At 68.1% G+C, this 57,671-nt stretch carries 47 protein-coding genes and 3 pseudogenes (2 of these 50 only partly in view); 26 read left to right on the top strand and 24 right to left on the bottom strand.

Translation table 11 applies throughout. The annotated features are described in order from the left end of the window. The 9 genes from SMIR_RS05270 to SMIR_RS05230 all read left to right on the top strand — a co-directional run. Positions 1-1,544, top strand: partial view of a peptidase domain-containing ABC transporter gene (locus SMIR_RS05270; protein ID WP_168497245.1) — the 3' portion only. The gene continues 652 nt to the left of window position 1, outside the view; 1,544 of the gene's 2,196 nt are visible here — the last part of the coding sequence; the start codon falls outside the window, past its left edge; the stop codon is at positions 1,542-1,544. After that, positions 1,532-2,860: a condensation domain-containing protein gene (locus SMIR_RS05265; protein WP_212726677.1), complete on the top strand. Its 1,329-nt coding sequence runs from the start codon at positions 1,532-1,534 to the stop codon at positions 2,858-2,860. The genes SMIR_RS05270 and SMIR_RS05265 overlap by 13 nt, the downstream gene beginning before the upstream one ends. A 78-nt stretch (positions 2,861-2,938) precedes the next feature. Continuing rightward, positions 2,939-3,187 carry an acyl carrier protein gene (locus SMIR_RS05260; protein WP_168497248.1) on the top strand — a complete coding sequence of 83 codons (249 nt, stop codon included), beginning with the start codon at positions 2,939-2,941 and terminating at the stop codon, positions 3,185-3,187. A 6-nt stretch (positions 3,188-3,193) separates the two neighbouring features. Next, positions 3,194-4,606, top strand: coding sequence for a class I adenylate-forming enzyme family protein (locus SMIR_RS05255; RefSeq protein WP_168497250.1), 1,413 nt, complete (start codon positions 3,194-3,196; stop codon positions 4,604-4,606). Further along, a complete protein-coding gene (locus SMIR_RS05250) occupies positions 4,593-6,338 on the top strand; it encodes an AMP-binding protein (RefSeq protein ID WP_168497252.1) in 1,746 nt (581 codons plus the stop codon). The genes SMIR_RS05255 and SMIR_RS05250 overlap by 14 nt, the downstream gene beginning before the upstream one ends. Continuing rightward, the gene (locus SMIR_RS05245) at positions 6,335-7,270 is read left to right on the top strand and encodes a JmjC domain-containing protein (RefSeq protein WP_168497254.1); all 936 of its coding nucleotides are present in this window, start codon (positions 6,335-6,337) and stop codon (positions 7,268-7,270) included. The genes SMIR_RS05250 and SMIR_RS05245 overlap by 4 nt, the downstream gene beginning before the upstream one ends. A gap of 226 nt (positions 7,271-7,496) precedes the next feature. Next, positions 7,497-8,228 carry a helix-turn-helix transcriptional regulator gene (locus tag SMIR_RS05240; protein WP_168497256.1) on the top strand — a complete coding sequence of 244 codons (732 nt, stop codon included), beginning with the start codon at positions 7,497-7,499 and terminating at the stop codon, positions 8,226-8,228. A 114-nt stretch (positions 8,229-8,342) separates the two neighbouring features. Continuing rightward, positions 8,343-9,200, top strand: coding sequence for an AfsR/SARP family transcriptional regulator (locus SMIR_RS05235; protein ID WP_168497258.1), 858 nt, complete (start codon positions 8,343-8,345; stop codon positions 9,198-9,200). Between the two features lie 187 nt (positions 9,201-9,387). Beyond that, complete coding sequence (locus SMIR_RS05230) at positions 9,388-9,600, top strand: hypothetical protein (protein WP_168497260.1); 213 nt, start codon at positions 9,388-9,390, stop codon at positions 9,598-9,600. 823 nt (positions 9,601-10,423) lie between these two features. Here SMIR_RS05230 and SMIR_RS05225 read toward each other — a convergent pair. Continuing rightward, a complete protein-coding gene (locus SMIR_RS05225) occupies positions 10,424-10,768 on the bottom strand; it encodes a hypothetical protein (protein ID WP_249938371.1) in 345 nt (114 codons plus the stop codon). A gap of 217 nt (positions 10,769-10,985) precedes the next feature. On the opposite strand from SMIR_RS05225, the gene SMIR_RS44555 reads away from it, so the two are divergent. Next, the gene (locus tag SMIR_RS44555) at positions 10,986-11,432 is read left to right on the top strand and encodes a site-specific integrase (RefSeq protein ID WP_349636893.1); all 447 of its coding nucleotides are present in this window, start codon (positions 10,986-10,988) and stop codon (positions 11,430-11,432) included. A gap of 44 nt (positions 11,433-11,476) precedes the next feature. Continuing rightward, positions 11,477-11,641: a hypothetical protein gene (locus tag SMIR_RS05215; protein WP_249938370.1), complete on the top strand. Its 165-nt coding sequence runs from the start codon at positions 11,477-11,479 to the stop codon at positions 11,639-11,641. 35 nt (positions 11,642-11,676) lie between these two features. On the opposite strand, the gene SMIR_RS05210 is transcribed toward SMIR_RS05215, so the two are convergent. The 4 genes and pseudogenes from SMIR_RS05210 to SMIR_RS43300 form a co-directional block, all read right to left on the bottom strand. Then, entirely contained in the window at positions 11,677-12,504 is an 828-nt protein-coding gene (locus SMIR_RS05210) for a class I SAM-dependent methyltransferase (protein WP_249938369.1), read from the bottom strand. A 286-nt stretch (positions 12,505-12,790) separates the two neighbouring features. After that, the gene (gene fsxC, locus SMIR_RS05205) at positions 12,791-13,327 is read right to left on the bottom strand and encodes an FxsC protein (RefSeq protein ID WP_212726675.1); all 537 of its coding nucleotides are present in this window, start codon (positions 13,325-13,327) and stop codon (positions 12,791-12,793) included. A 9-nt stretch (positions 13,328-13,336) separates the two neighbouring features. Then, the gene (locus SMIR_RS43305; RefSeq protein ID WP_249938666.1) at positions 13,337-13,651 is read right to left on the bottom strand and encodes a hypothetical protein; all 315 of its coding nucleotides are present in this window, start codon (positions 13,649-13,651) and stop codon (positions 13,337-13,339) included. Between the two features lie 113 nt (positions 13,652-13,764). Then, positions 13,765-13,827, bottom strand: a pseudogene (locus SMIR_RS43300) (hypothetical protein); the annotation flags it as partial. Between the two features lie 79 nt (positions 13,828-13,906). On the opposite strand from SMIR_RS43300, the gene SMIR_RS05195 reads away from it, so the two are divergent. Next, the gene (locus SMIR_RS05195; RefSeq protein WP_212726674.1) at positions 13,907-14,497 is read left to right on the top strand and encodes a hypothetical protein; all 591 of its coding nucleotides are present in this window, start codon (positions 13,907-13,909) and stop codon (positions 14,495-14,497) included. A 176-nt stretch (positions 14,498-14,673) separates the two neighbouring features. Here SMIR_RS05195 and SMIR_RS05190 read toward each other — a convergent pair whose 3' ends face one another. Then, positions 14,674-15,162: a DUF5710 domain-containing protein gene (locus tag SMIR_RS05190; RefSeq protein ID WP_212726673.1), complete on the bottom strand. Its 489-nt coding sequence runs from the start codon at positions 15,160-15,162 to the stop codon at positions 14,674-14,676. Between the two features lie 469 nt (positions 15,163-15,631). On the opposite strand from SMIR_RS05190, the gene SMIR_RS05185 reads away from it, so the two are divergent. Continuing rightward, complete coding sequence (locus SMIR_RS05185) at positions 15,632-15,811, top strand: hypothetical protein (protein WP_212726672.1); 180 nt, start codon at positions 15,632-15,634, stop codon at positions 15,809-15,811. Positions 15,812-16,501: 690 nt separating this feature from the next. Then, positions 16,502-16,660, top strand: a complete 159-nt coding sequence (locus SMIR_RS05180; RefSeq protein ID WP_212726671.1) for a hypothetical protein — start codon at positions 16,502-16,504, stop codon at positions 16,658-16,660. Between the two features lie 111 nt (positions 16,661-16,771). Here SMIR_RS05180 and SMIR_RS05175 read toward each other — a convergent pair whose 3' ends face one another. Then, a complete protein-coding gene (locus SMIR_RS05175; protein ID WP_212726670.1) occupies positions 16,772-19,960 on the bottom strand; it encodes a hypothetical protein in 3,189 nt (1,062 codons plus the stop codon). Between the two features lie 694 nt (positions 19,961-20,654). Beyond that, a complete protein-coding gene (locus SMIR_RS05170; protein ID WP_249938368.1) occupies positions 20,655-21,689 on the bottom strand; it encodes an IS110 family RNA-guided transposase in 1,035 nt (344 codons plus the stop codon). Between the two features lie 650 nt (positions 21,690-22,339). Here SMIR_RS05170 and SMIR_RS43295 point away from each other — a divergent pair. Next, on the top strand, positions 22,340-23,695 hold the full coding sequence (locus tag SMIR_RS43295) for a NucA/NucB deoxyribonuclease domain-containing protein (protein WP_249938611.1): 1,356 nt from the start codon (positions 22,340-22,342) through the stop codon (positions 23,693-23,695). Between the two features lie 63 nt (positions 23,696-23,758). On the opposite strand, the gene SMIR_RS05160 is transcribed toward SMIR_RS43295, so the two are convergent. Further along, positions 23,759-24,226, bottom strand: coding sequence for a hypothetical protein (locus SMIR_RS05160; RefSeq protein ID WP_212726669.1), 468 nt, complete (start codon positions 24,224-24,226; stop codon positions 23,759-23,761). Positions 24,227-24,537: 311 nt separating this feature from the next. Then, positions 24,538-25,131 carry a hypothetical protein gene (locus tag SMIR_RS05155; protein ID WP_249938367.1) on the bottom strand — a complete coding sequence of 198 codons (594 nt, stop codon included), beginning with the start codon at positions 25,129-25,131 and terminating at the stop codon, positions 24,538-24,540. 220 nt (positions 25,132-25,351) lie between these two features. On the opposite strand from SMIR_RS05155, the gene SMIR_RS05150 reads away from it, so the two are divergent. Beyond that, on the top strand, positions 25,352-25,924 hold the full coding sequence (locus SMIR_RS05150) for a suppressor of fused domain protein (protein ID WP_212726668.1): 573 nt from the start codon (positions 25,352-25,354) through the stop codon (positions 25,922-25,924). 24 nt (positions 25,925-25,948) lie between these two features. Here the strand turns inward: SMIR_RS05150 and SMIR_RS05145 are convergent, their stop codons facing one another. Both SMIR_RS05145 and SMIR_RS43290 read right to left on the bottom strand, forming a co-directional pair. Beyond that, on the bottom strand, positions 25,949-26,590 hold the full coding sequence (locus tag SMIR_RS05145; RefSeq protein ID WP_212726667.1) for a hypothetical protein: 642 nt from the start codon (positions 26,588-26,590) through the stop codon (positions 25,949-25,951). Further along, positions 26,580-27,215 (bottom strand): ATP-binding protein, encoded by a 636-nt coding sequence (locus SMIR_RS43290; protein WP_249938366.1) that lies wholly within the window; start codon positions 27,213-27,215, stop codon positions 26,580-26,582. Before SMIR_RS43290 ends, SMIR_RS05145 begins: the two co-directional genes overlap by 11 nt. Here SMIR_RS43290 and SMIR_RS05135 point away from each other — a divergent pair. Beyond that, on the top strand, positions 27,105-28,664 hold the full coding sequence (locus SMIR_RS05135; protein ID WP_283959546.1) for an ISL3 family transposase: 1,560 nt from the start codon (positions 27,105-27,107) through the stop codon (positions 28,662-28,664). The two genes, SMIR_RS43290 and SMIR_RS05135, sit on opposite strands and share 111 nt — an antisense overlap. A gap of 60 nt (positions 28,665-28,724) precedes the next feature. Here the strand turns inward: SMIR_RS05135 and SMIR_RS05130 are convergent, their stop codons facing one another. The 5 genes from SMIR_RS05130 to SMIR_RS05115 all read right to left on the bottom strand — a co-directional run bounded on the left by SMIR_RS05130 (position 28,725) and on the right by SMIR_RS05115 (position 31,522). Then, positions 28,725-29,159: an ATP-binding protein gene (locus tag SMIR_RS05130; protein WP_249938364.1), complete on the bottom strand. Its 435-nt coding sequence runs from the start codon at positions 29,157-29,159 to the stop codon at positions 28,725-28,727. Positions 29,160-29,176: 17 nt separating this feature from the next. Next, positions 29,177-29,383, bottom strand: coding sequence for a hypothetical protein (locus SMIR_RS43285; RefSeq protein WP_249938363.1), 207 nt, complete (start codon positions 29,381-29,383; stop codon positions 29,177-29,179). Between the two features lie 42 nt (positions 29,384-29,425). After that, on the bottom strand, positions 29,426-29,611 hold the full coding sequence (locus tag SMIR_RS44855; RefSeq protein ID WP_422664509.1) for a Mu transposase domain-containing protein: 186 nt from the start codon (positions 29,609-29,611) through the stop codon (positions 29,426-29,428). Positions 29,612-29,677: 66 nt separating this feature from the next. Continuing rightward, entirely contained in the window at positions 29,678-30,433 is a 756-nt protein-coding gene (locus SMIR_RS05120) for a hypothetical protein (RefSeq protein ID WP_212726666.1), read from the bottom strand. Continuing rightward, complete coding sequence (locus tag SMIR_RS05115) at positions 30,434-31,522, bottom strand: ComEC/Rec2 family competence protein (RefSeq protein WP_212726665.1); 1,089 nt, start codon at positions 31,520-31,522, stop codon at positions 30,434-30,436. A gap of 578 nt (positions 31,523-32,100) precedes the next feature. Between SMIR_RS05115 and SMIR_RS05110 the strand changes: the two genes are divergently transcribed. Further along, positions 32,101-32,433: a hypothetical protein gene (locus SMIR_RS05110; protein WP_212726664.1), complete on the top strand. Its 333-nt coding sequence runs from the start codon at positions 32,101-32,103 to the stop codon at positions 32,431-32,433. Between the two features lie 421 nt (positions 32,434-32,854). On the opposite strand, the pseudogene SMIR_RS05105 reads toward SMIR_RS05110, so the two are convergent. From SMIR_RS05105 to SMIR_RS05095, 3 genes and pseudogenes are all read right to left on the bottom strand, one after another. Beyond that, positions 32,855-33,013, bottom strand: a pseudogene (locus tag SMIR_RS05105) (alcohol dehydrogenase catalytic domain-containing protein); the annotation flags it as partial. Positions 33,014-33,068: 55 nt separating this feature from the next. After that, positions 33,069-33,440 carry a DUF2255 family protein gene (locus tag SMIR_RS05100; RefSeq protein WP_212726663.1) on the bottom strand — a complete coding sequence of 124 codons (372 nt, stop codon included), beginning with the start codon at positions 33,438-33,440 and terminating at the stop codon, positions 33,069-33,071. A gap of 172 nt (positions 33,441-33,612) precedes the next feature. Beyond that, a pseudogene (locus tag SMIR_RS05095) lies at positions 33,613-34,209 on the bottom strand (zinc-binding dehydrogenase); the annotation flags it as partial. Positions 34,210-34,503: 294 nt separating this feature from the next. Between SMIR_RS05095 and SMIR_RS05090 the strand changes: the two are divergent. Further along, positions 34,504-35,103, top strand: coding sequence for a toll/interleukin-1 receptor domain-containing protein (locus SMIR_RS05090; RefSeq protein WP_212726662.1), 600 nt, complete (start codon positions 34,504-34,506; stop codon positions 35,101-35,103). A 131-nt stretch (positions 35,104-35,234) separates the two neighbouring features. On the opposite strand, the gene SMIR_RS43280 is transcribed toward SMIR_RS05090, so the two are convergent. Then, positions 35,235-35,741: a helix-turn-helix domain-containing protein gene (locus SMIR_RS43280; RefSeq protein WP_249938362.1), complete on the bottom strand. Its 507-nt coding sequence runs from the start codon at positions 35,739-35,741 to the stop codon at positions 35,235-35,237. A 220-nt stretch (positions 35,742-35,961) separates the two neighbouring features. On the opposite strand from SMIR_RS43280, the gene SMIR_RS05080 reads away from it, so the two are divergent. After that, positions 35,962-36,639 (top strand): DUF6308 family protein, encoded by a 678-nt coding sequence (locus tag SMIR_RS05080; protein WP_212726661.1) that lies wholly within the window; start codon positions 35,962-35,964, stop codon positions 36,637-36,639. Between the two features lie 83 nt (positions 36,640-36,722). Here SMIR_RS05080 and SMIR_RS05075 read toward each other — a convergent pair whose 3' ends face one another. The 3 genes from SMIR_RS05075 to SMIR_RS05065 form a co-directional block, all read right to left on the bottom strand. Beyond that, a complete protein-coding gene (locus tag SMIR_RS05075) occupies positions 36,723-37,145 on the bottom strand; it encodes a hypothetical protein (RefSeq protein WP_212726660.1) in 423 nt (140 codons plus the stop codon). Then, a complete protein-coding gene (locus SMIR_RS05070) occupies positions 37,142-37,972 on the bottom strand; it encodes an IS5 family transposase (RefSeq protein WP_212726659.1) in 831 nt (276 codons plus the stop codon). Before SMIR_RS05070 ends, SMIR_RS05075 begins: the two co-directional genes overlap by 4 nt. Positions 37,973-38,138: 166 nt before the next feature. Continuing rightward, positions 38,139-38,675 (bottom strand): GIY-YIG nuclease family protein, encoded by a 537-nt coding sequence (locus tag SMIR_RS05065; protein ID WP_249938361.1) that lies wholly within the window; start codon positions 38,673-38,675, stop codon positions 38,139-38,141. Between the two features lie 286 nt (positions 38,676-38,961). On the opposite strand from SMIR_RS05065, the gene SMIR_RS05060 reads away from it, so the two are divergent. From SMIR_RS05060 to pglZ, 6 genes are all read left to right on the top strand, one after another. Then, positions 38,962-40,452 (top strand): DUF4365 domain-containing protein, encoded by a 1,491-nt coding sequence (locus SMIR_RS05060; RefSeq protein WP_212726657.1) that lies wholly within the window; start codon positions 38,962-38,964, stop codon positions 40,450-40,452. After that, the gene (locus SMIR_RS05055; protein ID WP_212726656.1) at positions 40,452-41,903 is read left to right on the top strand and encodes an argonaute/piwi family protein; all 1,452 of its coding nucleotides are present in this window, start codon (positions 40,452-40,454) and stop codon (positions 41,901-41,903) included. Before SMIR_RS05060 ends, SMIR_RS05055 begins: the two co-directional genes overlap by 1 nt. Before the next feature lie 565 nt (positions 41,904-42,468). Then, positions 42,469-47,136: a BREX system serine/threonine kinase PglW gene (gene pglW, locus SMIR_RS05050; protein WP_212726655.1), complete on the top strand. Its 4,668-nt coding sequence runs from the start codon at positions 42,469-42,471 to the stop codon at positions 47,134-47,136. Between the two features lie 64 nt (positions 47,137-47,200). Continuing rightward, on the top strand, positions 47,201-50,953 hold the full coding sequence (gene pglX / locus SMIR_RS05045; RefSeq protein ID WP_212726654.1) for a BREX-2 system adenine-specific DNA-methyltransferase PglX: 3,753 nt from the start codon (positions 47,201-47,203) through the stop codon (positions 50,951-50,953). A gap of 23 nt (positions 50,954-50,976) precedes the next feature. Next, positions 50,977-54,876 (top strand): BREX-2 system ATPase PglY, encoded by a 3,900-nt coding sequence (gene pglY, locus SMIR_RS05040; protein WP_212726653.1) that lies wholly within the window; start codon positions 50,977-50,979, stop codon positions 54,874-54,876. Further along, a protein-coding gene (pglZ, locus tag SMIR_RS05035; RefSeq protein WP_212726652.1) for a BREX-2 system phosphatase PglZ crosses the window boundary here: on the top strand, positions 54,876-57,671 show its 5' portion. The gene runs 123 nt beyond the window's last position; the window shows 2,796 of its 2,919 coding nt (coding positions 1-2,796); its start codon is at positions 54,876-54,878; its stop codon lies off the right edge, out of view. The genes pglY and pglZ overlap by 1 nt, the downstream gene beginning before the upstream one ends.

The following is a 57,671-nucleotide window of genomic DNA, read 5'->3' as shown; positions in this document are numbered from 1 at the left end:
CCACCGGCGGAGCGTGGACGGCCTGCGCCATCCTGGCCGGTCTGGTCGTCCTCTATTTCTCCCTGTCAGTGGCGCGATCGTTTCTGGTCACCAGGCGCCAGGCCGTCATCGAGAAACGGCTCACCCTGGGCATCGTCGGGCATATGGCGGACCTGCCCTACGACTTCTTCACCGTGCGCAACTCCGGTGATCTCGCGCTACGGGTCCGCACCAGCAACGTGCTCGTCCAGGTCCTGAGCCTCACCGCGGTCTCGGCCCTCTTCGACAGCCTGCTCATCGTCGTCTATCTGATCGCCATTGCCGTCGCGAACCCGCTCCTGTCGCTTCTCGTCACCGTGCTGGTCGTCGTGCAGACCGCCATCCTCGTGCTGACCTGGCGCCGGCAGACCGGACTGAGCCAAGAAGTCCTCGAACGCCAGACCAAGGCCCAGGAGGAACTGGTGGAGATGCTGGAGAGCATCACCACCCTCAAGGCCGCCGGCATGGACGGCCGGGCGGTGGAGCGCTGGTCGCACACCTTGGTCCATGAGGTCAACAAGCGTCTGAGCGCCCGCCGCAACCTCGCCCTGTTCGCGTCCCTCAGCCGCACGCTGCAGTTCGCCGCGCCCCTGATCGTGCTGGTCGCCGGGATCTGGCTGGTCCTGAGCCACCGCTACTCGCTCGGCGAGGCCATGGGCTTCATGACACTGACGATCGCCCTGTTCATCCCGCTGGAAGGCCTCTTCGACGCCGGCTCCCAGCTGGCCGCGGTCCGGCCCACCCTCGCCAAACTCGACGACGTCCTGCGAGCGGCCCCCGAACCGCGGGGCGCCTTCGCCGGGACCGGCGTGGCCAGACCTGGCCGGATCAAGGCCGAAGCGGTCGGCTTCCGCTATCCGGGGGCTCCGCGGCCCACCCTCGACGGCGTCAGTTTCGAACTCGAACCAGGGCAGTTCATGGCCGTCATCGGCCGTTCGGGCTCCGGGAAGTCCACCCTCGGCATGCTGCTGGCCGGACTGTACACACCCACCGGGGGCACCCTGACCGTCGACGGCACCGACCTGGCCGAACTCGACCGGCCCACCTACCGGCGGCGCATCGGCTACGTCAACCAGAACGCGCACCTCTTCGGCGGCACCATCCGGGACAACATCCTCTTCGGCGGCGACGACATCAGCAAGTCGGATCTGATCACGGCGGTCGGGCTGGCGCACATCCACGAGGAGATCGAAGCCATGCCCATGGGGTACAACACCCTCGTCGCCCCCGGCGGCCACGGGCTGTCGGGCGGACAACGCCAGCGGATCGTGCTGGCCCGGGCGCTGGCGAAGAAGCCCGAACTGGTCATCCTGGACGAGGCGACCAGCGCCCTCGACCCGGCTCTCGAGGAATCCATCATGCGGGGGCTGCTGGACGCGGGAATCACCGTCGTAGTCATAGCCCACCGCCTGACGGTGATGGACGAGGCGGACCAGGTCGTCGTCATGCGCGACGGACGCATCGTCGAGGCGGGTTCCCCCGCCGTCCTCAAGGAGAGCGGAACGGAGTACCTGTGCCTCGCCTGACGGCCTCACGGGTGCGTACCCCGTTCCCCCTGACCTACGAGCAGGAGTGGTTCCACACCAAGACCCTCTCCAGCGGCTGGTCCCACAAGAACACTCAGCTCGCGTTCGAGATCCTGGGCGGCCTCGACACGGACGCCCTCGCCGCGGCCGTACGAGCCTTCGTGGTCCGGCACGACGCCCTGCACCTCCAGATGGATCCGGTGCCGGGCCCGCACCCGTTGCAGTGGACCCGGGGCATCGAGGCCGAGGAGGAAGTCGTCCGACGGGTGAAGGTGAAGGCCGCCTCGCCCGCACAGTTCTCCCACTACGCCTCGGTCCTGCTGTCCCGCGACTGCGTCACCCCGTGGTCGTACGGCACACAACGGCCGTTCGTCATCAGGCTGCTGCGCTACGACGAGAACCACCACGCGCTGCTGGCCACCTTCCAGAACCTCGTCTTCGACGGCCGGGCCCATCACCTCTTCGGGCATGAGGTCTGGCGCGACTACCAGACCCTGCGCGACGGCGGGTCCCCGCCGGACACCGCCCCCTCGTTCGCCGACGCGGCGGTCCGGCAGCGGGAGCGGACGAGCGAGCGGCTGCGCGAGCAGGCGCAGGCGAACTGGCGGGAACGCCTGGCCTTCATGACCCGCGTTTCCTGGCCCCGGACCGGCCCCGCCGAGGCCGACACCGCGGAAGGAGGCATGGTGAGCGCGGAACTGCCGGCCGCGACGGTCACGGCGCTGCGTGGTCTGTGCGCCGAGTTCCGCTTCACCGTCCTGCAGTCGGCGGTCGGGTTGTTCGTCACCGCACTGGCCACTCGAACCGGCATGTCCGAAGTGGGACTGTGGACCTCGATGGACTCGCGTGCGTCCCGAGACATGGACGTGGTGGGCATGTTCGCCGGCTCCTGCCCGCTGATCCTGCGCGACGCCGGCGCCGACGCCTTCTCCGTGCGGACACAGGTGCGTGATCAACTGCTCAACGGGCTCCGGCACCAGAGGCTCGACGCCGAGGACCTCACCGCGCTGACCAGGGAGGCGGAGGAGACCGGCGGCGCACCCGTCAGCCGCGACATCTACGTCAACCTGCGCCGGTTCGAAGGGAACTCCGCGGTCGCGGACGACATCGGCGGTCTGCGCATCACGGCTGACGCCTACCCGCTGCACAGGATCACCTTTCATGACACCTTCGCACTTCACCTCCGGTGCACGGAGTTCCGCGACCGCCTGTGCGTCGACCTCCTCTACGACGGGCACCGGGCCGACCGCCGGCTGGCACGGTCGGTCCTGGACGACATGCTCGCCGGCCTGGCGGCCACCGTGCCCGCCGGATGACCGGGCAGGAGCCGTGAGGGCCGTCCGCCTCCCCGCCGTACCCGATTCCGACCCACGCCCCCCAGCAGAGAAGGCGCCATGTCCGACACGCCGATCGACGAGGTACTGACCGCCGTGAGCGAGGTGTTCGGCAGGCCGGTCGTGCCCGAGGACGATTTCTTCGCCCTCGGCGGCGACTCCATCACCGCGGTCGAACTGAGCCTCCGTCTGGAGGAGAGCCTGGGCGTCGAGGTCGATGTCGAACTGGTCGTCAGCCTCCCCGACCTCGAGGCACTCGCCGCCGCGCTCGCGCAGCCCTCTCCCGCCTCGTCGACAGCCAAGCACTGAGGAATCATGAAGCCTTATCTCTGGGACCCCTGGGCCACCGCGCGGACCCACCCGGACCGCATGGCCGTGATCGCCGACGGCGAGCAGAGCACCTACGGCGATCTCACCGGCCGCGCGGACGCCCTGGCCCGGGGGCTGCGCGCCCACGGGATCCCGGACGGCGCGGTCGTGTCGACCGACATTCCCACCGGACCGGCCTTCTTCGCGCTGGCCCTGGCCGCGCTGCGACACGGCTTCGGTCTCTTCCCCATCGACCGTGAGCTGCTCGGGATTCCCATGGGACCGTCCCTGCTCGATTCGGTGTCCACCGCCGTACACATCAGTGCGCGGCCCTGGGCCGACGGAGCCGCCCTGCCCTGCCCGGTCGTGACCGACACGCAGCTGACGGCCCGGACGGACGGCCCCGCCACGCCCGCGACGCCGCCGGCCGCGGGCCGCCTCGTGTTCGCCACCTCCGGTACCACCGGACTGCCGCAGGCCGTGGCGCGGACACGTCCGCGCAGGCCGTACCGCGGGGTCGCGGTCGTCGAACGCTACGGCGCCGGAGTCGGCCGGGGCCCGCACCTGATGGCCAACCCCACCTACCACTTGGGCACTCTCGGCCCCGCCCTGTACGCGCTGCAGGCGGGCAGCACGGTCGTCGTCCAGCGAAGCTGGTCCTGCGACGCCTTCACGGAACTGGCGGACCGTCACCGTGCGGACAGCGCCATGCTCAGCCCCGACCGCCTGACCGACCTCGTCGAGGCCGGCGCGGCACCGAGCCACCCCTTCCAGGTCGTCTTCCACGGCGGAGCCGCCTGCCCACCCGGGGTCAAGCGCGCGGCCATCGACCTGTTCGGGCCGGTCCTGCACGAGTACTACGGCACGTCCCACGGTGTCATCACCGAGATCACCACGGCGGAGTGGCTGGCCAGGCCCGGATCCGTCGGACGGCCCCTGCCGGGGATCCGCGTCGAGATCTCGCGGGAGGGCCGGCCCGTGCCCGCGGGCGAGACCGGGGACATAGACATCCGGCTGCGGGCGGCCGACCGGGATCCGACCGACACCGGCGTGCTGAAGACCGGGGACGTGGGCCATCTCGACGACGAGGGATATCTGTTCGTCCTCGGCCGGGCCGAGAGCCCGCGGGAGATCCGGATGGCGCGACTGGAGCACGACATCCGGTTGCTGCCCGGAGTCACCGACGCCGCCGCCCTCGACGGCGCCGGCGACCGACCGGTGTGCTTCGTGGAACACGGTCACGGTGCCGACTTCCAGGACCCGGTGCCCGCCATCGAGGCCACGGCGGAAGAACTGGACCTGCCCTGTCCGCGCGTCGTGCTCGCGGTTTCGGGCTCCCTGCCCCGTACGCCCAGCGGCAAGCTGAGGCGGGCCGATCTCGGCGTCCTGGCCCGGAGCGCTCCGCGTGGCCCCCGGTAGCGGAGGACCGGCCCACGACTCCGTCACAGCCACCGGATGGCTCCGGCACCACGCCCGGCAGCGGGCGGAAGCCATCGCCCTGACCAGCTGGGACGAAGGGGAGATCCGGCGCCGTACGACCTTCGGGGAACTGGACCGGCTGGTGGACACCGTCGCCCGCGCGCTGCGGGGCCTGGACGCCGAACCCGGACAACGGGTGGTCCTGGTGCTGCCGAACGACGAGACGTTCGCCGCCGTCCTGCTGGCCGTGATCGGCACCGGACTCGTCGCGGTTCCCGCCCCGGGCCCGCGCACGATGCGCGCGGAGGCGTTCGAGCAGCGACTGCGTGCCATCGTTTGGGACTGCTGCCCGGCTCTCGTGATCACCACGGAAGCGTGGCGGGACACGGTGCGCCCCGCGCTGGAGGACTCCGCCACGCGGGTCAGGATCCGCACCTGGGAGGAGCTGCCGGCGGTCGCCGCCGCCGTGCCGGAGCGCGGCGGCGCGCCCGACGTACGGGTGAGCCCGCGAACACCCGCCTTTCTCCAGTACACCTCCGGATCGACCGGCTCTCCCAAGGGCGTCGTCATCGATCACCGTGCCCTGCGGTCGAGTTGCCGCCAAGCGGCCGTCTGCTACCGCGAGAGCCCGGCCGACGTCGCCGTGACATGGGTGCCGCTCAGCCACGACATGGGTCTGATCACCGGAATCCTCAGGCCGCTGTTCAGCGGATACGAGTCCGTGCTCCTGCCGACCGAGCGCTTCGCCCGCCGTCCGGCGGAATGGCTCTCCGCTCTCACCGTCTGCCGCGGCACGCTGTCCAGCGCTCCCGACTTCGCGTACGACCTGTGCGCGCGCAAGACCACCGACGACGAGATGGCCACCCTGGATCTGCGTGCCTGGCGGGTCGCGCGCAGCGCGGGTGAGGTGGTCCGCACCGCCACCGCCGAGCGGTTCGCCGCCCGGTTCGCGGCAGCGGGGTTCCGGGCCGAGGTCCTGTGTCCCTCGTACGGGATGGCGGAGGCGACCCTCACGGTCACCGCCACCACCCCCGAACTCCCGCCGCTCCGCCTCGCCGTCAGCACCGAAGCACTGCGTGCGGGCCGCGCGGTCCGCGCCGCGCGGGGAACCCCCTCCACCACCCTGCTCTCCTCGGGCGGCCCGCTGCCGGGAACCCGGGTACGCATCGGCGACGGCCGCCAGGACCCGCACCGCGTGGGAGAGATCCACATCCGGGGCCCGCAACTCTTCAGCGGCTACTGGCGCAAGCCGGTCCGGCGATCCCGTTGGCATCCCACCAGGGACCTCGGGTTCCTCGACGGCGGCCAGCTGTTCGTCCTCGGACGGACGGACGACGTACTCGTGCACCGCGGCCGCAACTTCCACCCGGCGGACATCGCCGCGGCCTGTGCCGCCGTACCGGGCCTCAGACCGGGGCGGTGCGCCGCCTTCACCGTCGAGGACGAGGCGGCCGGCGAACTCCTGTGCCTGGTCTCGGAAGTGACCGGCGGCTCCGGCGCACCGTCCCCCGCGCAGGTGGCCGCCCAGGTACGGCGCCGGCTCGCCCAGGTCCTCGACCTGTACGTCTCCGAGGTCGCCCTGCTGCCCGCCGGCGGCCTTCCCGTGACGACCAGCGGCAAGGTGCGGATCTCCGAGACGAAACAGCGCTTCGAGCGGGGCGACCTGCCCGTTCTCCGGCCCCACGTGCCCCGGCGCACATCGTCCGAGCACAGAGAGGAACGCACGACATGACCATTGCGCACTCCACGACACTGTCCCGGTGGGTCGGCGACCCGGCGGCCTTCGCCGCCGACCACTGGCGCCGCCGTCCCGGTGTCTTCACTCCCGACGGCTCCCTCGTCAGTCCCTTCACGCCGGCCGACGTGGACGACGCCCTCGCCAGCGGCTTCCTGCACGAGCCCTACCTGGAGATGACCGGCGCCGAGGGTCCCCTGCCCACCGACACCTACTTCTCGGCACGTTCGGTCCGAGGCGTCTCCCACCCGGGGTTCGCCGACCAGAAGAAGATACGGGGACTGATCGAGCAGGGCGCGACCCTGCTCATGCACCGGGTCGACCAGTGGCACCGCCCCACCCGCGATCTGCTGGCCCGCCTCTCGGCCGAACTCCAGCGGCCGGTGGAGGCGTTCTGCTTCGTCACCCCGCCCGGCGCCCAGGGAGCTCCACTGCATCGCGACGACGCCGATGTGCTCGTTCTCCAACTGGCCGGCAGCAAGGACTGGCGTGTCTACGAGGGACCGGCGAACGGTGAATGGCGCGAGGGGAGTGTGGAAGGGGAGAAGCCGGCGGAGGTGCTGCGCGCCACCGTGCACGCCGGGGACGTCCTGTACATCCCACGCGCCTTCGCCCACGAGGCAGTCGGCAGCGACGGCCTGTCCGTGCACCTGTCACTGACGATCCGTGAGGTCCACAAGGGCGATCTGTTCCGCAGCCTCCAGAAGCTCACGGCCAGGGCGATGAACGTCGAAGCGCGTCCCCTGGACGACGAAGCCGTCCTCGCCGCCGCCACCGCCATGCTCGAGCACGTGAGCAAGGCACTGGCCGGTCTGACCCCTCAGGACCTGGTGGACCACGCGAGGCGGACCAGGCTTGCCGCCCTGCCCGATCCCGGTGCACCGGTCTCGCTCGGTGACCTGGCCGCCGGATACGCCGATCCGCGGTGATCCGCGCGTCCCGACGCCGGAGGCCGCACCGGTCGCCACCGGGCGTCCGGAGCCGTGCTGACACCGGGCACCGGTCCGAGGACCCCGGCCGGCCCGTCGTCGTAGCGGCCCGGGGACCGGACGGTCCGCCGGCGCCCGGTGCCGCTCCGCTCGCTGCACCCGGGTGCGGGCGGCGCCCGCACTCATCGATTCCGCACTGATCGTGCGCTGATCGCCGTGAGCCAGTATGGCCGTAACCGAACAGGTCGGGCGCGTGCAGCGCTCCATGCCCAGCGGCGCCTACGACAAGTCTGCCCTGCGAGTCGCCGTCGATCGGGCCGGCAGGGTGCAGTCGAAAGCCACAGGAGCACGAATGGGTCATTCTGCGCTGACAACGGACAGAGAGGTCTTGGTTTTTCTCGACCGCAAGCACCAGATGCAGTACGGGAGTCCGGAATTCTTCCGACAGTTCGGCGGGTCGGGCGAGGAACTGTACGGAAAGCCGTTTCGCTACCTCATAGAATCGGACCTCCGCGAGGCTCTCGACCGCGACCTGAACCAGCTGCTCGTCGGAGACCGGGACCAGTTCAGTCACCGCATAGCAATGCGGCGACGGTCTGCCACACCGCTCAGGGCCGTGCTCACGGCGACAGCCCTGTGGGGTAGTTCGCCGAACAGGGCCGTGGTCATACAGCTCTTCCACCCCACGGACCCCGCCGGGCCGAAGACCGTCAGCGAGAGTCTGGTCATCGGTGAGATGGCGGCGAAAATCCTCGAAGGAACCGCGGCAGGATTGACATCAGAATTCCTGGCCTCACGTTTATTCATCAGCCCCAAGACCGTCGATTACCACATCTCGCGCATGCTCCGGCAGTTCGGCATGCCGAATCGGGTGGCGCTGATCGCGCTCGCCTACTCGACGGGAATACTGCAAATCAATTCGTGGCCGCCCCGGGTCGCCGATGAGTTCATAAAATAGGAATCCGGATGAGTCTATGCCCTGCCCCTCGTCTGACACGCGGCCCGTCATCAGGACGCGTCGCCATTTCCCCGGATGGTCCTTGTTTCTCGTAAGGGGGTAGGAGTGGAGCTCATGCGCAGAGCGTGGCAGGGCGGCGGAACGTCCCGTTCGGACGCCGACCCGGACGCGGGGGTCGAGACCGGCCCCACTCAGCTGAATCTCTTAGGGCCGCTCGAGATCCTCGTGTCCGGTGTCACCGTGTCCCCGGGAGGAGCGAAGCCGCAGATCCTCTTCGCCTACCTGTGTCTCCATGCCAACCGGCACGTCTCGGTCGACAACATCATCGAGGCCGTCTGGGGAGAGGCACCACCCTCGAGCGCCAAGAAGAACATCCAACTGTACGTGAGCCGCCTGCGCCGGCAGTTCGCCTACGCGACCGGCGTCCGTCTGATCACGACCAGCGACGGGTACCAGCTCACGGCCGAGTCCGATCAGGTCGACCTGGAGCGGTGCCAGCAACTGTGGCAGCTCGGCCAGGAAAGCCTCCACAACGGTGCGCCCAAGGAGGCCGGCAGGCTGCTGCGCGAGGCGATCCGGCTGTGGCGGGGCAAGCCTCTGAGCGGCCTCACCCACACTCTGGTCATGCAGGCCGAGGCGGCCAGGCTGGAACAGTTCCGGCTCGGACTGCTGATGAAGTACTTCCAGGCGCAGCTCGCGGACGGTCAGCACTTCGAGATAATTCCCGAACTCCTCGCCACGGTCGCTGATCATCCGCACCAGGAACGACTGCGCGCGGATCTCATGATGGCCCTGTGGCGGTCCGGCCAACGCCACGCCGCGCTGGCCACCTATCGCGAGGCGTACCAGCTGCTCGCCGACGACCTGGGAATCTTCCCCGGACGGCAGTTGCATGCGCTGCACCAGGCGATCCTGGCCGACGACGCGGACATCATGGGTGGCCTGACGACGGACCGGAGCGTCGCTCCATGACGTCGTTCACGGCCCGCGGGAAGGCGCTCCCGTCGCGGAGGCGGCCGTCGCGGCATTGGGCACAGCAGCCACCGATTCACCGCCTGACCTGCACATTGATCACCCGTTGATCACGGCCTGCCAGCATGGCCAATCGCTGCGGGCCCGGTGGCACGCGGCGCAGAACTCACCAGAACGGATACATAAAGTGAAGCGATGCAAATCCGGCGTTCCGCTGCGTCAGTCCCTGCTTGCCGCCGTCCTGGCGCTGCCGTTCATCCTGGCCGCCGTCATCGTCGGTTCCCCCGTCGACGGAGTGGCGAACCACCCGTCGTCCGGCACGGTGAACCACCACCACCGGGCCGAGGACCCGGAGAAGTGGAACGGCACGGGGTCGAGATACCACGGGCCCTCCTCGTGACCGGCCGGCGACGGGCGGTCGACGCAGGCGATCGCCAGGGGTGACCGTCGGCCGGGGGCGGCGTGACGCAGCCGGGGGCGGGGCGCGGACTCACCCCAGGGGTGTGCGGCGACCACCGCATCCTCACAACCGTGGCACCACGTTCACAGCCGCCGCGTCCACCGGGCCGGACCCCGGATGACCGCCGGCCGGGACCGGACCCGTCCGCACGCCACGTGACGCCCCCGGCGTGGCCCGATTCCGCGCTGCCGATCCGCCGCACTCACCCGCGGACCCCCTGCTCACCCGGGCCTGCGGCGACCCGTCGCATCCGCCCTGCGGCCCCGCGGTCCGGGTGGGACACCGCGCCGCACGCGGCACACCGAGCGGCGGGAGTGCTGGCACACATGTGTACATGCGGAGAACGTGTACCCGTTTCCCGAGGGCTCCGGAGGTACCGCACCGGCCGTGGAGAGAGGGGGAAGAGGCCCTGGGCCGGAACCGGTCATGTGTGATCTCGTGAGAGATGAGAGAGTCGGGCGGGTGAGCGAGACACCAGCAAACACCCTGCAATACCGCTTTGACGGGCCAGAAGACGCTCCTGTCCTGATCCTGGGCCCCTCGCTGGGAACCACCTGGCACAGGTAGGCGAAGCCGTCTTCTGGTGTCCATGTGGTCCAGGTCAGGAGCGTTTGACCGAGTTGGGTTCGTGCCGTCCAGGCGCGTCAACGGTGTTGGTGACACGGGCGTGACAGATGGTGCCCCCGTCGGTTGCTCCGGCAGGGGTCTTGGTCGCGGTGGTGGGGTGCGCGCCCAGCGGTCGGCGACAGGCAGCCGCGGACTCTCACCAGAGGGCGCCCTGCTCGGCTGATGGGCGAGCGGGGGGCGGCGTCGGTGCCAGGCGCACTCGGGTCTTGGTGTTGATGGTGCGAGGTTCCGTTGTCACGGTTCCTGCTGCACGTAGCTGTCGGATGGCCTCGATTACTTGGCCGGGCCGGTAGACGGTTTCCAGCAGGGTGTACCGCTTGAGCTCGGGGATGGTTCGCCCGTCGGGCGCTTCGGAGATGAAGTCGACCAGGATGCGTCGCAGCGGAGCCGTCTCAGGTTCCAGGTCGAGGTCCAGCATCTGCTGCTGGGTGTCCCTGGGATCGCGGTATCGGACGCCGTAGGAAGGGTCTACCTTCCACATGGCGTGTTTCATCTTCTCCAGTCCCAGTTAATGAAGAGTGGAGCAACTTCCAAGACCACTTCGACAAACGCAAAGTTGAACTCGGCTCCTGCGGACGCCCCTATGGCACGCCCTGCGCGCATGAGCACGCCCCGTTGACTGAACGAGCAGTGGGGATTGGGCAGTTCAGGGAGCGGATGCTGCGTGTGGTCGCTACGGTCACCGGTCGTGATGGACGATGCTCCCGAGCGGGATCTGGCGACGTTGGTGGTTCCTCGATGGGGCCGCCTGGTGGAGACCGGCGATCGGTACGAGCCGTATCGGCTCGTCGACCCGGACGGTGCGACCGTGGAAGCGGTCGCGGCCTACTTCCAGGAGTTGCTGGCGGGCGGGGAAGGCGCCGTCGACGGTCCGTTCCTACGGGATGGATGTGCTCCGGTGGTGGCGGTTCCTGCAGGCAGTGGGCGTTTCTTGGGAACAAGCGACCCGGGCGGAGGCCAGGGACTTCAGCCGCTGGATTCAGCTGGCGGTCAAGCCACAACGAGCGAAGTCTTCGGCTCGGCGGTCGGTACGAGCAGCCAACGCACCGAACGTCGTGACGGGGAAGCCGTCAGCTGGGCCCGGCTACGCCTTCGACCCGACACGGCCCAACGGGCACGGCTCGCCGACATCCGTGACAACCTGATCGCCCGCATCGCCGAGGCCGAGCGCGAAGGCTGGCTCGGCGAGGTGGAGGGCCTGCAGGTCAGCCTCGCCGGCGCCCAGGACAAGCTCGCGCAGCTCGATGCCGAGGCGACCCGCCGATCCAATACGGTCAGCCTCGGCATGCCGGCCCTCGGCCAGATCGCCCTCGGCAGGCGGGAGACGAAAGAGTCCTCTCCAACTGCTGACTAGGCCGCGGCCGGTAGTTCAGAGATCGGTCCCTGGCCTCACTCGGCGCGGCGTCCGACCCGCAGGACGCTCAGATAACGGCGTGATGCTCGATCGCCCATCCGCGTGCGGATGCGCTCGGCGATGGCGTCGAGAAGGGGCTCACGGACGTCGCGGTCGAGCCTCCGGTACAGCGACAACGAGCGAAGGTGATCGGCAAAGCCGTCCCCGTTGAACCACTGATCGGTTGGATACCAGCGCACGATCGTTGGGCCGAACAATCCCCCGGGATCGTCGACCAGGCCCCAACCCTCGTCAGTGGTGCGCACGTCGTCCTCCAGCGGCGGATGACCCCAGCCGGGGTTGCCGGGACAGAACCGCTCGTGCAGATCGGCGGTCTCGGCATACACCTCCGGTTCTCCCGGCCGACGGACAACGACGTGGCCGAGCAGCGCCATCCAACCCCCGGGAGAGAGCACGGCGTGCGCCCGCTGCCAGCCAATCGACGGGTCGACCCAGTGCCAAGACGATGCAGCCACGAGAACATCGAAGCGTCGACCGCGGTCGTCCCACTCCTCAAAGGTCGACGTCTCGACTTCGACGTTGTGAAAGGAGGCGATCCGCTGGCGAGCGAGTGCGGCCATGTCCGTGCCCGGCTCAACGGCGGTCACTGAGCATCCGAGCGCTGCCAGCGTGCGCGTCGCCTGACCGGTACCGCAGCCCACCTCCAGCACCGACGACCTGTCGTCCATGCCGGTGATGGCGACAAGGTCCGCGAACAGCTCGTCGGGGTATCCCGGCCGGACCCGGTCGTAGAGCTCCGGCACCTCGTTGAACACCCGGCCGAGGTCGTGTCGATTCGGGCGCATCTGCGGATCATCAGTCACGAACGCACAAGCTACGAGGCTCGTCCACGCAGAGCCACTGGTTTACCGGCAGCCGCTGACCCGCTGCCGACGGTAGTTCAGAGAAGCCTGCGTCCGATGCCCGATCCCCGGACGGGGAACTCATCGCCTCGGGCGGCCACGACGGCGTTTTGCACTGGTGGCATGGGGACGACGAACCTGCTGGAAACGTCGACGTGCGCTCTCCCATCCGCCACTTGGCCATCACCGAGGACGGCGTGGTGTTCGTCGCCACCGATGACCACCTGTTGGCGCTGCGGCTCTGAGTTCAGGCACCAGCCACCCCGGCCGGCACCATGGTCGGGTACTCGTCCCAGGTTCGGCCGTCCAGCACACGACCGCCGGCCTTCGGGGTGAGCCCCCGCCCCACCGCGCCGACATATGCAACTCCGGCCGTACGGGTCTGTTCGCGGCTGCCGCGGTCGGGATGGCGCCGCGGCGGCCCGGCCCGGTCGTCGTCGGTGCCGTTGTTGACGCCCGTGTCGTCGCTGGTCACTATGTGCGGCAGTGTGTACCCCCCGCTGTCGCCCATTGGGCCGAGGAGGCGGGGACGCTCACGACCCTGCGGGCCCGCAGGCGGGTGTACCTGCGCATGACGCAGATACTGCTGGGCAGCGGCTTCCACCACCTGGGGCATGATCTGCCCGAACGCCTCCATGGTCGGAACGCCCCTGGCGGCAGCGCGGGAGACCGCGCGCCCCTGGCCCAGAGTGACCGGCATGACCGTCTCCAGGGCGTGCGCCAGTTCCCCTTCGGCGCCTCGGCTCTCGGAGTCGTTCCGGTTAGTTCGAGGCCGGGGGGGCAAGCGCGCGGCTCACCCCCCGTCGTCGGCGAACGCGTCGGCCAACACAGAGCCGAGGGTGCCCAGCATCGAACGGACCTGCTCGGCGTCCTCGCCGCCCTCGGCGGGGGCAAGTTTCAGGCTCTTGTCGATGGCGATAGACGTAGCGGCGAGGATCTGCCGTTGGTCGGCGAACGCGGGCCGGTCGAGGGCCTGCTCGCTCCAAACGTTGTCCTTGCCACCGAATGCCCCGATGGTGCAGGGCTCGAACAGCTGCCGGTGCAGTCGCTCGGCCGACTCGTGCAGGGACTCGGCGAGTTGCTCCGGCGGGCAGCGAGGTCGACACAACGGGCCTCGGTCGCGGCGACCACTTCCGGCCCCCGCTCGAACGTCAACGGTGGGTCGAACGCGCCGGCTATCTTCGACACGGTCGAGCCGCTGCGCCCGATGATGCGGGCGATCTCGTTACGGCTCTTGCCCTGGGCGTGCAGTCGGCGGACCTGGTCGCGGTCGCGGTGGTCCATGGGGCGGGGCACGTCTCACCTCGATCACAGATCGACTCTGGGGCAACTGGTCAGAGGGCGCGGCCGTCAACATGTCAGGGTGGAAGTTGCAGAGCTGGTCTTGAAGTACATAGAAGCCCTGGCGTGGCCTCTCGTGACGGTCACCGTTGTGTGGGGCCTGCGTGGTCACATCCAAGGGGCCCTCACGCGCATGACCCGACTCGAAACTCCAGCGGGCGCGATTGAGTTCGCGACGGATGCCCGTGAGATGCGGCGAGAAGCGGAAGGACTAGCTCAGGCGCAGGCCACGTCAGGGCAAGAACCGCGCCCGACTCAGGATGAGGGTCCGAGGCTCGGAGTCTTTCAAGAGGCGTGGGACGTCGCCACTGCCTCACCCATCGGGGCGCTCATCTCGGCTTGGCTGGTGCTGGAAGAGATTTGCCGGACAACGCTTCAGCAGAAAGACGCCATGCCGGAGAGCAGGTATAGGCGTGATACCCCTCCGCTGCTCACTGAGCTGATCGCTGGACTAGAAGGCATTGGCCTCTCGTCGCGCGGTGTCGCGATCCTCAACGATCTGCGGCGTCTGAGGAATAAGGCGGTGCATGGCGAGGTGGTGACCCCGGCGGCAGCGCGTGACTTTGTCGAGACATGCCGTTTTGTGGCGCGCGAGGTCTACGGGTTGCGATAGACGCCATTGGTTCTTGAGTGTGACAGGCGATTGTCTTGTCGCGTCGGGAATCCAACGCCCCGTTGCACGGGGGATAGCAGCGGGGCGTCGAGTTGGGGTGTTTCCGGGCACGCCGAAGACGCCCCCAACATTAGGTCACGAAGCGATAACGACGCAAGTCTTCGGGTGGTCCTGCGCTACTCGGAAGGAGTCGGTAGTTCCGGCGGGGCGTCGACGCGCCAGTGCATGAGCTCCGGCACGGGCTCGTTGACGAACCAGAGCAGGTGCTGCCTGTCCCAGCGAGCTCCATGTTTCTTGGCATCTGCCTTGAGCTCGAACGGGACGCGTAGCCAGATGCGGTCACTGTTCCGTCTCGTGAGAACGGCCCGCGAACTTTCACGCAGGGACTCCCACGCCTCGGTGGCCATAGCGCTCACGATCGCGGTGCTTCCGGCAGCCGCCAGAGCGTGTAGGTCGTCGCCCTGCTCTTCGTCCTCTTCGCTCACTGCGCCTATCCACAGGTCGTAGAAGCGGGGTTGCTCCTCTTCAGGAGCCGTCCGGGGGTGCCTGGTGCCCAACACCTCAACTAGTGCGTCAACAACCTGCCATGAGGGGAGGCGCGTGCTGGAGAAGGCGTCGTAGACCGTGCTGCGGGAGATGCCGGCTCCCTTGAGTTCTTGCGTCATGACAGCGAGGGACGGCAACCCTGCGCCCCTGTGTAAGTCGTGAAGTGCAACGTTAAGTTGCGCATGACTGCCGCTCAGTTGCGGCTTCCGTAGTCTCCCGGACCGCCCCATCTCGCAGACTCTCCCCGTTCGAAACCGTTTGAATCCGTCCGGCAATCTTCGCAGGCATCCAGTTCCGTGGGGGTGCATTCGAAGTCATTGGCTGTCATTGGGAGGCGTCCGCCGCTTGGGGAGGCGGGGGCACGGTGGAGGCCGCTGCTCTCCCGCAGCGCTCACCTCTCATTTCTGGAGTGACCCGGATGGACAAGCGGCAACATGGGCGCGGCCGTCGACTGGTTCGCGTAGCCATGTTCGCAGTGGTGCGAGGAGTCGGAACGGCGATTGGTGGCCTGCTGGTCACCACGGTTACGTGGTGGTGCCAAACCCGGTGAGAGGGCCCCGGCACGGTTCGTCGGACGCTGCGCCCATCGTGTCTGACAGGCAGGGCGCAACGTCCGACGGCGACCGAGTCGACTACGCCCGCAGATGGCGGCCCGGCGGCGGGCCGGGCAACCTGCGCGAGGCGGGGCGCGGACGCGGCGCCGTGTCCGACGCGGCGTCATACCCGCTGGTTGCAGCGGTGCGCGGCACCTGCTGCTCCAGCTGGTAGGCAAGCAGCCGCAGCGCGGTGCCGTCCTGGCATACGCCGTTGGGTCTGCTGCAGGTTTGGGTGAGGTTGACCAACACCCGCCTCCAGGTCTACGAGGACCCGAAAGCGCTCCTGACCTGCAACCACGACGCGTTGCCGTGCCCATCGCACCAAGCGGCGCTGCCGAGGGAATCCGGCCCTCGCCGACGCCTGCACCGCCATCGCCCACGGCGATCTGGCGCATTGCCGCTGGCACCGTATGACCGCGCTCTACGTGCCACAAGGGCAGCGAATCGTCGAGGACTTCACCCTCGCTCTGCCACTTCGCGGCTGGGAGCGGGGCAGCGACTGGGGATACGACACGGGGACGCGTTCGTTCTTCGCGAGGCTGTACCGCAACGAGGCCGACTCGTCGGGCTCACCGACCGTATGGCTTTCGGGCACTGATCCCGACCTCGGCAACGTGGTCGCGCTCACGGATGCGTGCAGAAAGCGACCGGGGCGTCCCGGCAGGACGTCGTGGCAGCCCTGACCGCGGATCGGAAGTCACCCCGAGAACGCGCCGTGATCACCCAGGACTGGGAACCGGTCGGGTGTGACCGTCCCTGCCCGTGCGGCACCGCGGACTGTGGCCACGGCGCACCGTGTCCGAACGACGAGTGCAGCGGTCACGACGTCCATACGATGCGCAACGCTCGCACCGAAGCGGACGTGACAGCGTGGCAGGACCATTTCGACTGCTGCGAGGGCTGCTCCGGCAGCTTCCTGGACATCTCACTGCCGGAGCGTCCCTGGGGCGAGATGCACGACGGCGGCACCGTGACCGTGTACGTCGGGGTGTCCCACTACGAGCTCGGTGTCTACCCGTAGCCGCGTGTCGTCGTAGCGGACCAGTGCAGCGAGCCGGGGCCGGCGGGTGTCCGCGACCGAGTTGAACGGCGGGCCGGCTGGGCCCGGATGGCGTTCGCTGAGTGCGGCAGGTCAGCGGTGGCGCCAGGTTTGGCGCAGGCGCAGGACTTCGGTGGCCCAGTGGGCGGGAAGGTCTGGTTCGGGTATGCGTTCGCGGCCGAGGCTGAAGCGGACGTGGCGGTAGAGCCAGTGCAGCGAGGCGTCCGAGCTCGCGACGAGTGTGGACAGCAGCGGTTCACCGACTGGTGTCTCCCGGTCGACGGCGACCAGGAGTTCACCTTGGTCGTCCGGGTGCAGGTGCGGCAGCCCGCCCGCCATCCGCAGCCGCAGGTCACTCCACGTCAGAAGTGAGCCGCCGCCGCGCGCCGCGTCCTTGAGGACGTCCCGGGCGATGGCGGCCAGCTTGTCGATGGTCTCGATCGGCAGACGGTCCGGGGGAGACGGTGCGGTGGCCTTGGGGCCGGGGACGGCCTTGACCGGGTCCGCCGCGCGGGGTACGGCACGACGCGGCGCGCTCGAGGTGCGGGCCTTGAGCTGGCGCTTCCACCGCTTGACCTGAACCTCTTCGAGCACCGGTAGGCGCCGGTCCAACTGACGGCGCAGCGAGCTGATCTCGTCGAGGAATGCGGCGAGTTGCTCGGTGGCCAGGCCGTTGCCGGCACGGCCGAGTTCGGCGAGGACTTGACGGATACGGCGCAGGATCGGGTCCGTGTTCGGATCCTGTTCCTGGCACCACGCCTTCACCTCGCGCATCAACGGCGTGTAGGTGGCCCGGTCTTCGGGCGACAGACGCCGGCCGTAGATGGGTCCGGCCAAGTGGCGCGCGGTCTGGACCGCAGCAAGATCGCCGGCCTCCTGCGCGGCACGGATTTCCTTCACGAGCCAGGCGAACTCCGCTCGGGCTTCTGCGAAATCGGCAGACTCGGAAGGTGGCGCGCCGCTGGGTGACGGGTGGGTCGCCGACAGGGTGGCTCCGTCGTCTGGAGTCACCGATTCGCCGTTGACCTGGGCTTCCAGGCGGGTGAGCGCCGTGTGGAGGTCCTGCGGAAGGGGGCCGGGGCAGCGTCGTTTGAGAATCTTCGAGTGGGCCAGGGCACTGCGCAGGGCGAGAAGCGTGGGGGCGGGGCCGGCCGTCGCGAGGTCGGCGAACAAGGTGCGCAGCGCCGCGTGGGCGGCTGCTGCTTCACGGCTGTTGATCCAGGTCTGCAGGTCGGTGCGGAGCAGTAGGAGGTTCTGCCGTGGCTCACCGGACAGGCGATCCGTGGCGATCCGTGAGACGTCCTGGCGGATCCGTCTGGCCTCGTTCAGGTCGTCGGCATCACGGGCCTGCTTGAACAGCCGCGTCAGACAGGCGATGTCTGCTGTCGCCTGCGCCTGGAACGTGCGCTGGTCCTTCCCCGGCGAGACGGGGCTCTTCGCGGCGGCGGGCGGGACGGCGGGCGTGCTCTTCTTCGAGGGAGCAGACGCCGGCAGAGGGTGGCCAATGATGCGGTCGAGGTCGTCCAGGAGCCGCTCGCTCTCGCGTCGCCACGCGCGCAGCTCCTGCCTGCGTTGCCGGACCGTCTCGTAGAGCCGTTGGTGCTGTTCGCCGTCCTTGACCGTGGTGGTCAGGCGGGCGGCGCGACGGCCGGTGGCGTGGGGCAACGTGGCACGGCCCACGGCCAACTGGGCCTTGAGGATGATCAGTTGTTCCTGGGCGGCCCGCACTTCCGCGGGGCGGGGCGCCTCCGCAATGGCAGCCGATGCCGGTAGAGGAGGAGTACGGTGGCCGTACGCCGTATGCGCCGCGCGGATCTGCTCCTCGCTCCACCGGTACAGCGCGGACTCCGAGGCCGGGGCAGGGACTTGGAGCAGGCGCAGCACGGTGGCGAGATAGGACAGGGGACGGCCGGAGGGCGCGCGGACCAGGACGCACAACAGCGACCGGTTCCGATCTCGCGGCTTGTCGACCTCCACGAGGAGGTCCCGGCGCTTGGGATCGGGCAGGTGCGCAAGATCCAGGCCGACCCGCTCGGCCAGCTCTTTCCACGTGGTGGTGGCCCCCTCCCGCGCCACGTCTTCGAGAGCCCGCCGCAACAGTGTGGCGGTGCGGCTGCTCTGGGACTGCACCGGAACGGCGGGGGCCGGGGCGGGCCGCGTGGCGGGCTTCGGCGCGGGCAGGGGCTCGTCCAAGGCGACGGGGGGACGCCACAGGCCGGTACGTTCCGCGTCCAGGCCCTTGAGCTGGATGAGGCTGTCCGCGCGCACCGCCCAGCCGGTGTTCTCACCCGGCCGGTCGGCTTCGGTGACCAGCAGGCGCACCGAGCCCGCCAGCCGGTACACGTACTGCTCGGTGGGGCGGGGTGTGTCGTGGGGCAAGGAGAGCTGGGCCTTGAGGATCCGATGTCCGGCCGGTTTGATGAAGCCGGATATCAGGTACCGACCGCCCTCCACGAGGGGCGAGTCGGTGTCCGGCCGGGCCTCGCCGTCGATCGCGAAGACGATCTCGGCGCCGCGCAGCGGCAGGCTGCCGGCCACGGCGTCGTGGCGCGCGGCGCCCTCGCGGATCAGCCCGCGGTTACGCAGTTCGTCGAGGTCGGGGGTGATGAGGCCGTCGCCAGTCATCCGGCACTGCTCGAGCGGGGACCAGGCGACGGGGCGGTTCTCGGTGACGGTGCCGATCAGAACCCGGCGGCTGTTGCCGTCGGTTTCGCACCGCACCCGCAGGGCATAGCCGTAGCGGGCCGTCATATCCCGGGTGATGGCGCTCTCCAGCCCGAAGACCCACTCGACATGCCCTTCCTTGGCGGCCAGACTGTCCGCCGTTCCACGCCAGCTGCGGTAGTCGTTGGGCCGCAGCTCGAAGCGCAGGCGTTGATTCGTGGCACGCAGCACGAAGTCCACGGCATCCCCGGGGCCGTGCCCGAGGCTGCACAACTCGGCCTGCGCCGCGTGTCCCTGGCCCGCCAGCCACTGCGTCACGTGCGCCTTGACGAACAGATGATCGGCGCTGTCGACGCCGTTGGCCGTGCGATGACAAGCCGCCCGGCTTCCGTCGCGGTCCGGGAAATGGGAGAAGTGACAGACCTTCGTTTCGTAGCGCTTGGTCATCAGCCGCTCGCCGCAGCCACCGAGCAGGGTGCCGCACCAGAAGTCGTCCTTGCCGAACTGGCGGCGGAACTCATCCAGATTGTGCGGCTCCTCGGGCAGGATGACCGGCTGGTCTGAATCCCGGCCTCCCATGACCGCCGTCTGGACGAGACGGAAGTCGATCTGCGCCACCAGCAGTTCCTCCGAATACAGTCAGCACCCATCCACCCAAGGAGGCACATCCGGCGCGGATACCGCGCCCCGAAGCACCCCTGGAGCCTGCGCAGTCACACACGTCCCGAGGGCGCAGCGACGTCTTGGGCCACCCGATGAGATTATCTGTCGCGTCCGACAATGCGTCAGGTGTGGTGTGCATTGCCTCCGGGAAATTCCTTGGCGGGCTCCGGTGAGTTGTCTTGCGCGGTGCGTCGGCCTACCGGCTTCGATTCCGTATCGAGCACCCAACCTCGTGGAGGAGCTGGAGGAAGCCGACGAGGGAACTCGCGTAATAGTTCTGGGACTTGCGGCTGGCAGTTTACCCAGGATGAGGGTTCGAGGCCGCCCGTGCGATGGCCGGTGAGGGGCCGCTGGTAGGGCGGGCCACTGGGCTGTCCGTCAATGCCGGTCACGGGTGGACGAGGAGTCAACTCATCGTTACCCCGTCCAGAGCGGGTTCACTGCCGGTTCGGACGAAGTCTCCCGGGAGCGGTCGGGTCATGCGGTCGCACTGGGGGCAGTGGGACGGTTGCGTAGCACCGTTCGGGGCGGGGGTCTGACTCATGACACCTTTGACCGAAGTTTCTTGTCACAGACATGTCGACTGCCATTGCGGGCGGTGCCTGCTGTCACCGAGCCACAGGGCGTGTCCCAATAGCGCCTCTGTGTGTCAAGCGGCTTGAGCGAGGTGGTTTCGTTGATCTCGTTTCATGATCCGGTAGACCACGTTGGACAGGCGCCGTTTGAGGGCCCTGCGGGCCTCCGAAGGGGTCTTCCCCTCAGCGATCTTGCGGAGGTAGTAGTCCTGTCCGCGCCCGCCGTCGCGGATCTGGCAGACGGCGATGGTGTGCAGCACCGAGTTCAGCGCGCGGTTGCCGCCGGTGTTGAGCCGGTGGCGGACGTTGTTGCCGCTGGAGGCGTCCAGGGGGGCGCTGCCGGTGTAGCTGGCGAAGTGGTGCTCGGTGGGGAAGCGGCTGACGTCCCCGATGTGGCCGATGACCTTCGCGGCCAGCACGGTGCCCAGGCCCGGCAGCGTGGTCAGTGTGGTGCGGGTCGCGGCGACGGCCTCGCGCATCTCGGCCTCGTTGTCCTTGACCTGCCGGTCCAGGTGGCGCAGGTCGGCCAGCAGGTCACGGGCTATGTCACGGCGGCAGTTGTCGGTGGCCGTCACCGGCCGGATGCCCTTCATGACGGCAGCGGCCTTGTCGGCCGACAGCCCGGTGGGGGCACCGCCGGGCAGGAGATTGCGAAGGACGGCGTGCAGCCGGTTGAGGACGCGGGTGCGTTCGTGGACCAGGTCGTCTCGCCGTTCGGTCAGCAGTCGCAGGATGGTGGTCTGGTCTTCCCGCACGACGGGTCGCAGGTCGTGGCGGAAGAGGGCGACCTGGGCGACGTGGAGAGCGTCCTTGGCGTCGGTCTTGCGGTCTCCGCCGGTGGCCAGGAGCCGGGCCCGGGCCGACAGGGTGGAGGGCACGTCGACCACGTTCTCGCCCGCGGCGGCCAGCTGCTGGGCGAGCGAGCGGCCCAGGCCGCCGGCGCCCTCGACCGCGAAACGGCGCTCGGGCCACTGCTCGCACCAGCGCATCAGCTGGCGGAAGGTTCCGGCGTTGACGACGAACCGGCGCTGAGCCACCTGATGGCCTGCGGCGTCGACGGCGACGGCGGTGTGGGACGACTTGTGGGGATCGACACCGATCAGGATCACGGGCAGCCAGCCTTGCACTCGATGAGACAGCAACAAGAGTGCGGTGGGCACCCTGACTTGAAGTCATTGCGTCACCTTCACGCCTCTGTCGAGCCACACCGCGTGGGTGTCGGCCGGCGGCGGCACGCTATTGGAGAGCCAGCCCATGGGCGGCAAGGGGCACTGCGGGCCCGTGCCGACCGACACCCTGGACGCTACGGCTGCAGACCGCGCGTCTGGACTCGATTCAACAAGTCAGGGGCTTTGCCGTCTTTCAGGCGCCATCACGGTTCAGACCGCCCGACCGGCAGATGCCGGCCACCAGCACATCACCACGCGGGAGGCAGACCACCATGACGGGCCTTGCCTAATTAGGCGCCCCGCATACACGTCACCAGCGCCCTACCCGCCGGCGCCCCCGCCCTTCCGCAAGTGGGGGTGCTCAGCAGGCCCCAGCGGGGGTGAGTCGGAGCGTCATGATCTCGGCCAAGATGTCGTCGTGATCAGGACATGTCCGGTGTGGCGCCATTGCTTTCGCTTCTTTGTTCGAGAAGGTCTTGGGTGACCAGGTGCGGGACGTCAGGTCCGGTACCACCTGAATTCCGGGGGTTTGATTGATGGGTAGGACCTGGACGTGGCGGGGTAGTACGCGTGCACTGACGACGTTGACCGTGCTCGCTGTGGTGTCGGCCACGGCGTCCGCAGGGGCGAGCGCGGACGGCCGGGACGATCTGAAAGTGGAGTCGTATGTGCTCCCGGTCGGTGCTGCCACACCGTTACTGAAAGAGTTGCAGAGCGGGCAGGGTGTGCGGCAGCTGAGGGAACTCGCCGCGAAGGCGGAGCCGGGGGTGGGGCTGGCGCGGGAGACGGTGGGTCCGGCTGCCTCGTACGCGCCCATCTCCCGCAGAGCCTCGGGCACGGTACCGGCCTCGGAGGCTGCGGGGCCGGCCCGGGCTGGGGTCACGGCTCCGCAGCCGGCTCGGACGATGACGTTCGAGGAGTGCAAGAAGGGGCTGGGCAGCGACAAGAAATTCTTCGTGAAGTCCCGGTTCGCGGTGTGTGACGGGGCGTCGTTCCTGCAGACCTGGGTGCGCAACAGACAGGTTGTCGGCGAGAGCGCGTTCAACGTTCGTGTGGTCGGCACGATCGCGAAGAACAGCCGCACGATCGATTTCCAGTACTACTTCACCGACTTTGCGACGACCGGCACGACCGGCGCCGCGTCTATGCCGATCACGACGAAGGGCAACATCCCGCAGAGCTGGCCAGCCGGGGCGCACTACACCCGGGGCGGGAACGCGCCGGGCACGAAGACGTTCGCGGAGCTGAAGGCGCTTCGCACGTTCCATGAGACGGTGAACGCGAAGCCGGGGCAAGGCAGCGGCAACTCGGACCTGCTCTTCTCGGTGTACGAGCCGGCCATCAGCTACACGCCTCCGGCCCCGTGGACGCTGAGCGGGGACATGGGCGGCAAGCTGTTCATGCTCGCGCCCCGATGGGATGCCGCGTCGTACCTGGCCAACTCCACGGGCGGCGGCAACCCGGCGAAGAAGGGCGCGGCCACCTTCAGCTACATCACGACGCTCGTTCTGAGCGCGAAGCAGGGAGCCGAGGAACGAGCCGAGGCCGCGCACATCAGGACGGCGTTCATCAACCCGCAGGACACCAAACCGTACATGTCGGCGAAGAAGGTGCCCGGCCAGACAGTGGAGGACCCTCTGCACCGCACGGTGAGTGCCACCCGCAGGGACAACAACCGCAAGGCGGCAGTCAAGCAATGCAGACGATACTGGGGCGCCAACTACACCAACGGAGGCAAGGAGTGCGACGAGTACCCCTTCGCGACCACCTACGAGGGGGCCGCGGAACACGACTATGACCCCGAAGTCAGGAAATTCAACTTCTCGGTGAAGCCGATCCCGAAGGACGACAACCGGGCCGGCGGGAATCTCCTGCAAGGTTTCTACGGCAACAACCGCATCATCGACGGAGACAACGACGGCTTCATCGTGAAGATCGTCACCTGACCTGGTGTCACCAGTTGCCGAGGCGGGGCAGTGCCGGGCACTGCCCCGCCCCACTTCGCGTAATCAGGATCCAGCCGGCCAGAACTGGACGAGATAGCGCTCGACCCCCGTGCCGGTGCCCTCACCGTCGGACAGAGCAGCAGCCTCAGCCCGGCCCGCACAGCTCACCCGGACCTGCCACGTACCGCCGGAATCGGCCAGCGTGATGACATCGCGGGCTCGGCCCAGGCTCATAGACCACACCGCCACCTGGCCGCTGGTCGATTCGAAGTCGGCTTCGGCCTGCTCGTCCCAACCGGCTGGGTCTTGTGCGAGCGGCGGCCCGTCCCACACTTCGACCGTGACGGCGGCAGTGTGGGTGTGGCCACCGCTGGTGATGTCCAGCCGCCCCGGATGAGTGCTGAGGAATGTGTCGTAGTCGAAGTCGTCAGGGAACGGCACCGGCAGGTCCGCGTCATCGGACTCCTGCAACCCGAACGCGTTGTACCCCACATCCGCATCGATGTGCTGCTTGCGGACAAGCTCTGCCATGAGCGTCCCTTCGACGTCACGCACCACTGGTCATCACTAGGGATCGTAGATCCCGTCCCGTGCCTACCGCGCCCAGACAGCCGGTCGCCCGGACGCGGTTGGCTGGCGGCCTGGATCCTCAGAGTGGAAGCGCGGGCACTCGTTGGTGGGACGGTCGGCCCAAGACCGCCCCAGCCATGCCAAACCCTCGCTACGCTCCCCACCGCCAGGCCGTTGAGCAGGAGTAATGCAGAAGTCCGCCTGGAGTACTAGTACTCCAGCTGTTGATCGCGGTCTTGTGAGTGGCTGGCCTGGCGCAAGGCGCCGTGGAGTTAACTGTTCTCGCAGGCCCTGGCTTTGAACTCCGCTACGGGGACGGTGATTGCGGATTCATCGCCGTTGGCGGAGACGTCGTCGTAGCGGACGGTTCCCGGGGTGAGCCGGTCCCGGTCGGTCAGAGTGAAGGAGACGCTACTCGATGACCACGAGCTGTCCTTGGTCCAGCCGTAGAGGGCATAGGTGGTCTTGGCGGTGAGCGGTTTGAGGGATCTGGTCGCGGTCCAGCCGGCGGAAGGAGAATCGAGGGTCCAGGTGGCGAGACCGGCCGTGAGGGGTCGGTCGGCGGCCCATGATCCGACCGTCACCTCGCTGTCGACGTCGGTGCTGTCTACGTAGAGGGTCGCGCCATCGATCTGATGCCCGCAGACCATCATGACGCCGAGCAGATGGCCGTCGTCGGTCACGGAGATGCCAGCCACGGCATCGACGGCCACCGTGCACCCTGAGGTTGCGGCCAGGGCCACGCCGGCCGCGAAAGCGCCGACGAAGCGCCGGAACACCGGCCATGAAACGGTCGACTGCACAGTGATGGCGATTCTTGAAATCGGCCAGCCTGGATCTTCTTCCTCGGATGGTCCGGCTTTCATGCGACTGGGGATGGCCCAGATCAGCGATCGTGGAGCCTCGGCGAGATGTTGAGGGCCCGGCGACCGAAGGTCGCCGGGCCCTCATGGTCGGTGAGGGGCAGTCGGGATGGTGCGCGTGGTTCGACCTGACTGGCCCCCGTCTCTGCGTGATCGTTACTGTCCAGGGGATCATTGGTCATCGCCGGGCCCTGACGTGCTCGGAAGCCAGACTGGAGACCTGATGCCGGAGCTCATAGACCATCTTGAGAGCAGACTCGGGCGCATGCTCGGTGCCTGGTCCCCGCCCGCAGGCGCCCCGCAGGGCACTCCTCAGGTGGCGTGTTTCCGGGAGGGTCAGCTCTCGGGCGCCCAGGCGTTCGCGACGATCGGCCTGTCTCGTACTCCGTTGTGGGACCCGACTTCGGACCGTCACTTCCACTTGGAGCTGCTGGCCTGCGAGAACGCCAGCCGCACTACGGGCTATGGGCACTTTCCCGAGGTTCTGGAATACGTCGCCGGGCAGCTGGTGGCGAGCGGCCGGGCGATCCTGCGCGGCGACGTGCTTCCGCTTCCCGCTCCGCTGCCCGGTGGAGTCATGACGTGCCTCTATGCAGGGCTGCCTGTCTACTTCGACGACGACTTCTTCTCGGTCACCGTCGAGAACGGCAGTGATGTCGCCATCGTCTGGCTGATCCCCATCACGGCTGAGGAGACCGCCTTCATTCGCGAGAAGGGCTGGGAGGCATTCGAGGACGCACTGGTTCGCCAGGACCCCGATCTCCTCGACCCCGACCGTCCCCAACTCGATCTATGAGCCGGGGACGGATGGAGGGCCTGCTCAGGGCGTCCGCCTCAGTGGGACGACGTCGGTGCGGTGGTGGGGCATGGTCGGCCTCGCGGCCTCCGGGGTGGCCAGCAGCGCGACGATCGTGATCGGCTGCTGGCAGTGCGGGCAGTTCCGTGTCGCGGTCGGCTCCAGCGGGTCCCGGACCGGTGCCTGCTGCCGCGTGCTCGTGCGGGCCGGTGGCGGCGGTGGCGGCAACTCGATCCGGGTCGGCAGCGCGGGCGGTGCCATCTGGGCGAGGCGGCGGTCCCGCTCCTCGTTCAGGGCCTGGTCACGCACGCGTTCGGCCTCCTGGCGGCAGACCATCGAGCAGTAGATGGTGCGGACGGTTTTCGGTGCCTGGAAGGGGTTGTCGCAGACCGGACAGAGGCGGGCCTCTTTCTGTTCCTCGCTGCGACGGAAGGCGACCAGGAACTCGGCCGAGCAGAACTTCCTCTTCCGGCTCAGGTCGGTGGTGAACTCCTTGTCGCACTGCGGGCAGACCCGCTGCTTGGGCAGGTGCGCGCATCCTTTCTCGCGGCAGGCCGGCGAGCAGTATTTGCGGCGGCTGGCCGCTGAGTCGACCGTGAAACCGGCGCCGCACTCGGGGCAGGTGCGGTCGAATTCGCTTGCGGGGCTGGTGGGTTCAAGAGACACGGGCGTTCACTCCCTGACGAAGCGTCTCGGCGTGGCTTTGGTGGTGGCGGAGCCGGTAGGACGGGCCGTCGATCCCGACCACCGTGGCCCGGTGCAGGAGCCGGTCCAGCATCGCCGCGGCAACGGTCGCGTCCCCAAACGCCGAGGCCCAATCAGCAATGCCGACGTTGGTGCTCAAGATCGTGCTCGACTTCAGATACCTCTGGTTGATCACCTGGAACAGTGCGGAGGCGCCGTCCTCGGGCAGCGGGAGATAGCCGAGCTCGTCGATGATCAAAAGCCTGGGACCTGCGAAGAAGTTCATGCAGGTCTTCCACCGGCCATCGAGCGCGGCCTTGTGGCACTTGGCCGCGAGCTCGGCCGCGGTTGTCGGCGTACACGGATAAGAGGCCCTGGCAAGATTTCCGTGAAGCCGGGGTATGCCACCATGCGCCGGTGACGTTCCGTCACAGGTAGTGGCACTGTCAGCAAGTGTGACGACCTCGTAGGGATCACGGCTCCGCACCTCGATGCGGTGCGGGTGGAACGAGTGTGGGTAGCGGGCGGTGTGGTCCGCATTGCGGCCTGCACCGGCGAGTCGGCGGTGGCGTGTCCGGACTGCGGTCGCGGTTCTGCGCGGGTGCATAGTCGCTATGGCCGCACGCTGGCCGATGTCGCTGTCGGTGGACGCCCGGTGCTGATCGGGCTGTCGGTGAGGCGGTTGTTCTGCGACGGTCCGGGCTGCGGTCGGCGGACGTTCGCCGAGCAGGTCGAGGGGCTGACGGCGCGCTACCAGCGCCGCAGTCCACTGCTGCAGCACCTGGTGGAGATGGCCGGGGTGCTGCTCGCCGGCCGCGGCGGGGCCCGGCTCCTGCAGATACTGAAGGTGCCGCTGTCGCGGACCAGCGTGCTGTTCCACTTGATGCGCCTGCCGCTTCCGCCGGCACCGACCCCGCGGGTGCTGGGCGTGGACGACTTCGCGCTGTACGCAGACGTCTACGGAACCCTGCTGGTGGATGCCGATACCAGGCTGCCCATCGAGCTGTGGGCCGGGCGAGACGCCGGGCCGCTGGCCGCCTGGCTGCGGACCCACCCCGGTGTCGAGGTGGTCTGCCGGGACGGCTCGCTCATATACCGGCAGGGCATCGCCGAAGGCGCACCGGAAGCGGTGCAGGTCAGCGACCGCTTCCACCTGTGGCAGGGCCTGTCGAAGCGGGTCGGGGACATTGCCGCCGCCCATCGCGGCTGCCTGCCCGCCGCGATGGGGGACCCCGAACCCCCACCGCCATCGGCGAACTCGGCGGGACCGTCCGACAGTGACGACACCCCTGCCCGCCGTCATGCGAAACGACTGTTCGAGGCGGTGCACGCGGCGACCGACACCGGCCGCTCGCTCAACGCCGCAGCCCGCGAACTGGGCCTGAACCGACGCACCGTGGGCAAATACGCGCGAGCCGCCACCTGGCAGGAATGCGTTCGCCGTCCCCGGCCCCGTCGGCCAACCAGCCTCGACCCCTACCTGGAGTACTTGAGGCAGCGGTGGGAGGAGGGCGAGCACACCGCGACCGTGCTGCACCAGGAGATCGTCGCTAAGGGCTACCGCGGCAACTACCAGCGGGTCAAGATGGCCATCGCGCCGCTCCGCCGCGGCCTGCCGATCGACACCCCACGCGAGCGGCCGCCTTCGCCCCGCGAAGTCGCCCGCTGGATCACCACCGAGCCATCACGGCGCAGCCTCCACGCCACCGAGGCACTCCGACGGCTGCTCAAACGCTGCCCGGAGCTGGACCGCACCCACGACCTGGTGCGTCAGTTCGCCGCCATGCTCGACGCCCGCGACGCCACCTCTCTGCCTGGCTGGCTCGAAGAACTCGCCGCTTCCCATCTCCCAGCACTGGCCAGCTTGGCCAAGGCCATCCGCGAAGACCAGCACGCAGTAGTGCAGGGCATCACCACCCGGTTCAACTCCGGCGTCAACGAAGGCCGCATCACCGACCTGAAACTCCAGAAACGGATCATGGCTGGACGTGCGGGGGTGCGGTTGCTTCGCCACCGCGTCATCCTCATGGCCTCGCTCCGACGCCGCTACCTGTGACGGAACGTCACCGGCGCATGGTGGCACACCCCGGCTTCACGGAAATCTTGCCAGGGCCACTCACCCGTGTACGCCGACAGCGGTGGTGAAGTAAACGCGATGGCCGGCGTCGACCGCGGCCCTGCCGAGCGCGACCGACAGCATCGTCTTGCCCACCCCGGGCGGGCCGACGAACAACGCGTTGGAAGCGTCGTCGAGGAAGCGGAGGGTGGCCAGGTCCCGGATCAGCTTCTCGTCGACACCGGGCTGCGCGGAGAAGTCGAAATCCGCCAGCGTCCACGGCTCCGGCAGGCAGGCGAACCGCAAGCGTGCCGCCAACCGCCGGGCCTCGGTGGCCTCGACCTCGATCTCCAGCAGCCGCTCCAGCGCAGCCGTCATCGACAGGTTCTCCCCGCGGACCTGGTCCAGCACCCGCGGCAGCGCCTCGAAGGCGTCGTTGAGCTTCAGATAGGACAGGTGAGCCCGCAACTGCGCATAGCGGCGTGCTTCACTCATGTGGGCTGGTGATGTGCTCACTCGCTGGTTTCCTCCTCGGGCGTCGGGGCGGTCCGCAGCCGGTCGGCCACGGCGGCATAGGTGGACAGGTCGATCACGACCCGCTCGGCGGTCGAGCCGGTGGCCTGCCCGCGCAGGCGCTCGGCCTCGGCCAGCGCGGCCGCCGACGGCGGGCGGCGGACTTTCGACTTGCAGGGCGCCCGGTCGGTGAACGAGGCCAGCACCGCTCGCTCCAGCGCGATGACGTGCCCGGCGTCGCGGACGGTCTACCCGGCACCGTCGGGCGCCCGGTGGTGCTGGGCGATGACGGCCCGTCCGGCGGTGGCGATCCGCAGGCTGTCCTCGCCCAGCCGCATCGTGACGGTGACCTGGGCGCCGGGAAGTCCGGGCGGGACCGAGTAGTGGTTGCCACGGAACGCGACCAGGCCCTGCGGGGTGACGCAATCCTCGATGCTGCGCGGTCCGGTGGCGGTGCAGTTGGCTGCCTGCGCGGAACTGCCCTCGCAGACACGGCGGCGCTACTGGCTCCCCTCAGGGGTGGTCTCGCCCTTCTCTGCGTTGAGCACGACCGCAGCTTGCAGCAGCTCGTAGGCGTACCTCTCTGCTGCGTCCTTCATCCGCACGGGTGAAGGGAGGATCCACCAGATAGCGAGACAGGCAACGGCGGCGAGAAGGGCAAGGGCATTCACGAGCGTGAGCGCAGGCTGATGCTCGACGTTCGCGAGCCACAGCATGTATCCCAGGATACCGAGCACCACCAGGAGCGCGGTAATTCGTCCAGCCCATCGGATACCGTAGAGGTTCCGGTGGAAGCCATAACTTCGGTTCTCGGCACGCACGAGCGGAAACTTCGTTTCATCCCGGGTGATGCTCCGGATCTGGCCTATGGCAACCTCGATCGCCTCATCGGCTTTGGCCGTGTTTGTCCGCTCGCTACGGGCCGACGAAAGCTCGATCCCAGCCACGGATGACACGGCCTGCCGCCAGGTCTCCCGTTGCAGCGAGTTCTGTCCCTGTTGCCGTAGACGGAGCTTCTGGATGGTCGGGGAGCCGCCCCATGATGCCCAGAGCGTCTCCTGAACCTTCCGCCCTTGGTGACGCACGAGTTCAGCCAAGACGATCGGGCCGCCGGCCAGCGAGAGCGCGGTGAGAACCGATACAACAACCGGAGCCTTGCTGAGGCCAAGGACCGCCAGAGCAACGCTGACCGGCAGCAGGGCTAGGAGGCCGGGCGCAAGCCGCGCCCGGCGCTCGTAGTCGTCGAGCCACAGCACCTACGCGTCCCCGCTGTCTTCTACTTCGGTATGAAGTGGCTCGGGAGTTGAAGCACCGTACCCTTCACGAGGAGGTGCGTCGTAGGCGGAACACTTGGTCACTCCCGCAGTCAGGTGCACGGGATACCCCCGTCGGCGAAAAGCGTTCGTCGTCTTCTTCGCGGGGTGCTTGTGCTCTGGGTTCTTCTTGGGCACGGACGCGTAGGCAGATCCGATAACGACCGTCTGCCCCTTGGGTCCGAGTAGACGGTCAAGGAGCGACGGACTGACGTTGCGGCGGCTGCCATGGTGCGGAACCTGCACGAAATCAAGGCTCCCGGGCTGGAAGCCCTCGTCTTCGAGGACGTCGAGCGCTTGCCCGAGCGCGGGGATTCCAGCATCTCCGGTGAACAACAGCTTCCGGCCGTCGACCTCCAGGAGGCAGATGGCGCTGGTGTTGTTCTTGGCGGATGTCTCCCCGTCCTCGCTCAGCGTTTCTGTCCAGAGCGTCTCCGGCACCATTCTGGCAAGCATCTGCCGGATGGCGGCTTCCCAGCTCTTCTTGGCCTCCTGTAGGGAGTCGGGCTCGACGATCTCCGCCAGCAGCTCCCGGTAGTAGTCCTCGGTGGGCCCGAGGATACGGAGGACGCCGTCATCACTCGTCCAGTCCAGGAACGGTTCCTCGATGGGCACGCCCTGCGCCTTGGCGACTTCTTCAAGGTCCGTCGCACCCTGAAGCGAATCCCTCAGCTCGGTACGCAGCGACCGCGCGTTGTAGGAGAGGAGCATCTTGGACCGTGCCATGTCCGATGAATGGCTCCACGGCTGGTGCATAAGGAGCTTCTTGACGGTCATCTCCTCCAGGACCTTCCGCAACCCGTTGATGTGATCCCTGTCTGGGTGGGTTGAAACGGCAAGGTCAACGATGCCGGTGTCGTAGTGCGTGCGGATGTGCTCGACGAGCGCTTCGCCGGCGTCGAGGTAGCCGCCGTCGATCACGATCACGGTCTGCTCTTCTCGCGGACCGTGGAGGTTGCCATAACGAAGAGCGATGGCATCGCCACCGCTCGACTCCTCCCCGACGGGGAGGAAATCTATCTCGTAGCCCACTGAGGACCCGCCTGTCACACGTCGTTGTGTTCCGTGCGATTTTACCACTCACTGTGACTATGCTATGGGGACATAACTTTGGTCTCGCTAGCGCAAGTTGTTGCTTCTGTCGCAGTAAGTCCCACGGGTCAAGGGGGAGTCGGAGCACCCTGGTCAGTTACGAGACCGATGCTTCGTCAGGGGAATGGCGCATGGCCGCAAACTTCTCGGGCGTCAGGTCGTCCCACACCAAGCCGTGCGGACGCCTGCGGTTGGGGCAGTACCTCGGCCACCTTTCCACCCCGGCCTTCGGGCTGCAGGCCGCGACCCGTCGCAGGGATCACGGCCGCCTCCTGAGCACCGTGGGCTTCCTCCCCGTTGGGTTCACCACCCGCGCCGGGCAATTCGGAGCTCTTCGCCCCGCCGGTCAAGTGATACCGCTGGTCGATTCGGGCCTTCGTCTGCCGCGAGCGTGAGGAACGATACCCGGCGATCCGAACGACATACCTGGTCAACTACCGGTGCCCCTCCTGCGGCTATCAGTCCACCGGGAATGCCACCGAGGAGACCCCGGCATAGCAGAAACAGGAGTAACCCAAATGCTTGCGGAATCCCTCGACTTCAACGGGTGGGCCACGGCGTACGTCGAAATGACCGGTCCGGGCGATTATTCGATCACAATGATCGATGAGGGATCGCTGGGATCCGCTGCCTCCATGGAGACGCTCTCGTTCAGGCTGCCCGCCACGGCCGATCCCGGTGCCGGAACGGATCAGGACGCGCCCATCATCGAAGCGGCGACAGACGAGCTTGCCGACTATGGATACGTACCCGTCTCCGACTGGAGAGGAAGCGACGGCCGCTTCACCGTGAAGGTCGGTATCACCGAGTGGAAGATGGATGAACTGCAGGAGACTCTGTACCGGGAGTAGACCGGCAGACGGTAGCCCCGACGCTGTCGGCCCCTTGGCGACACTTCGCCTCAACTCGTCAGGGCTTCGGCCTGGGCTTTGCTGCCAGAGTTCGGCGCGCGGCTGGGGGCCGTGATCACGGCTTTGCCGGAGGGGATGGTCGCCGGCCTGCCCCGCGGTGCCGCCGAGGATCTTGCCCGCTTCGTCGCGAGGCCGGCGACGCTGCGCTGACCTGATAGCTGACCGTGGCGCTACACGTCGCCCGGTGCCGAGCGCTGCGCTCAGCCGGGACGTGACCTGTGCCGTTTCGGCCCTCGTGGCACGATGTGGTCCGCCTTCATGCAGGCCCCCGCCATAGGGGCTTCCTGTGATAGCAGGTGAGAGGTGAGGGACCCCCGTCGGTTGGCTCCGGCGGGGGTGCCTGCGTTCGGGGTGGCCTGAGGGCGACGACTACGTCCCCGGGCTTGAGGTTGCGTGTCTCCGAGCCGGTTTCCTCGACGACGCCGAGGAACTCGTGGCCCATGTGGAGGGGGGTGTCGGTGGGCTGCTGGACTTTCGGGTCGGCAACGTCTTCGACGCGTACGTCTTCGGCCGCGTACATCAGGGTGGCTCGCGCGAGCGGAACTCCTTGGGAAAGGTGGTTACGGGGAGGGCGGTCAGCGGGGTTCGAGACGCAGGGTGGAGTTGCGGGCCCGGTCGGTCAGGACGTGCTCGACGATGCTCGTGTACCGCCCGTACTTCTCCCGGTAGGCCGCGTCCACGTCGGCGTACTCGCCGGGATCGGCTTGGTGGAAGGCGACCTCGGCCCGGACACCTCCCGCCTCGATACGTCCCTGGTGGCGCGACTGCGTGCCCCGGTTCCACGGGCCGTCCACGCCCTTGACCGAGCGGACGTAGATGTGGTAGACCGCCCGCACGACCCACATGGTCACCGGGGCGCGGAGTGTGCCGTCGGCGCGTTCGGACTCAAGGTCCAGTTCCTCCGCCACGCCGACCTTCATGAGATCCGAGTCGTTCCAGGTGGTCATAGTCCCCACCTTCCGTGGGTAGCGGTGTTCAGTCTTCTGCGGGGCGCCGAGGGGTGAGTCCTGGCGGTTGTCGCCCTGCGGAGGTCGCCGGCGTGGCGCGACTCGACGACCAGCGCCGCGTCGGCGTCGTCGGCCCGGGCTGTGACGGCACTTCGCGGTGCGCGGGCGCGCGTCACGCCTTCAGATCGGCGAAGGTCGCGCCGTCGATCACGAACCGGTAGCGGACGTCGGAGGCGAGGATCCGCTCGTAGGCGGTGTTGATGTCCTGCGCGCCGATCATCTCGATGTCGGCCGTCACCCCGTGCTCGGCCGCGAAGTCGAGCATCTCTTGCGTCTCGGCGATGCCACCGAACAGCGACCCCACGTAGGACCGCCCGTTCTGGCGCAGAGTGAGGACGTCCATCGGCATCGGCTCGGTCGTCACTCCGACGTTCACCATGGTGCCGTGCAGGCGCAGCATCCCGAGGTAGTCGGGGAGCGACACCGGCGCGCTGACGGTGTTGAGGATGATGTCGAAGGTGTTCGCCAGCTCGGACGCCGAGCCGTCGCCGGTCACGGCGTAGTGGTCCGCGCCGAGAGCCGTGGCGGCCCCGCGCTTGCTGTCGGACTGGGACAGGACGGTCACGTCGGCGCCCATGGCCTTGGCCATCTTCACGCCGAGGTGACCCGGGCCGCCGAGGCCGACGACGGCGACCTTGGTGCCCTGACGGGCGCCGAATCGCTTGAGAGGGGCGTACACGGTGATGCCGGCGCACAGTAGCGGAGCGGCTGCCGCTGCTTGAGACCGGGTTTCGCGGGATGCGCGGCATGAGGCTGGTGCGGAGATCTCTGATGGCGCCTCTCGGTACGCTGGAAGACTTCTTGGACCCACTGGCAGCTTCAGACTGGCTGAGCCGGGGGACTGGCCCTACTGCAGCGGTTGGCCTGCCGGGTGGTGTCCAACTCGCGTTCCTTCACGTCCCGGACGGTGAGGTCGACTGCGCGGGCGACGAGCCAGACGCGCGATCTCGTCAGTTTGACGATTTTCCCTATCTGGTGGAGCCCTCGGTGGGAGGCTGTGTTCGTGCACGCCTTCATCTCTCACAACCACCGCGACAAGCCCCAAGTGACGCCACTTGCCGCCCGCTTGCGGCTGCTCGGCGTGGACGTCTGGCTCGATTCATGGAAGATCCGACCTGGGGATCGGATCCCCGGCAAGGTCAACGAGGCGCTGGGGCTCGTAGACACCGTCATGGTCTTCTGGTCCGCCAACTCTTCGAAGTCCCCTTGGGTGAACACAGAGTGGGAGGCCGCCCTCACACGGCGACTGCGGGATGACTCTGTCCGCGTCATCCCGGTTGTCCTCGACGACACCCCGCTTCCGCCGCTCCTTGAGCCGATCATGTGGGTTTCCGTGGTTGACGGTGATGTCGATCGAGCTGCTCGGGAACTCGTAGGTGTGGACTCCCAAGCAGAACTCGTGAAGACGATGCAGCGGACGGTTGAGGAGTCCGGACTGGAGTACAGGTACTTCCATGGGTTCGGCGTCATCGTTGGCTGTCCCCGGTGCGGAGCTCCAAGTTCGAAGTTGGAAGGCTGGAGCGCCGTTGATCACGTCCGAGACGACATGTACGCGGGAGTTCGTTGTACTGAATGTGGGTGGGACGAGGGCGGCGAAGTCTGACTACACCGCGCACACCGCACAGAGTTTCGTCAGGGCCAACGCGCCGTGGCGTTGGCCCTCGTCATAGGGGCAGTGGTGAGACGACGACGCCCCGCTGGAGATGCTCCCGCGGGGCCTCGTCGCGCAGAGGGCTACGAGGTCGTGTGGCACCTGGCGGCACCGTTGTACTCCGGATCTCCGCTTTCGAGCACGCGCAGCAAGGATGCCGTGACCACACGTGTCGTACGGCCGATGCGTAGCACGCGGCATGGGAACTCCCCGCGGCGTACCAGGTCGTAGCCCTTCGCCCGCGAGAATCCCAATACCTTCGAAGCGTCCTCCACGCTCCCCGTTCCGTCCCAGGTGGCGCGGATGCGCGTAGGGCTGTATCGGGTGCCTTGCACCTCATTTATCTGTCCGTGCAATTCGGATTCTCCAATATTTAGGACGGTGCTGCTTGCGTGCAGCCGATGAGGTTTGAAACTGCCGAAAACGTGCGGCGTCGATGCCTGAGGCGAGTCAGTGGACCAAGGTGACCTTGAGCTCCCACGGCACTTGGAGCTGTGCAGCGCAGAGCGCTGACGGAAGCGTGACGCGTTGAATGATGGCCGTCTTGGGGATCCCTTTCGACGTACGGGCAGATAGTGGCGGTGGACCATCAATGATCCGCGGGATCGCCGGTTTGGCTAATGGGCGATCCTGCGCTATGTTGCTCCGCTTCGAAGCTGTCTGCGCCCACTCATGTGACCGGCTGTTGCAGCGCTGGCCCCGCGTCTTACTCGTTTTGGCAGCCACTTCCGTCTGAGCCGCCGTCTGGTTTCATCTGGTGTACCGTCCACCGACACATCAGTGGTCGCAAGGTAGTTGGAGGGCTGCTCGGTGATCGAACTGGAGATCCCAGAGATCTACTGGGACGAGGAGAAGGGAGTGCGCCTGCTGGTCGAGTACTTCACCCGACGACGCTCACGCGGTGACCTGTTCTATTCCGGTGCGCACTTTGAGCGCGTGGGCGGGGGCGGGGACGCCGAGCACGTCGCGGACCGCTTCGACAGCAACGACCTGGTGGCCATCACCACGCTCAGTGTCTCCCTCGAGCCGCACGGGGCAATTAACTTGGTGACCGACCCCGACGGGCACTGGGCGCGCCTGCTGTCGCTTGTCCCTCGTGGCGCACGTTTGGAGAATCCTGGAAGCGATGCGCTCATAGCGGAGGGCGGACCCGCGTGGGAGTTGTGGGAACGCCTGGCCGGCAGCAAGCAGCACCCCAGCAAGCCCGACGGCAGCGGCCCGGTTGTCGCAGGCAAATTGCTGGCCCGCAAGCGTCCCCACCTGATCCCCATCTACGACATCCGCATCAAGCAATTCTTCGAGCGGCCGAAGACGGACCACTCCTTCTGGGCCGCGCTGGCTGCGGCCTTGCGGGCGGACAACGGCGCCCTCCACGATCAGTTGGTCCGTCTCCGCGACAAGGCGGGTATCGGTGAGGACATCGGCGTCCTGCGTGTGTTCGACGTCATCGCCTGGATGCATCAAGGCCGGCAGGGCAGGTTGCGATGAACTGAGAGTGCGGAACGTGGGCTCTTGTCCGTTTCGTGGTTGAGGTTGGGGAAGGGCCGCTGGTCGCGGGTGGGGGGTGGTCCTCAGGCGCCGGGGCAGGCGAACAGGCCGGGTTCGGGTTCGATGAGGATGCCCCGGCTGACCAGGCGTTTCAGTTTGCAGCGGATGCCTTCGGTGTTCTTCGGGAGGATCGGCAGGTCGAGGGCCTGGCAGAGGTCGCGGGCGCGTATCGGCCGGCCCGCGTCGGTCAGGGCGGTAAGGATCTGCTGGTAGGCGGGGTGGTCCGGGATGTCGGGGCGGTCCGGCCCGGTGGAGGGTGAGGGCAGCGGGAGAGTGAGGAGGGTCTTGCGGGTGATGCGCAGGTTCTCGCTCTCCGCGTCGAGTTCGCCGAGCTGCCGGGTGAGCTCTTCGATGCGGGCCCGGAACTGCCCGGCCTGGTCGTCCAGTTCGCGTTCGCGGGTCTCGATGTGTTCCAGGATGACTTTGACCTGCGGGTTCTCGCTCATGCGGTCCTCCAGGAGGCGCTGGTGGCTCCGGTGAGGCGACGGCTCATGACGGAGGCCATCGCCCACAGAACGCGGGAGCGGGAGGAGGCGGGGCGGTGTTCGTAGTCGCGTACGAGACGGCGGTAGAACATCAGGATCCCGTTCGTCTGCTCCACGATCCACCGTTTGGCCTGTGGAACGAAGCCCTTGTCGTCCGGGTTGCGCTCGACGATCTCGACGTCGATACCCACGTTCTTGCCGTGCTCGACGACCTTCTTCTTGAAGCCCTGGTCGACCAGGGCCTTTTTCACCGTGTCGCACTGCTCGGTGACAGCGTCCAGCAGGGCGATGCCGGCGGTGTTCTCGTGCGCGGAGGCGGGCAGGACGACGCAGTCAATGACGAGGCCCAGCACGTCCACGGCCAGGCATCTCTTCCTGCCCGGCACCCTTTTCGCGGCGTCCCGGCCCGTCGTCGTGGCCGGGACGCCGACGGCCACGTGGATGCTCTGCGTGTCCAGGACCACCAGGCTCGGGTCGGCTAATCGTTTCCGCTTCTCCCGCAGCTGCCAGCGCAGCAGGTCGTGAATGTCCTGGTCGGTGCCCTCGTCGCGCCAGAGGTAGAAGTAGTACTTCACCGCTCCGGGCGGGGGCATGTCATGGGGCAGGAACTCCCACTGACAACCCGTGCGGTTCTGGTAGAGGATGGCGTTCACGATCTCCCGCATCGCGTACTTCCCCTGATGCCCGCTGACCGACGGATGCCGGGCCTTCCATGCCGTGATCACGGGTTCGACGAGCTCCCACTGCTCATCGGTGAGATCGCTCGGGTACGGCTTGCGCATGCTCATGCCACAACTCAAGCGAACCCCGAACGCCTGACCGGCAGCGATGCCCCAACGTCACACCATCGAGCGATGACAAGCCGGGCGGAACGCCACATCCCGCACTCTGAGAGGTGATGAGGTGGCAGAGGAGCGTCGACGAGGCCGCTGAGGGCCGATCAGCGAATGCTGGCTACTTGTCCGGACGCGGGCCGGCACTGGCGTAGTAGAAGGCTCGTGCCTGTTTGACGCTGTCCCGGGTGGCGCCATGTTCCGCTCCGTCGACATTCAGCGGCGGGTGCAGATTGGAGATCAGTTCCTTCTCCACTGGGACAGGGTCGGCGTGCTCACTCCAGGTGAGGGTGAGGTGTTGGTGCATCCAGTGGGTGAGGCGCTGCTCGTCCTTGGGGAACAGGACGACACGGTCGGTCCAGGTAGTGCGATAGCCCTCGGTTGGCATGAGGAGTCCGGCCAGGGTCCGGCGCAGGGTGGACCGTCCGGAGTCCCTCAGGTGGTTAGACACGACGCGGGACCGCAGTCGGCTGGCCTTGCCCAGGTAGAGCAGCCGGCGTCCGGCATCGCCCGAGTTGACCGGTCCGGTGAAGCAAGCCAGGACCTCGGGCGGCGCCCACCAGGCGTACACCCCTGCGGTCGTGGGCAGGGCGGTAGCCGAGCGGCTGAGGGAGCGGGGTGCGGAGAACAGATCGGCTGTGGCCTTCTGAATGGTCACGTCGTCGCGCATAAGAGCACCCTAGGTGCGACGAGCATTCGTCCGCTTCCGGCCCGTGCAGAAGTGGCGGTCAGGTGCCGATTCGTCGGTGGCCTTCCCCAGGGGACCGGACGTACCAGGGCGGCGGCCCGGCCCTATGGCAGCCCCCCCGCCGCTGTTCGACCTCCATTAAAGGCAGCCTCCGGGGACGTTGTCGGGCCTCACTGTCAGTGGTGCCACATACCCTGAATGGGCACCTCGGTCGGCTCCTCGTCGACGGGTCGTGTTCAGCAAGGAGGGTGGGGCCATGGCTGATCGCAAGACCGTGACGCGCCAGACATTCATCGGTGAGAAAGGCATCGCCCTGATCGAACGACGTTGTCTGGAGATGGGTCACCTCTTTCACCCCCGACGAGTCGATCACGGCATTGACGGGCACATCGATCTGGTCGACCCCGACAGTCGGGCCGTTCTGAACCTGACCCTGCTAGTCCAGAGCAAAGCGCAGGACCGGCGCTTCTCGGGTGAGACGGACGACGGCTTCCACTACGTCTGCGATCAGCGAGACCTTGACCACTGGCTGTCCGGCAACTCGCCGGTCATCTTGGTCCTTTCCCACCCTGAGAGCCATGAGGCGTGGTGGGCGGAGGTCAAGGCGGCGTTCCCGGACGCGGTCAGCCGTGCTAGCCGTGTTGTGCATATCGACAAACACACCCAGCGCTTCGACAGGGACGCCGCCCAGGCACTGCTGCGCTTGGCGATGCCGCGGACGGCGGGCCTGTACCTGCCGCCCGCGCGGACGACCGAAGTGCTGACCACGAATCTGCTGCCCGTCATGGAGATGCCGCCGACCGTGTATCTGGCCCCGGCAGCCTTCACCGACTACCGCGCGGCCGGTGCCGCCCTGGATGCACGGGGCCGGCGCGAGTCCGGCTGGATGCTGCGGGAGGGACTGGTGCTGTCCTTCCGCAGCTTGCGGGACTCGCCTCTGCGGGTGCTCTGCGATGGAGATCCCGAGCGGCACGAGACCAGAGAGTGGGCGGACAGCGACGACCTCGACACCCAGTACCGCTTTGCTGATCTGCTCTCCCGGTCCGTTCAGGACTCCTATCCGGAACTGCGGTGGCACAAGGGCTGTAAGCACATGCACTTCCGCGCGACCTCACACCTGGGGCCCCGCAAAGAGGGCAGGGGACCCGGGTCACGCGGCCGGACCGTGTTCGGTCCGCACACCTCTAAGGCCGATCCGCAGCGCGTTGGCTTCTACCACCACGCTGCATTGCGCACGAGATTTCGGCGCCTGGACGGAGTCTGGTATTGCCAGCTGGAACCGGACTATTGCTTCACCACCGACGGGTACACCGAGCACCCCTACGCCGACCGACTTATTGCGGGGATCAAACGCCTGGACCGGCACCCGGCGGTCCGAGGCTGGACCCTCGTGTGGGCCAACTATCTGCGCAAGGAGGCGGACTTGTTCACCGAACCGCGGCCCGTACAGTTCGGCGAGCTCGCCACCGTGACGGTCGATCGAGGTATCGACGATCGATCCTGGGGACCGGCTCCGTCCGCGGTCGCACCCGAGCCCGACCAGGACTTGTCCGCTACAGGGCAGGAAAGCCTCGACACCCTTCTGGCTGTCGCGGATACGGACACCCAGGATCTCCTCGACCTGATTCAGGACGGCGACGAAGATACCGACGTCCCTCGACGAAGGAATCCCGGCAGCAAGGCTAGATCTGCAGGACTGCGGACGCCTCGTCAGGGACGGGCGAGCGGTGCGAGGCGAAGCCGGTGATGCACTCGGTGGTCCTTGACGAACCTGAACTGGAATTCGGCGGAGCGGCCCGGCACATCGATCCGCGGTTCGGGATCACGAACTACGGCCCCGCCGACCTCAGCGCGGCCGATGCTCCCCGAGCGATCCGTGTCGGCCTGGTCGGTCCTGCGGATCAACTCGACGGGCTACGCCGATGGCTGGAGCGCTGCCGGGAACCCATCGCGGCCAAGGACGAGAAGTACCCGCATCTCTTCCCGGAATTCCCCGGGTGCGATACCGACCGTGGCCTGCACACCACCCTGGTCTTCAGCGACCGCAACACACGCGTGATCAGCAGCCGCGATCTGCGCGCCATCGAGACCGTCAGTCAGCCAGCAGCCCTCACTAAAGCCGTGAGCATCTACGCTGAAGAGATCAGGGCGCTGGCTGATGAGAATCGCGTCGATGTACTCCTGGTCGCCAGACCCGAGCAGCTTATCGACATCGCCAGCCGATCAGCTCGCGGCCGGGAGCAGGCCAGCGACCTCCCCACTCAGGACACGCTCGACGACCCACCCCCGGCCCGGTTCGCCAACTTCCACGACTTGCTCAAAGCGCGGCTGCTGCATCTGCGTCAACCAATCCAGATCATCCGCCGCAGTACCTGGGACGAAGCCACCCAGCCTCCCGAGGGCCACAGTCGCCAGGACAAGGCCAGCCGGGCATGGAACCTGCATGTTGCCCTCTACTACAAGGCCGGCGGTGTCCCGTGGCGCCTCCTGCGCAATCCCGCTGATCTCACGACCTGCTACGTCGGTGTCGCGTTCTACCGCAACGTCGACGGAAGCACCTTGAGCACCTCCGTCGCGCAAGTATTCAACGAACGCGGTGACGGAGTGATCGTGCGCGGAGGGCCGGCGAGGATCAGCCGCACCGACCGTCAACCCCACCTGGCCCGCGCCGACGCGCACGCACTCCTGGTCCATGCCCTAGACGCCTACCGACGCGAACACCACACTGCACCCGCGCGCATCGTGCTGCACAAGACCTCGGCCTTCACCGACGATGAGGTGGGCGGCTTCCAGGACGCCGCAGACGAACGGTTCATCGACACGCTGGACATGAGCTGGATCACCAGCAGTGAAGGAGCTGCTGCCTACCGACCCGGCGACGCACCGCCCCTGCGCGGCACCCTCATCACCCTCGGCGAGCGTGAACTTGTGCTGTACGCCACAGGCAGCATCGAATTCTACCGAACCTACCCCGGCATGTACATTCCACGCCCGATCGGTATCAGGCCCGTGGGCCCCACCCGGAACCCACGCGAACTGGCCGCCGAAGTCCTCGCTCTGACCAAGATGAACTGGAACCAGACCCGTCTGGACGGGCGTCTCCCCGTCACCCTACGCACGGCCAACCAGGTCAAATCCGTGCTGCGCTTCTGCCCGCACGACCAGGCTGTCGCCACCCGCTACGCTCACTACATGTAGTCAGCCGACCGGGCCCTTCCCTGTACGTCGGCTCGGGCCGCAGTCCGTTCCGGTCCCACTGCACGCGGAACCGGACTTCGTGCGCTCGCGTGGCGGCACCCGGTCCACCTCGACGGCTCCGACGAGGACACGTCACCCTGGTCGGCCTGCTCATCACGGCATGATCCCGTCGGCGGCAGCAAGGGCGAGACGGTGTCGGGGAAGCTCGATTCGCGGGATCTTGGAGTTTCTCGCCAGCGGCGAGGGTCCAGGCGATGCTGTACCGCTCCGCCTATAACCTGCCCGGAGTCGACGCGGTTGCGGTCAGCACGAGCAATCGTCGATCACTTGCGGGAGCGGGTCGGCGCCCTCGCGTCCGGCGGTGAGTTGCAAACAGTCTGCGAACACCTCGACGAGGACGCCAGAACGATTTCCGTGGCCCTGAGGACCCAGCAAACCTAGTCCTCGTCTCACTGTCAGCCCTGCCCCCTAAGATTCGTTCTGCGGGGGTTCGATGCTCCTGAATGCGGGCGTTGGGCCACAGCAGGCGCAGGTGTGCGCTAAAGAGACGTAGGCGGGGAGTCGCATGCTGGAAGGCCGGTGGACGGCGGTCACCGAGTCCGAGCACGAGCACGAGCGTCGCGGCCTAGAAGCGATCCGCAGGCGCCTGCCGGACGAGGAGCCGTGGCGCGCCTGGTCGAACTTCACGTTCACCGCGAACAGCGGACATGTCCGCGAGATCGATCTTCTGGTGACCTCACCGGCCGGGGTGTTCCTCCTCGAGCTGAAGGACTGGCACGGCTCGGTACACGGCGGCGGCAACGACTGGGTGCAGACCACGCCCGGCGGGACCCAGCGGCGACACGGCAACCCCCTGCACCTGGCGAACCGGAAGGCCAAGGAACTGTCCGGCCTGATCAACGACGTCTCCGGCCGGCCCGGGGATCGGCCGAAGATCTGGGTGGGTGAGGCGGTCTGCTTCACCGATGACAAGCTCCGTGTGAACCTTCCGGCCGCTGATCTGAACGGCGTGTTCACGGTCAAGCAGCTCGTGGACATGCTCACCGAGCCGCCGGGAGACGCCCGGCGCCGGATAACGGCCGAGACGTCTCGCCATGTCGACGCGGCCCTGAAGAAGCTCGGCATCGCACCGATCCGCCGCCAGTACGAGGTGGGCTCCTATCTCCTGGAGGCGAAGGCGTTCGACTCCGGACCCACCTGGGCCGACTATCTGGGCCGCCACTCCCAGCTGCACGATCTGGCGCGGGTACGGGTCTTCCTCAGTGAGCGCGGTGCCTCCGACGCCGAGCGGCGTTCGGTGGAGCGGGCCGCCGCTCGCGAGGCGCTGGTGCTCAGCCGGTTCCGGCACCCGGGCGCGGTGCAGCTGAAAAGTTACCTGCCGTCGGGGCATCCGGCTGGGCCGGCGATCCTCTTCGACTACCACCCGGAGACGCTGCGACTGGACGGCTTTCTGGTGCAGCACGGGGAGCAGCTGGACCTGAGGGGCCGGCTCGCGCTTGTGCGGCAGCTTGCCGAGACGGTGCGCTCCGCGCACTCCCGCCGTGTCCATCACCGCACGCTGTCCGCACACGCGGTGCACGTCATTCCGCGTGACCGAGGCCCGCGCGGGCGGGAGCTCGGCGAGGAGCAGCGCTGGCTGAGTCCGTGGCCTCAGATCGCGGACTGGCAGATCGCCACCGGGCAAAGCGACAGCCGCGGTCGGCCCCTGACACTGGCTCCTTCCAATGTGTCCGGGTTCCACGTCTCGGAGCAGGCTGATCCGTATCTGGCACCGGAGCTGAGAGTTCCGAAGGCCGATCCGGTGCGCCTCGATGTGTACGGGCTCGGTGTCCTCACGTATCTGCTGGTCACCGGGCAGGCGCCAGGTGCAAGCCAGAGTGAGGTCATGGTTCGCTTGGAATCCGGCGAGAGTCTGCGTCCAAGCGCCTTGGTTGACGGACTCAACCCGGACATCGATGACTTGGTGGAGGCGTCCACCGCGTACGAACCGGGCCGACGTCTGTCCACGGTCGACGATTTCCTGGAAATGCTGGAGTACGTCGAGCAGGCATTCACCGAAAAGGACTCCGCTGGCGGGAACGCGGCTGTAGGTGCGGGCGGGGGCGGCGGGCCGGCATCGGAGACGGTCGAGGGTCAGAGCGAGCCGGAGAAGGACCCGCTGGAGGCGGTGGCTGGAGATGTACTGGCCGGGCGTTGGGAGGTTGTGCGTCGGCTCGGCACGGGATCGACCTCACGGGCGTTTCTGGTGCGGGATCTCGCGGGCGAGCCGCGGCGCAGCGGCACCCTGCCGGTGGCTGTGCTGAAGGTTGCGCTGAGCGAGGCCAAGCATGGGGTCCTGGACCGGGAGGCCGCGGTCCTGGGTCGAATCCACCGGGATTCCAGCATCATCGCGCTGTACGAGCGGGAGCCACTCACTCTCGCGGGTCGTCGGGTAGTCGCTCTCGAATACGTGGGCGACAGCCGAGAGCTGAAGGAGCAGGACCGTGGCGACGGGAAGGGCCCCAGGCGGCGTGAGGACACCGTCGCCCGCCAGCTGCGGGACAACGGCCGCCTGGGCATGGACCAGCTGGAGGCGTACGGGAAGTACCTGTTCGGCGCGGTGGAGCACCTGGAGGCGGAAGGAATCTGGCATCGCGACCTGAAGCCGGACAACATCGCGATTCGGATCCGTCCGAACGGCACCCGGCAGCTCGTGCTGATCGACTTCTCCCTCGCCGGATACCCGGCGAGGGAGATCGATGCGGGCACCGAGGGCTACCTCGACCCGTTCCTGGGGATCATCACGCGCGGCTCGTACGACGGTCACGCCGAGCGGTACGCGCTGGCGGTGACGTTGCACGAGATGGCGTCGAACGAGCTGCCCCGATGGGGCGACGGCGGGATCACGGCCAGGCAGACCGATTCGAAGGAGTGGCCGTACCCGCAGCTCGCGGCGGACGCCTTCGAGCCGGCGGTGCGCGACGGCCTGGTCGCCTTCTTCCGTAAGGCCCTGGCCCGGGACGTGAAGGACCGGTTCTCGGACCTGAAGCCGATGGAGCGTGCCTGGCAGGCGCTCTTCCTCGACGCGCAGCGGACGACGGCCCCGAGCTCCGGGCACGGTACGGCGGAAAGCACCGTGGGCGCGGGGGAAGCCGGGCCTCAGATCGGACGGGAGGACGACGACGCGTCCGCCGAGCAGGTTCGTGACCAGCAGGCGGCGAGGGCCGACCGTACGACGCCTCTGTCCGTAGCGGGCCTGACGCTCTCCGCGCAGTCTCAGTTGTTCGCCATGGGGCTGAACACTGTCGGGGACGTGCTGGAGTACTCGGCGAGGAAGTTCCTCACCGCGCCGGGTATGGGTTCGCGTACCCGGGAGGAGATCCAGTGCCGGCAGAAGGAGTGGAACCTCCGCCTCGGCAAGGCGGCCCCCGCGCCACTGAGCGCAGAGGCCCGCAAGGCCGCCGGCCAGGAGATCACCGAGCTGGAACAGGCGGTAGCCGAATCAGTCGACGTCAGCGGCGGAGACGTCACCGACCCGCAGCTTCTGAGCGCACTGAGCCTGGACGCGCTCGCCGCCCGTTTGGTGCCGAGGCCGTCCGGCGGCAGTGCTCGCTCCAACGCTAAGGAGCGGGAGGCAGTCCGACTGTTGCTGCGGCTGCCCGACGAGGTGGGCAAGCTGCCCGAGGGCCTGGCGTGGGTCCGGCAGCGGGACGTCGCCGTCTTGGTGGGTCTGACCGCGGGCCGTATCCCGCAGATCGTGAAGAAGGCTCGCGAGCGCTGGTACGAAGACCCGGCCCTGGGGCTGTTGCGCGAACAGGTGGTGGACCTCCTTGCCGAGCGCGGCCGGGTGGCCCCGGTGATCGAACTTGCCGATGCACTGATCGCCCGGCGCGGCACCCAGCACGTGGAGCGGCGTGACCGGCGCGCGCTCGCCCTGTCGCTGCTGCGCGCGGTGGTGGAGCGGGAGAGCTACGACAACGAGTCCCCGCCGCTGTTCCGTTACTTCCACGCCCGGATGCCCAAGGGCGCCGATCCGGTGCTCGGCCTGCTCGCTCTGGATGTCCGGGAGGGCGTGGACGGCCCCGACACCCCGACACTGCCCGCCCTGCAGGACTACGCGCTCAACCTGGGCGCGCGGGCCGACCGGCTCGCGGCGCTCGAATCCCTGCCGACGGCGAGCACGGTACTCACCGAGCTGGACGCGGTGCGACGGCCGCCGGGCAGCCTGGGCTGGGACGAGCGACGCACCGCCGAGATCGCGGTCGCCGCCTCCACACGGGCCGCCCTCACCCCGCGCTTGGAGATCTATCCGCGCGAACTGGACCTGGTGCGCGCGCTGAGGATCACCCAGGCCGGTGTGGTCGCTGTGCAGCCGAGCGTTGAGGAGGAGCGGCAGCCGGGCTTGACGGTTGACGCCCTGCACAAGCGGGTCGCCACCCGCTTCCCCGAGCTGGGCACCGATCCGCTGGCTCCACGCGAGCTGCCCACGGGCAGCGCCCTGGTCCGCGACCTGAAGCAGGCCGGCTTCGAACTGAAGCTGGCCACCCGCTACGACAAGGTGCTCCGCCTCATCCCGGACCGTCCGTCCGGGGACGCCACCGCCGGGCTGACCTCGGCGAGTTGGGGCGCCTCGTCGGCGCGCCGCTCCGCGCCCACCCAGTACGACGCAGACACGGCCGTCGCCGCCGCCGTCAAGGCCGAGCAGCGGCTCGCGCACTCGGCACAGCAGGACGGCTTCCGGGTTCTGACCGTGCCCCAGAGGCGCGCCGAGGAAGCGGTGCGGCGGCTGGCAGGCGAGCCGTACGGGGTACGGCCGGTGTCGCTGACCGGACTCTTCGTGGACGAACTGCGCGGCGTGGTCGGCGATTCGGCCCGTCCGACCTGGCAGACCGTCCTCAAGGCGGACGCCGCCGAACCGGGCAGCCGGGCCCACCAGCAGCTGCGCATCCGCACCGACAAGGCGTGGGGGCGCATCGAACCGCGGCTGCAAGAACAGCTGGCGCAGGGGCACGGCCCGCTGCTCCTCACCGACACCGCGGTACTCGCTCGGTATGACGCTCTGGATCTGCTCGGGCGGCTCGCGGAGGAAGCGCGGCAGGGCGTTAGCCCGCTGTGGTTGCTCGTTGCCCAGTCTGACCCGGCGCGGGCGCCGCGGCTGGCTGGGCAGAGCGTGCCGTACCAGGCAGGGTTCGACGAGTGGATCGTCGTGCCCGACGCTTGGGTAGCGCGCAAGCACCTCGCGCCCGACGCCTGACCCGCTTCCTCCCTTCTGACCCGACCTTCTCCCGTCTTCTCCCCTTTCTCCACAGGAGCCGTTCGTGATCGACCGCAAGAGTCTCCTCGCCGACCTGCAGAAGCAGGTCAAGGCGGCAGAGACCGACCTTGAGCAGCAGGTCAAAGCCGTCCCCGCGGTCGGGACGCGGCTGCGCGGCGAGTATGAGCAGGCCCGGAAGCTGGGCCGTACAGCGGCGACGTGGAACGCCTGGCTCGGCGAGCGGATCACCCAGGTTGCGGTGGCCTGGGTGCTCGGCACGGTCTTCGTCCGGTTCAGCGAGGACAACCGGCTGATCGAGGAGCCGTACATCACCGCGCCCGCAGTAGCCGGGCGGGAGACCGCCCAGGCGCGGTACGACGAATACCTGGAGAAGGACGCCGACCCGACCTACCGAGGGTGGCTAGAGACCGCGTTCGCCGAGTTGGGTACCGGGCAGGCCGGGCGGCTGCTCTTCGACCGCGAGCACAACCCGCTGTACCAGATCCCGCTCTCTCACGACGGGGCGGGCGCGCTGCTCTCGTTCTGGCGGGAGCAGCGCGCTGGCGAGGGTGAGAACGGCGACAGCGAGCCGGTGCTCGTGCACGACTTCACGGACCCGCTGAGCGAGGACGGCACCGAGGGCTGGGACACTCACTTCCTGGGCGACCTGTACCAGGACCTGAGCGAGGCGGCCCGCAAGACGTACGCACTGCTACAGACGCCGGAGTTCGTCGAAGAGTTTATCCTCGACCGGACAATGACCCCTGCTGTGCGGGAGTTCGGCTTCGCAGAGCTGAAGATGATCGACCCGACCTGCGGGTCCGGACACTTCGTGCTCACCGCGTTCCGGCGGCTGGTGCGAATGTGGGCCGATCAGCGGCCCGAGGTGGGCCCGTACGAGCGCGTGCGGGCGGCCCTCGGCTCCGTGCACGGGGTTGACCTCAACCCGTTTGCGGTCGCGGTGGCCCGCTTCCGGCTCCTGGTCGCAGCGATGGCTGCGAGCAGCATGCGGACGTTCGAGGAAGCGCGGCAGTACGAGTGGCCGATCCAGCTCGCAGTCGGCGACTCACTCATCAAGGACCGTCAGCTGGAGCTGCAGTTGGGGCTCGGGCTCGAGGCGGAGGGCAGCGGCCCGGCTGGTGACCCGCTGGCTGATTTCTCGTACGCGACGGAGGACGTGCACGAGTACCCCGAGATCCTGCAGCAGGGGCGCTACCACGTGGTGGTGGGGAACCCGCCGTACATCACGGTCAAGGACAAGAAGCTCAACCAGCTGTACCGGGAGCTGTACGACGCGTGCGCGGGAACGTACGCGCTATCCATCCCCTTTGCCCAGCGGTTCTTCGAACTGGCCAAGCGGGGTGGGGCCGACGGAAACGGCTATGGCATGGTCGGCCAGATCACGGCAAACTCCTTCATGAAGCGAGAGTTCGGCACGAAGCTCATCGAGGAGTATTTCGCGCACAAAGTCGAACTCACCGAAGTCATCGACACGTCGGGGGCATACATTCCGGGGCACGGGACACCGACGGTGATTCTCGTGGGGCGGCCGAGGGAGGGATCGAAGCGGCAGGCGACGATCCGAACGGTGCGGAGTGTGCAGGGTGAGCCTTCGGCTCCGGAGAAGGCGGAGGAGGGGTTGGTGTGGCGGGCAATCGTCGAGCAGATCAATTCTCCTGGCTCGCCATGTCAATGGGTATCGGTTGGCGATCTCCATCGGGAACGCTACTTCTCGAAGCAACCGTGGATTCTCACGGATGGCGGCCTGGAGCTCAACCAGTCCATTGCATCTGCAGCGCTGGGTGGCCTGCGTAGCATCCTGTCTCGTCCGATTGGTTTCGCCAGCTTCCCTGGCCAGGATGACGCTTTCATCAGCACGCCTGCTGCTCTGGAACGCAAGGGCATCGAAAGTGGCGTGGCACGTGATCTGATCATTGGCGAAGTAGTCAGGGACTGGGAAACTCGATGTGTCGAATCAGCTATCGTGCCCTACTCGGCGGATCTGAAGTCCCTACCGTGGGATGAGCACAGCCCATGGGGGCGAATCCTGTGGCCTCTCCGCACCCAACTTCAGTCGACCAAGGATTTCGATGGGAAATCTCAGGCCGACACGGGTAAGGAATGGTGGGCCTGGTATCGGTGGGTGCCGGAGCGTTACGCCACGCCTTTGTCGCTCACCTTCGCTTTTGTGGCAACGCACAATCACTTTGTGTTGGATCGGGGCGGGAAAGTGTTCAATCGTTCCGCTCCGGTGATTAAGTTGCAAGAGGGGGCAACAGAAGAGGAGCACGTGCGGCTACTTGGGCTGCTCAATAGCTCCACAGCCGGGTTCTGGCTCCGCCAAGTGAGCCACGACAAGGGGCGTCCAGGTGCTGACACGGCTGGTGCCGATGAGCCCTGGGAGCATCGATTCGAATTCACAGGGACGAAGCTCGAAGAATTCCCACTCCCTGCAGAGTATCCCGTAGCACTCTCAGCCGAGCTGGACACCTTGGCTCGCCAGCTTTCCGCGTCTACTCCCGCAGCGCTCACCAACAGAGACACTCCCACTGCCGCCACCCTTCGCGACGCTCAAGCCCACTATGAGTCGACTCGTGCTCGAATGATCGCGCTACAGGAAGAGCTCGACTGGCAAGTTTACACCCTCTACGGCTTGCTGGACGAGGCGCTCTTTTCAGACCCCGCAAATGTTCCAGAAATCGCCCCAGCGGAACGGGCATTTGCTATCGCGCTCGCCCGTAAGTTGGAACGTGGCGAGGTAAGTACATCTTGGTTCCGTCACCACAATCACAAGTTCACGCCGATCACAGAGATTCCCACACACTGGCCCGCCGACTACCGCGCTCTCGTGCAAAAACGCATCGAGGTCATCGAGTCGAACCGCGCCATCGGCATGGTGGAGCGTCCCGAGTACAAGCGGCGCTGGGCGACCGACGGTTGGGACGCAATGCGGCAGAAGGCGCTGATGTCCTGGCTCCTCGACCGGGTCGAGGATCGCACGCACTGGTTCGACGCCAGCGGCAACCCCACTGTCACCACCGTCGCCCGCCTCGCCGAAAGTCTGTCTGCCGACGAGGACTTCGCGTCCGTCGCCGAGCTGTACGCGCCCAGGCAGGACCTCGCGAAGACCGTACGCGAGCTGCTGTCCGAGGAACACGTGCCGTTCGTGTCCGCGTTGCGATACAAGCCGGCCGGGCTAAAGAAGCGCGCCGACTGGGAGCACGTGTGGGAGTTGCAGCGTGAGGAGGACGCCGAGCCGGACGAGCTCGCAAAGCGGAAGATCCGCAAGCGCACCCCTGTGCCACCGAAGTACACATCCTCTCCTCCCGACTTCCTGAGGCCGAGTTACTGGCGCAACCGCGGCAAACTCGACGTACCCAAGGAGCGGTTCGTGTCGTACGGCACGGTCAACGCGCAGTCGCCGGAGCTGTACGGGTGGGCCGGCTGGGACCACCTGGAGCAGGCTCTCGCCCTCGCCTCGTACATCCAGCAGGCCGGGCTCGGTGACGACGACCTCCCGCCCTACCTGGCCGGCCTGCTTGAGCTGCAACCGTGGCTGGAGCAGTGGTACGGCGAGTACGACCCGGAGTTCGGGGCATCGCCGGCCGCCGAAATCCTGGCGTTCCGTCAGCAGAAGCAGGGCGAGCTCGGTTTGACCGATGACGCACTGCGAGCCTGGCGCCCGGTCGCCGCCACCCGTGGGGGCGGCGCGAGGAAGGCCGTCGCGCCGAAGAAGCGCACCGGTGCGAAGGCCGCCGTCCAGATGTCCGACACGGACACCGTTACCGATGCCTTCACCGGCGCAGAGTCCGACTGACCAGGGCGAGGAGCTAAGACACCATGGCATTCATGAGCAGGAACAACTCTCGCACTGAGGACCGGCCGCTGCTGCGGGAGTTGATCGACATCCCGGAGTCGGTGTCCACCTCCGACTTCGTGCTGAAGTTGAACGAGGCGGTCACCCCCGAGGGGGCCGAGGCGGCACTGAAGGACTACGTCGTCACCGACCGGCTGCTCGGCAACTTCGACGAGGCCCTCGACCTGATTAAGTCTGCGCTCGACAGTCGCTCGTCGAAGGCTGCCTATCTGCACGGCTCGTTCGGTTCCGGTAAGTCGCACTTCATGGCGGTGCTGTACGCGTTGCTGTCGCGGAACCAGGCCGCCCGGGAGCGCGGCGACCTCGACCCGGTGCGGGCCCGACACTCCTGGCTGGACGCGGACGACCGCAAGTTCCTGCTGGTGCCGTACCACATGCTGGGCTCCAAGTCCCTGGAGCAACGTGTGCTCGGCAAGTACGTGGAGCACGTACGCAAACTGCACCCCGGCTGCCTGCTGCCGCAGGTCTACCGGACCGACGGGCTCTTCGAGGACTTCGCCGAGCAGCGCCGCCGCAATGGCGACGACCGGGTGATCGAGCAGCTCGCTGACGCCGATGACGGCCAGATGGACGAGTGGGGCGACTCCTTCGCCTGGACCACCGAGCTGCTGGACCAGGCAACGAACGCACCGGAGGAGCACGAGAACACCAAGGATCTCGACCTGGAGAACCCCTCCACGCCGCGGGAACTGCGGGCCCGTCTCGTGCAGGACCTCACCCAGACCCTGTTCCCGTCGTTCTCGCGCAACGCCTCCGAGGACGCCGACGGGTTCGTCTCCCTGGACAAGGGGCTCGGCATCATCGCCGCGCACGCCAAGTCTCTCGGCTACGACGGGCTCGTCCTCTTCATGGACGAGCTGATCCTGTGGCTGGCCTCCCGCATCCACGACCAGAGGTTCGTCTCACGCGAAGCCGACAAGATCACTAACTTCGTGGAGGGCGGTGACGAGCGGCGCGCCATCCCGGTGGTGTCGTTCATCGCCCGCCAGCGTGACCTGCGCGAACTGGTCGGCGAAGAGATGTCGGGGGCCGCCGAGGCTGCCGTGCAGGACAGTCTGAAGCTCAGCGGCGGGCGATTCGACAAGATCGTTCTGGAGGACCGCAACCTCCCGCAGATCGCGCAGGCCCGTCTACTCAAGCCCGCTACCCCCGAGGCCGAGGCGAAGGTGGAGGCGGCGTTCGCTGAGGCCAAGAAGCTCGGCCCGGATGTGTGGGACACCCTGCTTGGTCACGACAAGTCCACGACCGGCGCAGATGAGGACGCCTTCCGGCGGACGTACCCGTTCCCGCCGGCGTTCATGGACACCCTGGTGCACATCTCCGGCGCGCTGCAGCGCTCCCGCACCGGCCTGAAGCTGATGAGTCAGCTGCTCGTCGACCACCGCGACGACTGGCGGCTCGGGCAGCTTGTGCCGCTCGGCGATCTGTATCCGGCGATCGCGGGCGGCGGCGACAAGGCGTTCAGCGGGGAGACCAGCGTCCACTTCGAGGCCGCCGACAAGCTGTACCGGGACAAGCTCCGCCCGTACCTGCTGAAGACCAACCAGGTCACCGAGGACCAGGCCGAAGCGTACCGACGCCGTCCTGATGCCCTCGGCGACCCGCAGCTCGCCGCCCGCTGCCGCGACTTCACCGGCGACAGTCGACTCCTGCAGACCGTGCTGCTCTCCGCACTCGCGCCCAGCGTGCCCGCGCTCGCCGACCTCACCCTGGCGCGGCTGCACGCCCTCAACCACGGTTCCATCACCACCCGCATCGCGGGCACCGAAGTCGGCCGTCTCGAGCAGAAGGCGAAGGAGTGGGCGGCGACCTTCCCGGAGATCAAGGTCATCGGTACCGGGCCAGGTGCGGTGGTCCGTCTGGAGCTCACCGGCGTCGACCTGGACGCTGTCCTCGCCAACGCCCAGGTCCACAACAACCTGGGCAACCGGCGTGCCAAGATGCGCAGCCTGCTCAAGGACGCGCTCGGCGTCGGTGACGGGCCCGGCGGCTTCGACGCGTACGACGTGCTCGACCTGGTGTGGAAGGGCACCGAACGGCAGGTCGAGGTGGTCTTCGGCAACGTCGCCGACGTCGACTCGCTGTCCGAGGCGACCTTGCGGCCCAGCCAGGACGCCGCCTGGCGACTCGTCGTCGATTTCCCGTACGACGAGGGCGAGTTCGGTCCGATGGACGACCTGCAGCGGCTGCGTTCCCTGCGGGAGAAGCCGGGCGGCGACTCGCGCACTCTGGCCTGGCTACCCACCCACCTGACCGACGCCTCCCGCAGTGACTTCGAGCGTCTCGTCGTCATCGACAAGGCCCTCGCTGACGAGGCCCGCTTCGACTCCGACTTCGCACGCAGCCTCAACGCCGACGACAAGGCGCGCGCCAAGAGCATGCTGCAGTCGCAGCGTGACATCCTCACCGAGCGCGTCACCCAGGGGCTGCGGCAGGCGTACGGGCTCGCACAGAAGCAGGAAGGGGTCGTCGACCTCGGCTTCGACACCCACCTGGTCGCCCAGCAAGACGTGCCCGAGCTTCGGCTTCCGCTCGGCGCGCCGCTGGACGCCGCCGCCCGCGACCTGGCCGGCAAGCTGCTCGCCCACCAGTACCCCGCCCACCCCGACCTGGACCCCGACGGCACCGGCAAGCCCGTGAAGCCCGCCGAGATCAGGACCGTCTTCGAGTACGTACGCAAGGCCGCCGAAGACCGCGACGGACAGGTCGAGGTCGACGGCAAGGACCGCGGGACCATGGCGCGGATCGCGGGCGGCCTCGGCCTCGGCGCCATGCGGGAGGCGTACTACCGGCAGTCCACCACCTGGCCCGACCACTTCACCAGCCAGGCCCGGCGGGACGGCACCGCAGAACCGACCCTGGTCAAACTCTCCGACTGGAGCGACCTTCCCGAACCGCGCGGACTGCCCGAGCCGCTGCGCCGACTGCTCGCCGCCGCCTACGCGGAGACAACCGACCGGGTGTGGGTGCGCGGCGGCGTCCCCGTCGAACCCGCGCCCGCACCGCACGAACTGAAGCGGGACTACGCCCTGCGCGAGCAGCCTCTGCCCAGTGAGGAAGACTGGACAAAGGCGCGCAAGCGGTACGAGACCATCCTCGGGGACCGGGCGCCGCAACTGCGGCGCGGGCGGATCGTCAACCAGTTCGCCGGACAGATCAAGCAGGCGGCCGCAGCGCTCGCCCAGGACGCCGGGCGGCTCGTCGGGGAACTGGAGAAGCACCGCGCCTTCCTCCGCCTCGACGACGACTCGCCCCGCCTCGTCCTCGCCAGGCGGGCGCAGGAGCTGGTGAAGTCGGTGACGGAAACCAGCGTCGAGGCCAAGACCGTCGTTGACCGGCTCGCATGCTTCGACCTCGGCGACTTCACCGCACACCGGTACGGGATGTCCCTCAAGAGCGCCGGGAAGGTCGCCGCCGCGCTGCAGAACACGAGCTGGGACCAGTTGGGCCTGGCCGACACCCTCGGTGTGGACGGCGCGGCCGTCCTGGAGCGGGTGCGGGATGCCGCCGCCGGCGATCCGGGGGACTATCCCGATCTGCCTGGAGTGCTGCATGCCGGCGGCCGGGAAGTGCTGTCCCTGCTGAGGTCTCGGCAGGGCACAGCCGAGCGTCCCCAACCGCCCGCTACCCCGATGCCGAGTTCCGACAGTGTGGACCTGAACGGTGGCTCCGCCCACCCGCAGGTGCTGCCGGAGCCGGTGGCCCAGCCGGGGCCCCGCACACCGTCGCGGTCCGTGGCCCGCTCCGGCGGTGGGCGGACTACCGCCGCACGGGCCGCCGCCGAGCTGCAGGCGGAGATCGCGGCGCTCGCGGCCGAGAACCCCAACGCCATCGTCGAGGTCGTCTGGAAGGTCGTCGACTGATGTCCGACACCGTCACGACGGCACCCACGACCGCCGGTCCCGCCCGGCTGCCCGCGGGAACTGTTCGCCAGTACCTCGCTGCCCGCAGCCGGCTCGGCGACGGCACGGTCCGAGTCCTGCTGCTGCGGGCTGATCCCGCCTGGGACGGACCCGCCGTGCAGCAGACGGCGGGCGGGCTGCGGGCGCGGGTGGCCGTCGCGCCCTCGGTGCTCGCCGTCCACGAGCAGATCCTGGGCCACCTCGACGCGGCGACTGCCCCCGACCCCAAGGTCCTGGTCGTCCTCACCGACCGCGAGGACACCGACCTCGACCCTGGGCTGCTCGCCCGCGTCTACGGCGGAAGGATCCGGTCCGTCGACAACTGGGAGGTCGTGCAGGAGGCGTTCGACGCGCGCGGTCTCGACGGGCGGCTGCGCGGCGAGACTTGGGCGGCCGAAGCGCTCCTCGATGCGGCGGCCACCCGCGGCTGGCCTTCGCTGGGCAAGGGAGTACTCTCCCGCGACGAAGCCCTCACCCGGCTGGCCAGGCGCCGGCTCAGGCTCGGCCGCCACGACACGGACGCGCTTGGGGGGCCAGCCGCACATGACGACGGAGACCGCATCGACCCCGTTGCGCTGTTCCGGTGGACCCTCACCCCTGGCGGCCCCGACCTTCTGCGCGACCTCCGCGGACCAGAACGGGCCGGCCTGGCCCGCTTCCTCGCCGAACCCGAACAGGGCGGATCCACCGGCAAGATCATCACCGCCCTGGTGGACGCCGAGCACGGAGCGGACGCAGCCGCGTACGCGGTCGTCTGCGCCGCCCTATGGGGGCACGCGGAGGCCGACCACGACCTGTACCGGGCGCGGGGGCGAGCCGAGCGGTGGCTCGGCGAACAGCCACCCGCCCAGGGCGAGGAACTCGACAGACTCCTGGCTTCCTTCGGACACAGCGGCGAGGCGTACGTCCGCGGTCTAGTCGACCGGGGCGAGCACCGGCTCGCCGACCCGGTCCTGACCCGGGCCGCACAGCTCGTCGCCCAGTTCGGGGCGCAGGCCGCCGCCGCTGCCAGCCCGCTGCTCCCGGCCGGACTCGACGCCCGGTTCACAGCCGCGGGCCGCGCCTTCACCGACGGCGGCACCGAGACGGTCACGGCCGCCGTCACCGCGCTAGCCGACCACGCCCTGGCCGCCGACGGCGCCACCACGGCCCGTATCGAGCGAGTACGGATGGCGGCGCGGCTGCGGCAGTGGCTCGCCGGCCAGCCAGGGGCCGACGTCGCCTCGGTGGCCGACGGCACCGCCCGCCAGATCCGCGAACTCGGCTGGGTGGACCGGGCCTTGGAACACCTGGAAGCCGGCGGCGACTCGGACGACGTACTCGCCGACGCGTACAGCCGGATCGGCGCCCAAGCGCGGGACAAGCGCCGCGAGCTGGACCGCGCATTCTCCGAGCGGCTCGCGGTGTGGACCGCGGACGGCACCGCCCCCGGCGCCATGCTCACCGTGGAGAGCTTCCTGAACCGCGTCGTCGCACCCGTCGTGGCCTGCACCGGCCGACGGGTCCTGCTCCTCCTCATCGACGGGATGAGCGCGGCGATAGCAGCCGAGCTCGGCGCAGAACTGCGCGGACAGTGGGCGGAGTTCGACCCGCTGCCCGACGCGACCGGAGCGCCCGTCCGGCGTGCCGTGGCCGCCGCGCTGCCCACGCTCACCGCCGTATCCCGCACCTCGTTGTTCGCGGGCACCCTGATGAAGGGCGACCAGAGCGACGAGAAACGGCTCTTCCCCCAGCACCCCTGCTGGAACGGAGCCCCGGCGGCCGTCTTCCACAAGGACGACCTGCGCGGCCCCGACACCGGCTCGCCCTTCTCCACCGCCCTCACCGAAGCACTCGCCGACGAACGCACCCATGTCGCGGTCGTCCTCAACACCGTCGACGACCGCCTCGCCAAGGAGCAAAAACTCGGCGACGGCGCATGGCAGACCAAGGAGATCGCCGGCCTGGACCCGCTGCTGCGGGCCGCTCGCGCGAACGGCATGACCGTGCTCCTCACCTCCGACCACGGCCATGTGATCGAGCGGCGCGGCAACAAGATCGACGCGGCCGGCAGCACCATAGGGTCGGCCCGTCACCGCACCCCCGGCGGGCCCGTCACACCGGCCGAGATCGAGCTGTCCGGACCACGGGTGGTCTGGCCGGAGCCCGGATCGCGGATCGTCGCGCTGCGAGACCACGACACGCGGTACACCGCGCTCAAGGCGGGCTACCACGGCGGGGCGACCCTCGCCGAGTTCACCATTCCACTGCTCGCCCTGCTGCCCTTCGGCGCCGAGCCGCCGACCGGATGGCGGGAGCTGGGCGACCCGACACCCTCCTGGTGGACGGAGGACGCCGAGGGCGGTGCCGCAGTCGAGCCCGGCGCCAAGAACGAAGCTGACGCTGGTGCCGTGCCCGACGCCTCCGTGGCGAGCCCGCGCCGCAAGCAGAGCAGGAAGGCCGCCCCGCCCGTGCCCGAGGGCGCTATCAGTTTGTTCGGCGAGGACGAGGTGGCGACCCCCGCACCACAGGAACCCGCCGACTCCGCGGCCGAGCCTGAGACCACATCCTCCTCCGACGAGTCCGAAGACCCTGCTGTCGCCCTGGTCGAGCGCCTCATGGCCACCGAGCTGTATCAGGCACAGCTGGACCTGCTCGCCCGTAAGCCACGCGATAAGACCGTCCTCCCGAAGGCGCTGGCCGTGCTCGTCGAGGCCGGCACCCTGCCGATGACCGCTCTTGCCGAAAGAGCGGGCCAGCCCGCCACCCGTGCCCCC

Source organism: Streptomyces mirabilis (genome assembly GCF_018310535.1).
In the GTDB taxonomy this organism is placed as follows: domain Bacteria; phylum Actinomycetota; class Actinomycetes; order Streptomycetales; family Streptomycetaceae; genus Streptomyces.
The sequence above is the reverse complement of the archived record's forward strand: the minus strand, read 5'-3'. Positions and strand labels throughout refer to the sequence as shown.

Bases quoted from the DNA above. Each gene is read 5' to 3' on its own strand.
- SMIR_RS05260 (WP_168497248.1), top strand. From the start codon at position 2,939: ATGTCCGACACGCCGATCGACGAGGTACTGACCGCCGTGAGCGAGGTG.
- SMIR_RS05255 (WP_168497250.1), top strand. From the start codon at position 3,194: ATGAAGCCTTATCTCTGGGACCCCTGGGCCACCGCGCGGACCCACCCG.
- SMIR_RS05245 (WP_168497254.1), top strand. From the start codon at position 6,335: ATGACCATTGCGCACTCCACGACACTGTCCCGGTGGGTCGGCGACCCG.
- SMIR_RS05240 (WP_168497256.1), top strand. From the start codon at position 7,497: ATGGCCGTAACCGAACAGGTCGGGCGCGTGCAGCGCTCCATGCCCAGC.
- SMIR_RS05235 (WP_168497258.1), top strand. From the start codon at position 8,343: ATGCGCAGAGCGTGGCAGGGCGGCGGAACGTCCCGTTCGGACGCCGAC.
- SMIR_RS05225 (WP_249938371.1), bottom strand. From the start codon at position 10,768: ATGTGGAAGGTAGACCCTTCCTACGGCGTCCGATACCGCGATCCCAGG.
- SMIR_RS44555 (WP_349636893.1), top strand. From the start codon at position 10,986: ATGCTCCCGAGCGGGATCTGGCGACGTTGGTGGTTCCTCGATGGGGCC.
- SMIR_RS05190 (WP_212726673.1), bottom strand. From the start codon at position 15,162: ATGACGCAAGAACTCAAGGGAGCCGGCATCTCCCGCAGCACGGTCTAC.
- SMIR_RS05160 (WP_212726669.1), bottom strand. From the start codon at position 24,226: ATGGCAGAGCTTGTCCGCAAGCAGCACATCGATGCGGATGTGGGGTAC.
- SMIR_RS05155 (WP_249938367.1), bottom strand. From the start codon at position 25,131: ATGAAAGCCGGACCATCCGAGGAAGAAGATCCAGGCTGGCCGATTTCA.
- SMIR_RS05150 (WP_212726668.1), top strand. From the start codon at position 25,352: ATGCCGGAGCTCATAGACCATCTTGAGAGCAGACTCGGGCGCATGCTC.
- SMIR_RS43290 (WP_249938366.1), bottom strand. From the start codon at position 27,215: ATGCACCCGCGCAGAACCGCGACCGCAGTCCGGACACGCCACCGCCGA.
- SMIR_RS05130 (WP_249938364.1), bottom strand. From the start codon at position 29,159: ATGAGTGAAGCACGCCGCTATGCGCAGTTGCGGGCTCACCTGTCCTAT.
- SMIR_RS05110 (WP_212726664.1), top strand. From the start codon at position 32,101: ATGCTTGCGGAATCCCTCGACTTCAACGGGTGGGCCACGGCGTACGTC.
- SMIR_RS05100 (WP_212726663.1), bottom strand. From the start codon at position 33,440: ATGACCACCTGGAACGACTCGGATCTCATGAAGGTCGGCGTGGCGGAG.
- SMIR_RS43280 (WP_249938362.1), bottom strand. From the start codon at position 35,741: ATGGTCCACCGCCACTATCTGCCCGTACGTCGAAAGGGATCCCCAAGA.
- SMIR_RS05075 (WP_212726660.1), bottom strand. From the start codon at position 37,145: ATGAGCGAGAACCCGCAGGTCAAAGTCATCCTGGAACACATCGAGACC.
- SMIR_RS05070 (WP_212726659.1), bottom strand. From the start codon at position 37,972: ATGAGCATGCGCAAGCCGTACCCGAGCGATCTCACCGATGAGCAGTGG.
- SMIR_RS05060 (WP_212726657.1), top strand. From the start codon at position 38,962: ATGGCTGATCGCAAGACCGTGACGCGCCAGACATTCATCGGTGAGAAA.
- SMIR_RS05055 (WP_212726656.1), top strand. From the start codon at position 40,452: ATGCACTCGGTGGTCCTTGACGAACCTGAACTGGAATTCGGCGGAGCG.
- pglW (WP_212726655.1), top strand. From the start codon at position 42,469: ATGCTGGAAGGCCGGTGGACGGCGGTCACCGAGTCCGAGCACGAGCAC.
- pglY (WP_212726653.1), top strand. From the start codon at position 50,977: ATGGCATTCATGAGCAGGAACAACTCTCGCACTGAGGACCGGCCGCTG.